Origin of the sequence: Micromonospora sp. L31, assembly GCF_052068075.1 — a bacterium.
In the GTDB taxonomy this organism is placed as follows: Bacteria; Actinomycetota; Actinomycetes; order Mycobacteriales; family Micromonosporaceae; genus Micromonospora; species Micromonospora purpureochromogenes.
Map to the genome: position 1 here is coordinate 1 of NZ_JBQHDC010000013.1, position 57261 is coordinate 57261.

Consider the following 57261-nt stretch of genomic DNA (forward strand, 5'->3'; position numbering starts at 1 on the left):
GGGCCTGCCCGTCGATCCAGCCGAAGCACAGGGCCTCGTCGACCGCCTGCTGCCAGGTCAGCGTCGTGACTGTGCCGCCCTTTTTGGTCAGGGCGAGCCAGACACCGGGCGACGTGGCGTGGTTGGTCGACAACCACGCGCGCAGCGCGTCGGCGTCCGCGACGATCAACTCATCCAGTTCAGCGCTCGCCATGACGGCAGGCTATCGCTGCACTGTCGCTCGGCGGGCCGTCGGGGGCAGGACCTCGATGCTCAGGACGGTCTCGACGTCGGGCCGGCCTGTCGGACTCCTCGTGCACGTGCCGGTGCGGCGAGCGTCGTCCACGACCACGGGCCTCTGACAATCGCCAGCGCCATCCACGGTGGCCGCCAGACGCCCGTACGAGCCGGCGACGCCCGGCGATCCAGCAGCGACCTCAACCGCTCGGTCTGCGGCAGATGTGCACACCTGATCAAGCCTGGACCGCGCCCGCTCGGTTACGCGAAGGACCAGCGGCAAGAGTGATTCGCAGCGTTCGGGTGAGCCCTCCGGAGCGTCCACTTTGCCCCCTATCACATCGTCCGGCGAGCAGATACGCCACCGGCTCTCCCGCGCCGGCAATGCGCGCGCTGAAAAGACGCCTGTCCGACATCGTCTACCGACAAATGATCAACGACGCCGCGGCCGCCGCGGCGACGGGCCCGGGAGGACACCGGGGAACGACAACTGACTCCAGCGTGACCAACTCGCATCCCCAAGCCGGCTCTTCGGAGAAGTCACTCCCGGACCCGCCGAGACCCAGCTTAGAACCCCGCTCCCAGCGTTGTCTTGACACAGAGGGGAGCCATGAGCGTATTTCTGATCATCCGGTTGGAACGAGGAGTTCGGTGAAGCTCTGGGCAGGGCTGTCCCAGCCGCCTCGCAAGGTGCAGAAGCCTCACGATCCGCCCGGGCTGGGGCCGAATGCGGGTGCTGCGGCGAACAGGAGAAAATGGACGGATGAGGGAGCGGACCGGCCTGACCCAGGTGGAGTACTTCGTACTGCACGAGTCCGACGGCGACGCGCCCCTGCCCGAGATCGCCGACGCCTGGCTCGACAACGGGGCGAGGTCCCCGACGGTCGAGGAGGCCGTGCCGGCGCTCGCCGGGGCGCTGGTGAGCCTGACCGCCGACGGTCTGCTCGAGGTGCGGCGGTTCACCAGTTGGCCGGCACCCTGGAATGGCGGCGCGCGGGTCGAGGGTGAGCACCTGCGCGCCGAGGTGGGCGGCGTCGATACCTGGCTGCCCGGCCCCGTCCGGATCGGCCTGCTGGTCGCCCGCGTCACCGAGGAGGGCGGGGCGTACCTCTGACTCCCCGCCAGAGGGCGTCGCGGCGCGGTGGCAGACTGGCCCGGTGGACGAGGATGCCGACGGGCAGTGGTGCCTGACCCGGTTCTTCGACACCGGCGACGAGCGCCAGGGGGCGGTGGGCTGACTCAGCCGACGACGGCCCGGAGCAGGGCGATGTCGTGCTGGTCGACGGCGCGCGGCGGGTAGCCCTCCCGGAAGCGCAGCTGCTGGGCCACCGACAGGCAGGGCACCGGCCGCCCGCCGATGGTGCCCTCGGCGAAGCCGTCCGCGGCGTAGCCGAAGCTGGCGCCGTCCAGTCCCTCCTGGACCCCGCTGCCGTCCGGCCGGAACGCCACCGGGTGCAGGTCGACCCGCCGGCCGTCCGGCGCGGTCAGCTCGGCGCGGACCGGCAGCCAGTCGACGGTCACGGCGAAGTCGAGCCGGTGCAGCAGGGCGAGGACCGCCGCCTGCTGGGCGGCGTCGACGGCGAGGTCGAGATCGCTGTGCGGTCGGGTCTGCCGGCCGACCACCGCGTCCACCGCCCAACCGCCGGCCACCCAGGCCCGCAGCCCGTGCCCGGCGAACTCCGTCAGCAACGCACTCACCTCGTCTGCGTCCACCCGGCCAGCCTGCCAGACGGTGCCGACGCGCCCTGGCAGGGTGCCCCCCGCCCGCCCGTTGATCATGAAGTTGTTGGCCACGACACGCCAGGCGGCGGGGCGACAACTTCATGATCGACAGAGCGGGGGCGGGGTGGTGGTCAGGGTGGCCCGGGGCGTTCGGGCAATGGTTCAGACGCTTTCCTGCCAGATTTCGAACTCGGTCGGCGGCGAGTGGGTGAAGCGGCCCCAGACCGGGTGCGCCGAGATCCGGGCGAACCAGTCGTCGAACGGCTCCGGCCCGCCCCGGAACCACCAGTCCTCGTGGTGCCCGGTCCACTCCGGGTCCGGCCCGAACCGGTATTCGGCGTGCAGTTGGACGTACCCCTCGTGGTCGCCGTCGGCGTCGACCACCTCGAACTGGCGCACGACGCTCAGGACGAACGCGGCGTCGCCGGTCGCGCCGACCGTCGCGTACTGGAACAGCAGGCCGTCCTGCTCAGGCAGTTCGGTCGACACCTCGAACTCGACGGCGGCGAAGCGTCGCACGGCGTCCAGCAGCCGGGCCGGCGGCGGGACGGTGGAGTCCGGCGCGGCGAAGCCGCCGAGGTCGCGGAAGGCGGCCTCGGCGGCTTCGATCGGCAGTCGTCGGGTCATGCCGTCATCCTGCCCGCCCGGGCCCGGCGGCGCGGGCCCGGGCGTCGGCGGGTCGGCCTACGGCCACGGCCCGGCCGCCAACTGCTTACCGATGTACGCCAGCACGTTGCGTGCCTCGGCCGCGGTCTTCGTCTGCAGGATCAACCGGTTGACCTCGGCGTAGTAGGCCGGACTGTGGGTGGTGGAGTGCACAGCCGCGCCGAGCGGGTTGGCCGAGCTGACGAACCGGGGCAGGTAGACGCCGTTCGCCGCCTCGTTGATGCCCACCCCGAGGCTGGTCAGGTGCGCCCGGGCCGGTGCCGCCGCCTTGGCGCCGCTGGCCACGATGTGGTGCGCGGCGGTCTCCGCCGGGCGGACCACGTTCGCCGCGGTGAGGCTCCCCGCCAGGGCCTTCGCGTTCACCGAACACGGACCCGAGTTGTGGACGAGCACCGCGTCGGCCGCCCGGCCGTCGCCGGTCACCACGTAGAAGGTGTGGATGCCCGCGACGGTCAGGTTGTGCACCCGGTCGACCCGGGTGTACGGCGTGAGCCCGTCCACCATGGCGGTGCGGCCGTCGGCCAGCCGGACGACGTCCCCGAGCGCGAGCTCACCGGCGTCGACCCAGGCCCCGGCCCCCACCACCCAGAACGGGTGCTTGTCGGTGGCGGTGATGACCTCGCCGTTGACCTCGACGTCGACCAGGTGCTTCACGCCCTGGCCGATGATCAGGTGAGTCACCTCGCGGGGTCCGCGCTCACCGGTCTCCGGGTCCTCGGCGAGGACCAGGTCGCCGGTGCGGACGTCCTCGATCGGCTTGGTGCTGCCGTCGGCCATCACCACCCGGGTGCCGGCGGCGAAGCTGTTGCCGACACAGGGGATCTTCGCGGCCGTCTCCACCACCTTCTCCGCGGTGCTGGGCACCGCGCGGGCCGCGACGTCGTCCGCGGCGGCCGCCGCCACCTTCGGCGCCGCGGTGGCCGCTCCCTTGATCGCCGAGGTGGCCATGCTGGCGCCGGCGCTGCCGACGATCGAGATTCCCGCGTCGATCAGCTCGGCGTTCGACTTGCTGACCCCGGCCGCCTGCAGGCCCGAACTGGTGAAGGAGCTGGTCTCCTCGCCGCTGAACAACTGCCGGGCACCGCTGATGGCGACATCGACACCGTGCACCGCCACCGCGCCACCGGCGACCGCGCCCACACCCGTCCAGCTCGTCGCGGCCCCGAGTGCCACGCCCGCGGCTGCCTCGGCGACACCGCCGACGAGTTTCACCCCGCCGAGCACCCTGTTCCAGGGGAATCTGCCGTCGGGATCACCCAGGCGTATCGGGTTGTTGTAGGCGTACGTGTAGAGCGCCAGGTTCATCGACGCGTACACGCCGCCGTTCGGGGTGCCCTCCAGGTAGTTCTCCAGCACCGGGTCGGGCGTCTGCCAGACCTGGGTACGCGGGTCGTAGTAGCGGGCGCCGTAGTAGTAGAGGTTGGTCTCCTGGTCGTACTCCTTGCCGGTGTACCGGTGCGGCACCGGCTGCGAGGAGTGCTCGCTGACCCAGGTCTCGCCACCGGGGAAGTACTGCAGGTGCTCGCTCATGCCGCCCTGGTCGTCGGTGACGAACCCGGTCGACCCGAGGTGGTCGCTGTGCGAGTAGTACTGCCGGTCCTCGCGGCGGAAGTCCGGCTCGACCAGCTTGGTGGTGAGCTTGTCCTGGCCGATGTAGACGTGCTTGAACTGCTGGTTGCCCCGGGTGGAGTAGTTCTGGTTCGGGTAGATGTGGAACTGCGCCCCGTCCTTGACCACCCGGCTGCCCTGGTCGTCGTAGTAGTAGCGGGCGCTGTTCGGGGTGCCGCCGGCGTTGTCGCAGGACGCCGGGGTCTGCGGCAGGGTCTTGCTCTGCACGTTCTCGTGGCTGCAGGCGAGGCGGTTCTCCTCGTCCCAGATCATCTGCCGGCGCGGTCGGGGCTGCTGCTCCCGGCTGATCTGGTTGCCGTTCTCGTCGTACTGGAAGGTGTAGATGCCGATGCTGGTCGGCGCGTGCGGCTTCGCGCTGCCGTAGGCGTACCCGTAGTTGTAGCTGAGCTTGCCCTCGACGATCGTGTTGCCGTTGCTGACCAGCTCGTGGGTCTGGCTCTTGCTGGTGATGTTGTGCAGGCTGTCGTACTTCAGGTCGACCCGGTAGCGGTCGGTCTGCGGGGTACGCGGCTGGTAGCTGCCCTCCGCGTGGGTGAGCTGGTAGAGGTCGTCGTAGGTGTAGCTCTGCTTGCTGGGACCGCCGACCTGCATGCCGACCTCGGGGCCGCTGGGGGCCACCGTGTCGTTGGCGATGGACATGATGTTGCCGACGTTGTCGTAGCTGTAGTCCAGGTTGTGGAACACGTAGCCGTTGGAGAGCTTCGCCTGGATGTTGCTCAGCCGCCGGTCCTCGGTGTTGTACGAGTAGCGGGTGCGGGTGCCGTTGCCGGTGTCCAGCAGGATCCGCTGCTCGAACTTGTCGTAGTCCAGCCGCTTCAGGTAGTCGTAGCTGAACTCGCCCTTGACGCCCCGGGCCGAGTCGACCTGGCCGCCGCTGTTGTAGTGGTAGGAGAGCTTCTCCCCGTCCGGCCAGGTCATCGAGAGCATCCGGTTGAACGAGTCGTACCGGTACTCGGTGGTGAAGGTCTGGATGTGGCTGCCCTGGGCGGGGGTGGTGCGGGTCTCCTTGACCAACTCGCCGAGCGGGCCGTACCGGCGGTTGACCTTGCCGGCGCCGTCGACCACGTCGGTGATCCGGTTGGCCGCGTTCTCCGGCGCCCCGGGAGCCCCGTAGGTGTAGCTGACGTTGTTCGCCGGGAAGACCGGGTACCGGATCGCCTTGAGCCGGGTGTAGTCGTAGTCGTACTCGATCGCCTTCGACACCGCCGCCAGCTTGCTGGTGACCTTGCGGACCAGGTTGTTGGCCAGGTCGAAGGTGGAGGTGACGGTGCCGGAGTCGGGGCTGGTCAGCGACGTACGCCGGCCGAAGTTGTCGTACGTCGAGCGGGTGACGTTGCCCTTGTCGTCGGTCGCGGCGACCAGCTCACCGATCGGGTTGTAGCGGTAGCTGGTCCAGATGACCGGCTGGCCGCCGGCCGGGTTGAACTCCTTGACCGCCGTGGTGATCTGCCGGGCGTCGGTGTAGGTGCGCTTGGACTTGCCGTTGGCGTCGGTGACCACCGTCTCGAACTGGGTCACCCCGTCCCGGTCCGGGCCGAAGCCGTACTCCATGGTGGTGGCGGTGCCGTCCGGGAAGGTGGTGCGGGTGGTCCGGTCCAGCACGTCGTAGCGCACCTCGGTCGGGGTGACCGGGTCGTACGCGGGGTTGAAGGTGAGGTTGCCGGCGCCCTTGGGCTCGGTCACCGGGTACCAGCTCTTCACCGCCCGGCCCAGGAAGTCGTACGTCACCCGCCCGGAGACCACCATCACGTCCTCAGGCGCGCCGTCCGGGGTGGCCGGCACCGCGGCGTCCTTCTTGGTCTGGGTGGTGCGGTTCAGGCCGTCGACGAAGGTGATCGTGTCGATGGTGTCGTCGCGGACACCGCCGTCGGCCTCGCGGTCCACGTGCCGGGTGACCGCGTACGGGTACGCCGCCTCCGGGTGGTACTCGAAGTCGATGGTGAAGCGGTTCTCCGGGATCTCGTACGGCCCGGAGACCTGGTCGAGCCGCCCGACCGCGTCGTAGGTGTTGCGGATCTGCTGGTTGTTGAAGTCGGTGGTGGTCTCCACCAGGCCGAACTTCAGGTTGTGGGTGGCCGTCGACCGGTAGCCGAAGCTGTCGCTGATCGACTCGACGTGGGTGTCGACCACGTCGTCGTAGGTGTAGTCCAGCCGGTACCGCTGGCCGGCCTGGTTGGCCGGGCCGGTCACCGACTTCAGGTTGCCGTCGCCGAAGTACTCCAGGTCGGTGGTGGCCGTCGTGCCGTCGGCGAGGGCGACCCGCACCTGGGTGAGATCGCCGGTGGTGCAGTTGATCGTCGACTCGCGGTGCCGCATCAGCGTGCCGTCGCCGCGTACGTCGATCTGCTTCGGCATGCCGACCAGGTACGCCGCCTGGCAGGCCGGATCCTGCGAGGTGTAGACGATCCGCGCGTCGAGGTCGTCGGCGGCACCCGCGTCGGCGGCGTCGAACTGCCGGGTCAGGTTGCCGACGTCGTCGTACTCCCGGGTGACGTAGGTGGTCTTGCCCGGGCTGGCCGCGCCCTCGTGGTACCTCACGTCGGTGCGGGAGTTCTGCGGGAACAGCGTCGCGGTGGTGCTGGCCAGGTCGGCCGGGGAACCCGGCGACGAGACGTTGCGGGCGGTGTAGGTCTGCACCGTCTCCTGGTACGGCTTGCCGGCGCCGTCGGCGGTCAGCTCCTGCTCCAGCAGCCCCTTGGTGTAGAAGCTGTCGGTGCGGAAGGTGCGGGTGACGCTGCGGCCCACGGCGTCGCCGTTGGCGTGGTCGCGGTGCTTCTCCACCACCGTGCCGTAGCCGCGGAACTCCCGCTCCCGTCGGTCGTAGACGCCGCCGTCGTAGTCGTAGGTGACCAGCTGCACGTCCTGGCCGTCACCGGGCCGGCCGTCGTTCACCGAGACCTTCGCCAGCACCCAACGCGACTGCGGCTGGCCGTAGGTGTTGCCGTCGCGGGTGTAGTCGAACTCCATCCGGCCGCCCAACGGACGGTCGACGGAGGCGAGCAGGTTGGTCCGGCCGGTCCGGTTCTCGGCCACCACGAGCTGGTTGTCCCGGGTGGAGGAGAGGTGGTCGGCGTACCCGTCACCGTTGATGTCCCGCAGCGCCTGCTCGGTACGGCTGGCGCCGGTGGCGATGTCCGCGCCCGGGTTGATCACGACGCAGACCACGGTGAAGCAGATGCCGAAGGTGAAGTAGACGCCGCCGCCCAGCTTGGCGTTGCGGTCGCCGTTGACGTCGGTGAGGCTGCCGTGGAACGGCACCGGCGGCTCGAACCCGTTGCCGGTGTTGAAGCCGACCCGGATCGGGCTGCCGGAGAGGACCTGGTCCAGCAGGCCGTCGCCGTTCATGTCGGCGAGCGTGCCGGCGGAGGAGGACCGGCCCTGGCTGAACGAGGCGCCACCGGCGAAGCCGTAGAAGTCGGTGTTGAAGCCGATGTTCAGCCCGGCGTTGGTGCCGCTGCCCTTGTTCAGGCCGGCGGGGTTGCGCCACTGCTCGGCGGCGGCGAAGGCGTACCCGAGGTTGAGCGCGACCTTGCCGTTCTCGTACACCCGGTCGGGCAGGCTGTCGCCGTTGACGTCGAGCAGGTCGAACGCCCCGTCGGAGCGGGTGCCGCCGAAGCTGCCGCCCACGCCCAGCGGCGGCATGTCGTTGCCGGACTGGGCGCTGGTGGCCGCGGAGGTGCCGGGTGGGCTGTCGTACCCGCGGCCGGTGGAGATGGTCCGGGCCGCGCTGCCGGCGCTGGCGTTGCCGGAGACGTTGGTGCTGCGCCGCACCGCCCCGTCGGGCAGCGTGCCCCGGGTGTCGCCGAGCGCGCCGTCCGGGTCGGTGTACTGCACCGCGCCGGCCCCGACCACGTCGGGGAACTGGTCGCCGTTGAGGTCGAGGAAGTCGACCTGCCCGGTGCTGTCGCCGGTGGCCAGGCTGCCACCGATCGACCCGATGCCGCCGCCGACGCTGCCGGTCAGCGAGACCTGCTGCGACCGGGACAGCCGGGGCACCGCGGTCGCCCCGGCGAAGTCCTGCGGCCGGGGCAGGTTGATCGAGTCCACGCCCAGCCGGGAGCTGCTGACGCTGCTCCGGGCGATCCAGGAGTGCTCACCGGCGCCCCACCGACCGTCCTGCGGCGACGGGGTGAACGGGGTGACCTTCGGCGGGTCGACCCGGGGGTCGGCGGCGAAGTCGTCCTTCTGCGCCTGCGGGTCGACGCTGTCCGGGAGCTGGTCGCCGTAGTGCTCGTCGACCACCAGGTCGTCCTGGTTGATCGGCTGGGTCGCCCGGTCCTTGTTGCCGTTGTAGCCGACCGCGCCCCAACCCCGGTACGGCTGCGGGAACGCGCCCTCCTCGGCCGCGCTGTGGAAGGCGCTCGGCGCGCTCGACCCGCCCACGGTGACCGACTGGCCGGTGAGGAACGCGCGCAGCTTCGGGTCGGTGGTGCTGAAGTCGAACCACAGCTCGTCACCGGTGTCGGCGGCGATGTCGAAGGCCCCCGGCGAGGTCAGCACCCCGTTGTTGACCTGGAAGTACCGCTTGGCCACCAGTTCGCCGCGGCGCTTGACGGTGAACGCCACCCGGGCGGTGGGGTGCTCGGCGCCGAAGGCGAAGCTCAACGTCGGCTCCACGCTCAGTGTCCCGCCGCTGGTGACGGTGTACGCCGACTGCGGCGCGGTCAGCCCGTCGACCGGGAACAGGTCGAGGGTGTACGGCGGGTGCACGTCGATGAACGGCTTGCCGTTGGCGTCGGTGAGCCGGTCGACCCCCGGCGCGGCGGTGTAGTAGGCCCGCGGCGTCCAGGTCAGCTTGTCCACGTCGACCGGAGAGTCGACCCGGATCCGCCACTGCAGCGTCTGTCCCTGCTGGACGTCCAGGTCCAGGTTGACCGGCACACTGCCGGTGGTGCCGGCGGCCAGCGTCTGCTCCAGTACCGGCGTGCCGTTGCGGGTGATCAGCACGGTCACGTCGTCGGAGGTGGCGCCGGCCTTCACCAGGTCACCGGAGAGGTGCATGGTGCCGGTGAGCGGCACCTTCACCGTGGCGGCCCGGCCGCCGAGGGTGAAGTCGCGCGAGGCCTGGAAGCGGTACGACGGCAGGCCGTTGGCGTCCAGCGGGTCGCCCACGCCGACGTAGCTGACCTTCGGGTCCCAGGTCACCTCGTCCAGTCCGCCGTCGGCGGCCGAGCCGACCCGGAAGTAGAGCCGGTCGCCGCGTGACACGGTGACCGCGTCCACGCCGGTCGGCGTCTTCGCGCCGTCGTCGTCGGCCTCGATCCGGGCCGACCAGAGTTCCGTGCCCTCCTTCTGCACGGCGACCCGGACCCCGTCGGCGGTACGCGACTCGGCGCGCGCGGCGGCGGTGCCGGGGGGCAGCTGCACCGCGCCCTCGACCTTGACCGTGCCGTCGTACGGCGCCACCCAGCGGCGGACGCTGTCCAGCAGCGGGAACGAGTCGGTCAGCCGGTCCCGGTCGGCGTTGAACGAGTCGAACAGGCCGGTCGCGTCGACCTCGCCCTGGCCGATCGGGACGGGGGTGTCGCCGCTGACCCCGTAGACCGGGACGCCGTTGGCGCCCACCCGGCCGAACAGCACGCTGGCGCCGTTGACCAGGTCCTGGATGCCGTCGCCGTTGACGTCGCTGAAGTACTGCTCGGTGGTGGCGAACGAGTTGACGTAGTCGAGCTGCGCGGCGGCCGCGCCCAGGTAGCCCTCCACGCCCAGGGTCAGCGTGTTGCTGGACTCGCCCATGATCCCCGGCAGGTTCAGCGGCTGCGCCTGGGCGGCGAACGTCGCCTCACCGGTGGGGCCGGAGAGGTTCTTGCGGTACTTCACCGACCCGCCGTCGCGGAAGACCTTGTCGGGCAGCGAGTCGCCGTCGACGTCCACCAGCGCCAGCAGCCCCTTGTCGCTGCCGTGGCTGAAGCCGACCTTCACGCCGACCGAGCCGGACTTGCTCGGCGAGCTGCCCACGCCGACGTACAGGTGGCCGCCGCCGCTGGTGTTGGTGTTGGCGTTCAGCGCGCTGGCGTTGCCGGCCTGCTCCGGGGTGAGGTTCAGCGCCGCGCTGCTGAGCCCGTCACCGGGCGAGGTCCACGGCTGCGCCCGGAACGCCTGGTACTGCCCGGCGGAGTCGCGGATGTCGTCGTGGTAGCTGAACCGGTGCCGGTTGAACTCGTGGCCGTCGGCGTCGTACTGGATCACCGCGTCGAGCAGCGTCTTGGCGAACGCGCCCCGCTTGTAGGTGAACTCGTAGCGGCGGATCAGGCTGTCGTCGAGGGTGACCTTCACCTCGCGGAGCAGGTCCGCGGTGACCCGCTTGAAGCCGCCCCGGGCGTCGATGGAGGTGTCGACGCGCAGCGCCTCGCCCCGCTCGCGGTCCCGGTCGAAGCTGACCGCGTACCGGCCCTCGCTGGTGCCCTGGCCCGTGTAGGTGATCTTGTCGACGTAGAGGTTGCGGCCGGGCACGCTGCCGCCGGCCAGGCCGGTGTCGGCCACCTTGGCGTAGTGGTAGCGCATGAAGTTGCCGCGCGGGTCGCGCACCTCGCGGACCGACCAGAGGAAGACGTTGCCCGCGTCGTCGGCCAGGCTGGCGTCGGTGGCCGGCCCGTCGGCACCCGCCACCGCGCCGTAGTGCCAGTGGATGCCGTTCTTGTCGGTGACCTCCCAGGTGTAGTTCTTCGGGTTCGTGCCGTGCCGGACGATCCGCGCGAAGCTGCCCTCGATCCGGGTGTGGAAGACCTTTTCGGCGCTGCGGGCCACCGGCGCGCCCCGGTGCGCCACCGGGGTGAGCTGTTCGCCGTTGAGCAGGTACGTCTCGGTCTCGGTCGCGCCGGCGTACCGGGGCACGCCCCACCGGGTGTCCACCGAGATGCTGGGCACCGAGAGGTCCCAGCCCACGCCGGTCCAGCCGTTGCCGGAGGAGGAGCTGTAGGAGAGCCCGAGCTGCGGGGTCAGTCCCTGCCGGCCCGGCGGCACCTGGATCGGGTACGCCAGGTGGTTCTCGCCCTGGTTGTTCGCCGACGGCGGGGCGATCAGGTTGATCCCGGAGCCGGGGTCGGCGGCCTGGATGCCCTTGATCTGGTTGGGGTTGAACTGCACGCCCTCCGGGTGCTCCGGCACCGTCACCGTCGCGTTGATCATGTCGGTGAAGTGGTCGGTCAGCGAAGTGACGGTGTGGTTGACCTCGTCCACCGACACCCGCTCCAGGACCTGCCAGCAGGTCTGCACGTCGTCGAAGAAGTACGTGTAGATGTCCTGCGCGGTGAACTCCTCGGTGAGCAGCGCCGGGTCGTACGGCAGCGTGACCTGGATCGAGGCGGCGAACTGCTGCGGGTGGGGGGTGAACCGGTAGCCACCCCCCTTCGTCTTGCCCGTCACGTTGGTCATGCCGCTGTCCAGCTTCGGGGTCAGCCCCTTCGGCAGGACGGTGACGCCGATCCCGGTCGGCAGCCGGACCGCCTTCGGCCCGATGGCCAGCTTCGCCCCGCCGTACGAGACGGTGGCGGCGATCCCGGGCGCGACCACCTGCTGGTAGTCCGGCAGGGTCGCCGCCACGTTGGTCATCGCCGCGGTGCCGGCGCTCTCGCCGCAGGCCGGGCCGGGCGTGGTCGCCGACTGGGTGCTGGTGCGGTCCGGTCTTTGGCGCGCCACCGAGGCGGACAGTCCGGAGGTGACGAGGGCGAGCACCGCGAGGACGGCCAGCAGCCTGGTCCATCGGCTCGTCAGAGCGTGGAGGCGGAACCCGGGGAGGGGAGGATGCCACATGGTCGAGACCCCTTCGGCGGCACACGTGGGACGAGGGCTCACGCAGTATCGACAGGTCTCAGCGCCGGGCGACATTGGCCATCGCAGCATTTAAACTGTCGGATAGTAGATGTAACGTCTACTCAGCGTGAGGCGCTGCGGCTTCCCTTGCCGGCACGCCCGCCCCGGATCCGGCTCCGCGCGGCACCGCCGGCCGAGGTTCCCGGGCCCCCGGCCGCAGCCCGCCGACCAGCAGCGGGGCCACCGTCAGCACCAGGCAGGCCGCCGACATCACCCACAGCGCCGGGATCAGCCCGAGCGCCGCCGCCGACCAGCCGCCCAGCAGCGCGCCGACGGGCAGCCCCAGGAAGGCCAGCGAGCCGGAGATGCCGATCACCCGGGTCTGCAACGCCTCCGGGACCCGCTCGTAGAGCGCCGCGCCCAGCAGCGGGTTCACCGTCGCGATCGCCATCCCGGACAGGAACGTCACGGTGAGCACCACCACCAGCTCGTCGCTGAGCGCGAGCGCCAGCAGCCGGGGCGTACCGCTGGCCGCCGCGCCCACCGCGAAGGTCAGCTGCCGCGGCAGCCGCGGCCCGGCGGCGGTGAAGAGCACGTTGCCCAGCAGCGCGCCGCCGGCGAAGACCCCCAGCACCAGGCCGAAGCCGGCCGGGTCGCCGAACACCTCGGCCACCCAGAGCGGGATGTAGACCGCCACGCTGGCGTTGGCGAACATGTTCAGCGCGGAGACCACCACCAGCATCGTCAGCAGCATCCGGTCGGTGCGCAGGTAGCGGAAGCCGCCGCGCAGCGCCCGCAGGTAGCGCTCCCGGGGCGCCGGCTCGGTGGGTGCCGGCGGGTGCACGAGGACGCCGATCAGCAGCGCGCAGACCGCGAAGGTCGCCGCGTCGATCCAGATCGCCCACGTCACCCCGACCCAGGCGATCAGCAGCCCGCCGAGCACCGCGCCGAAGAGCGTCACCCCGCGCACCAGCCCGTCGTAGGCCGAGGTGAGCCGGATGAGCGGCACCCCGGCGCGCTGCGCGGCCGGACGGAACATCACGTGCTTGACCCGGTCGCCGATGCCGCGCAGCCCGCCGGCGACCGCGACCAGCGCGACCAGCGCGCCGAACCCCAGCCAGGGCGCCAGCGCCACCACGGCCATCGCCACCGCGCTCGCGGCGTCCGCGACGATCGAGGTACGGCGCACCCCGAACCGGTCGGCCCAGGGCGTGGCCAGCGCGCTGGAGAGCATGTACGGCAAGGTCTCCGCCGCCGCGACGAGGCCCATCTTCGTCGGGCTGCCGGTGGTCTCCAGCACCAGCCAGGGGATCGCCACCACCGAGATCCGGCTGCCCAGGTTGGAGATCAGGTCGGCGGCGACCAGGACGGTCAGCTCCCGCCGCGGCTTCACGCCGGGCTGCCGATCCCCGCTCCGGTGGCCTCCGGCGCCGGTGGCCGCGTGGCGGCGTGCCGGGCCCGCAGGGCCAGCTTGTCCACCTTGGCCGAGCGGTTGAGCGGCAGTGCGTCGAGGAACTCCACCCCGCCGGGCGCCCAGGTCTCGCTCAGCTCGGCGGTCACCAACGCGATCAGCTCGTCGCCGGTCACCGTGGCCCGCGGCGCGCGCACCACGTACGCGTGGGGCAGCTCGCCGGCGACCGGGTCGGGTACGCCGATCACCGCGGCGGCGCGTACCTCGGGGTGCCCGGCGAGGACGTCCTCGATCGGGCGGGAGTAGATCGGCCAGCTGCGCTGCCGGGTGAGGATCCGGTCCTGCAACCGGTCGACCAGGTAGAGGTAGCCCTCGTCGTCGAGGTGGCCGATGTCGCGGGTCCGGACCCAGCCGTCGACCAGCGTCTCGGCGGTCAGCTCCGGCTGGCCGTGGTAGCCGGCGAAGCTGAGGTTGGTGCGCACCCACACCTCGCCGTCGGCGCCCGGGGGCAGCACCCGCCCGTCGGCGTCGCGGATCTCGATCGCCACGTCCCCGTACGGCTTGCCGCAGGAGCGCAGCCGCTCCGGGTGGGCCGGGTCCTCGGTCAGGCCGGGCAGCGCGGTGATCACGACGGCCTCGCTGAGGCCGTACACGATGCGCAGGACCGGGCCGAAGCGCGCGATCGCCTGCCGCAGCCGGGCCGGCGCGGCGGGCCCGGCGCCCACGTTGAACATGAACATGGCGGAGAAGTCGGCGCCGTCCAGGGCCGGGTGGTCGAGCACCTGGTAGAGCATCGGCGGGGTGACGAAGGTGGAGTTGATCCCCTCCTGCTCCACGGTGCCGATGAACGCCACCGGGTCCCACTGCTGGCGCAGGAAGAGCACGCCACCGGTGAAGAGGTTGAACAGCGTGGTGATCTGCCCGCTGGCCAGCCACATCGGCGAGTGCGACAGGTGCCGCAGCAGCGGGAACCCGGCGGCCCGGAAGTCGGCGGCCAGGGCGAGGATCTGCCGGTAGAAGCTCTCCCGGTGGTGCACCAGCTTGGGCGTGCCGGTGGTGCCGCTGGTCTGCAGGAACGACTCCGGCGCGGGTGCGGCGTCGGGCAGTTCGACCGGGGCGCCGGGGGTGAGCTCGGCGCCGAGGCGCAGCACCGGCACCCCGGGCAGCGAGGCGGCGATCTGGACGCCGAGGCCATCGGTGGCCCGGGCGTCGTGCACGAAGACGTCGGGACGGGCCAGCCGGACGAACTCGTCGATCTCCCGGCGCGAGGTGACCGGGGCGATCCACATCGTCCGGCAGCCCAGCAGGTGCAGCGCGAGCTGGAGCAGCGGCCCCTCGACGGCGTTGCCGAGCATCACCAGCACCGCCGCGCCGGGCCGTACGCCGTGCGCGGCGAGCGCGCCGGCCAGCCCGCGCACCTCGTCGGCGACCTCGGTGTAGCTGAGCCGCCGGCCGTCGCCGACCAGCGCCTCCCGGTCGCCGAAACCGGCGAACAACTCCAACGCCTGGTGCACGTAGCTGGTCGGTCGATCGGTCATCGCACAGCCCCCAGTCGATGCGTGGCGGCCGGCGCGACCTGCCCGGTGGGACGCGTCGCGGCGACCGGCAGACAATGGCATCCGGGCAGGTCAGAGCCCGGGACGCGACGGGTGCGCGGCATGGCGACCGCACCGCCGCCGGGTTACGAGCCTAGGGGCGGGACGTCCTGACCGGACAGAGCCGAACGGTGTTCGGCGCCTCCCGCCGGACATTTGATCACGTCGATCGGGTTGATTGACGCCCGTCAGCGCCAGCGGCTAGGTTTCTGGACCATCGTCCGGGCGGTGCCGATCATGGACGCCGACTCCGGGCTGCCAACGATGGAGGTTCCATGTCGACCCCGAAGAGATGGCACGTCATAGCTTCCGCGGCCACCCTGCTGGTCGTGGCCACCCCGGCGGTGGTGGCCAGCGCCGGCCCGTCCGACACCGACACCGACACCGCCCGGCACGGGCGGGCCGAGTGGGCGGGCAGCTGGGCCGCGGCGGTCACCCGCGGCAACACCGTCGGCCTGACCAACACCGGCCTCAACAACCAGAGCATCCGCATGATCGTGCACACCAGCGTCGGCGGCGACCGGCTGCGCGTGCGACTGACCAACCTCTACGGCGACCAGGCAGTCAAGGTCGGCCACGCCACCGTCGCCCGGCCGAACACCGGCACCCCCGACGACCGGTCCGACATCGACGCGGCCACCCTGCGCGAGCTGACCTTCGGCGGAGCCACCTCGGCCACCATCAACAAGGGCGCCGAGCTGCTCAGCGACCCGCTCGACGTCGCCGTGCGGGAGCAGGAGGACCTCGTCGTCACCCTGCACTTCCCGGTGCTCACCGGGCCGGTCACCTTCCACGGCCAGTCCAAGGTCACCAACTTCATCGGCGCCACCGACCTGACCACCGCGGCCGACGGCGCCGGCTTCACCATCCGGCCCAACTGCTGCTGGATGTTCCTCTCCGGGCTGGACGTCGAGCGCCGGCACACCCCGGGCTCGATCGTCGTCCTCGGCGACTCCATCGGCGACGGCAACGGCAGCACGGTCAACGCCAACAAGCGCTGGCCCGACCTGCTCGCCGACCGGCTCGTCGACGCCCGGCCCGAGGTGCGCACCCCCGGCGTGCTCAATCTCAGCCTCGCCGGCAACCGGCTCAACCACGAGGGCCCGGAGCCGGGCGCCGGTGGCTTCCCCGGCTATAACGAGCTGGGGCCGAACGCCCTGGCCCGGCTCAACGAGGACGTCTTCCCGCAGACCGGGGTGAAGACCGTCGTCACCCACCTGGGCATCAACGACATCTGGATGTCCGGCGACTCCGCGGAGCAGATCATCGCCGCGCTGCGGCAGGTCAACCAGCAGGTCAAGGCGCGCGGCCTGCGCAGCCTGGCGGCCACCCTGACCCCGTACGAGGGGCACGGGAACCCGGGGGTGTGGACGCCCGAGAAGGACGCCACCCGGCAGGCGGTCAACAGTTGGCTGCGCGGTGCGGGCGCCCACGAGTTCGACGGGGTGCTCGACTTCGACGCGGTGCTCCGCGACCCGGCGCAGCCGGGCCGGCTGCTGCCCGCGTACGACTCGGGTGACCACATCCACCCGAACGACGCCGGCAACCAGGCGATGGCGGACGCCGTACCGCTACGACTGCTCGGACTGTGACACCGGTGGGGCGGCGGGGTGACCCGCCGCCCCACCGTCCATCCTGGGGAGGAAGCAGCAGCGTGGACGTCGACGAGATCCTGACCGGCCTCTACAGCGAGCAGGGTCGGCAGAACCCCTATCCGTGGTACGCGGCCCTGCACGGGCACGGTCCGATCAGCACCGTGCCGAGCCGCGCCGAGCACAGCACGATCAGCACCGTCGCCGTCGGGTACGACCTGGTCAGCCAGGTGCTGCGCGACCCGCAGTGGTACAAGCAGGCCCCGCCCGGCTGGCAGGAGCAGGAGATCCTGCGCACCTTCAACTCTTCGATGATGTTCGTCAACCCGCCGGACCACACCCGGATGCGCGCGGTCTTCGCCAAGACGTTCACCCCGCGCCGGCTGGGCGCCCTCGAACCGGTGATCGTCCGGGTCGTCGACACGCTGCTGGACCGGATGGCCGAGGCGGGCGCCGACGGCACCGAGACGGACTTCGTGGCCGACTTCGCGTACCCCGCGCCGGCGCTGGTGATGGCCGAGTTCATCGGCCTGCCCGAGTCCGACCTGTCCTGGTACCGGCAGCGGGTCGACTGGATCGACGAGTTCCTGGACGTGGCCGGGAAGACCCCGCAGCGCCTCGCCCAGGCCAACCAGGCCGCCGAGGAGCTGCGCGACTACTACCGGGACCTGATCGCGCACCGCCGCGCGCGGCCCAGCGAGGACCTGATCAGCGGGCTGGTCGAGGCGGTGGACGCCGGCGACGTGGCGCTGACCGAGGAGGAGCTGATCAGCAACCTGATCGTGCTCTTCAACGCCAGCTTCGTGACCACCGTCTACCTGTTCAGCAACGGCCTGCCGCTGCTGCTCGCGCATCCCGACGTCGTCGCGGCGCTGCCCGGCGACGACGCGCTCGCCCGGGGCTGCGTGGACGAGGTGCTGCGGCTGGAGTGCCCGGTGCACTTCCTGGCCCGGGCCGCGCCCCGCGACACCGAACTCGGCGGCGTACCGGTCCGGCGGGACGAGAACGTCCTGCTGATGATCGCCGCCGCCAACCGCGACCCGGCCCGCTTCCCCGACCCCGACCGGTTCGACCCGCGCCGGGACGGGCCGCCCTCGCTCGCCTTCGGCGTCGGCCCGCACTTCTGCCTCGGCGCCGCGGTGTCCCGGCTGGAGGGGCGGCTCGCCCTGCCCCGGCTGCTGGCCCGCTTCCCGCGGCTGACGGTCACCCGGACACCGACCTACAGCGGGAGCCTCTTCCTGCGCGGCATCGACAAGCTCTTCGTCTCGACCGGCGGATAGGAGACGACATGCCCCTCGACCCCCAGGTGGTGGCGTACCGGGCCGCGCGGGCCGCGGCCGGCACGCCGCCGCTGTACACCCAGACCCTCGCCGAGGCCCGCGCCGCCGACCTCGCCGCGATCCGCGCCGGCGGCGGCGACGTCGAGCCGGTCCACGAGGTACGCGACACCCACGTTCCCGGCCCGGCCGGCGACCTTCCGGTACGGGTGTACCGGCCGGCCGGCGCCGGCCCGCTGCCCACCCTGCTGTACTTCTTCGGCGGCGGCTGGACGCTGGGCAGCGTGGACACCGCCGACGGCATCTGCCGCCGGCTGGTCAACGCCTCCGGCGGCCAGGTCGTCACGGTCGGCTACCGGCTCGCCCCCGAGCATCCGTTCCCCGCCGCGGTGCACGACTGCCACGCCGCGACCGCGTGGATCGCCGCCCACGCCGAGGAGTTCGGGGCGGACCCGGAACGCCTCGTGGTCGGCGGCGACAGCGCCGGCGGCAACCTGGCGGCGGCGGTGACCCTGCTGGCCCGCGCCACCGGCCCCCGGCTCGCCGGGCAGCTGCTGGTCTATCCGAACACCGACCAGCGGGCCGACCGTGCCCCGGCCGGCGACGAGGACCCGCTGCTGTTCAACCGGCACTCCGTCGACTGGTACCGGCGGCACTACCTGCCCGACCCGGCCGACGCGGCGGACCCGCTCGCCTCCCCGCTGCTCGCCGCCGACCTCACCGGCCTTCCGCCGGCCCTGGTCGTCACCGCCGAGTACGACCCGCTGCGCCAGGAGGGGGAGCGGTACGCCGAGCGGCTGCGCGAGGCGGGCGTGCCGGTCACGCTCAGCCGGTATCGCGGGATGATCCACGGGTTCTTCGCGATGCCCGGCGTCTTCGACGCCGGCCGGCGGGCGCAGGACGAGGCCGCCGCGTTCCTGCGGGACCGCTTCGCGCTGGCCGGCGCGGGATCGCCAACCGACGACACGCGGCCGGACACCGACCCGGCCGCCGGCGGCGGGTCGGCCCGTGACCTCGCCGCCGGTGCCGCGCGGGGAACGGGTGGGCCGGCCGATGGCTGACCCGGTGCGCTCCGACCTGCCGGCGCCCCGGCCCGCCCCGACGTGCCCCACCGACGACCGACCACCGGTCTGCCTGGGGGACTTCGCCGAGCTGGCCCGGGCGGCGGTGCCGCCGGGTGTCTGGGACTACGTCGACGGCGGCAGCGGCGCCGAGACCACCCTCGCCGCCAACCGGGCCGCCCTCGACCGGGTCGCCGTGCTGCCCCGGATGCTCACCGGGGTGGACGATCCCCGCACTGCGGCGACGCTGCTGGGCCGGGAGCAGGCGATGCCGGTGGCGGTCGCGCCGATGGCGTACCAGCGGCTGCTGCACCCCGACGGCGAGTCGGCGCTGGCGGCGGCCGCCGGCGCGGCCGGGGTGCCCTACGCGCTCAGCACGTTGAGCAGCACCACGATCGAGGAGGTCACCGCCGCCGGCGACGGGCCAATCTGGTTCCAGCTGTACTGGCTGCGCGACCGGGGACTGGTCGCCGACCTGCTGGACCGGGCCCACACCGCCGGCTGCGCCGCGCTGATGGTGACCGTCGACGTGCCGGTGCTCGGCCGCCGGCGGCGCGACGTGCGCAACGCCTTCGCGCTGCCGCCGGACGTCACCGCCGCGAACCTGCCCGGCGGCCGGGACGACCTCGCCCACACCGGCACGCCCGGGGTGTCGGCGATCGCCGCGCACACCGGCGCGGTCTTCGCCCCGGCGCTGACCTGGGCCGACCTCGACTGGCTGCGGGACCGTACCCCGCTGCCCCTGCTGGTCAAGGGCATCCTCGACCCGCGCGACGCGGTGCGGGCGGTGCAGGTCGGCGCGGACGCCGTGGTGGTCTCCAACCACGGCGGCCGGCAGCTCGACGGCGCCCCCGCCACCGCCACCGTGCTGCCCGAGGTGGTCGCCGCCGTCGACGGCCGCGCCGAGGTGCTGCTGGACAGCGGCGTCCGCAGCGGCACCGACGTGCTGCGCGCGCTCGCCCTCGGCGCGACCGGGGTGCTGCTGGGCCGGCCGATGCTCTGGGCCCTCGCGGCCGGCGGGCGGGCCGGCGCGGAGACGGCGCTGGCGCTGCTCGCCACCGAACTGCGCGACGCGCTCACCCTCGCCGGCTGCGCCGACCCGGCGGCGGCCCGCGACCTGCGTACCCTGACCGGAGGTTGAGCCGTGGACGAACCAGTGGACCTGGACCTCGCCTCGTTGCACCCGGCTGTCGACGACCCGGCGTTGACCTCGATGAACTTCCTCAACGAGGTGGCCCAGCACTGGCCGGACGCGGTGTCGCTGGCCGCCGGCCGCCCGTGCGAGGAGTTCTTCGACGACGACGCGCCGCGCCGCTGGCTGGACCGGTTCCGCCGGCACCTCGTCGAGGACCTCGGGCAGGGCCCCGAGCAGGCGCGGCGCACCTTGTTCCAGTACGGCCGGACCAAGGGCGTCGTCCATCAGCTGGTCGCCCGCAACCTCGCCGTCGACGAGGGCGTCCACGTCGATCCCGAGGCGGTCGTCGTCACGGTGGGCTGCCAGGAGGCGATGTTCCTGGTGCTGCGCGCGCTGCGCGCCGGGCCCCGGGACGTGCTGCTCGCGGTGGCCCCGACGTACGTCGGGCTGACCGGCGCGGCCCGCCTGCTGGACCTGCCGGTGCGGCCGGTGGCCGGCGGCCCGGCCGGCGTGGACCTGGCCGACCTGCGCGACCAGGTGCGCCGGGCCCGCGCCGAGGGACTGCGGCCCCGGGCCTGCTACGTGATGCCGGACTTCGCCAACCCCTCCGGCGCCAGCGTCAGCCTGGAGGATCGGCGGCGACTGCTCGACCTGGCCGCCGAGGAGGAGCTGCTGCTGATCGAGGACAACCCGTACGGCCTCTTCCCGGCCGGCGAGCAGGGCCGGCTGCCCACCCTCAAGGCACTGGACACCCGGCGTCGGGTGGTCTACCTCGGCTCGTTCGCCAAGACGGTGCTGCCCGGCGCGCGGGTCGGGTACGTGGTCGCCGACCAGCGGGTCGCCGGCCGCGACGGCGCCGGCGGGCTCCTCGCCGACCAGCTCGCCAAGATCAAGAGCATGGTCACCGTGAACACCTCGCCGCTGGCCCAGGCGATCATCGGCGGGGCGCTGCTGGAACACGACTGCTCGCTGGTCACCGCCAACCTGCGCCAACGGGCGGCGTACGCCCGCAACCTGCGCCACCTGCTCGCCGGCCTGGCCCGCCGGTTCCCAGGCCCCTCGCCGGTGCGCTGGAACGCGCCGGCCGGCGGGTTCTTCGCGGTGGTCACCGTGCCGTTCCCGGTCGACGACGCGCTGCTGCGCCGCTCGGCGGAGCGCTACGGGGTGCTGTGGACCCCGATGGCGCACTTCTACGACGACGGCGCGCCGGTCAACGCGCTGCGCCTGTCGGTCAGCGCGGTCACCCCGGACCAGATCGACCTCGGCCTGGACCGGCTCGCCGCGCTGGTGGCCGACGAACTCGACCGCGCGCCGCTGCCCACCGGATGACACCGCACCGTCGCCGATCCGCCACCCCCGGTGGCCGTCGGCTCCCCATCGAGCGGCCATAATGGACGCCATGGTCGCTTGGGAGTATGCCCTGCTGGTCCGCCGCTACCAGGGGCAGGGACGCAATTTCCATGTCTCGTTCGTCTGGTACGGCCCGGACGGGTCGCGCACCGACATCACGGCGTACGGCGACACCGCGATCGCGCACCTCAACCGCGCCGGCCGGGAGGGCTGGGAGCTGGTCTCCGCCGGCGAGGACGTGAACAACGTGCAGGGCAGCACCGAGGTGCACCGCTACCACCTGAAGCGTCCGATCCCCTGATCCCGCCCTGTTGCTAGCGTGACCTTCCGGCGCGGGAGGGTCCGCCGGCGGGGACGGAGGGCGAGGATGAGGCAGCGGTACGCCGTCGGCGTGGACTTCGGCACGCTGTCCGGCCGGGCGGTGGTGGTCGCCGTCGACGACGGCGCCGAGCTGGGCAGCGCGGTGCACCCGTACCGGCACGGAGTGCTGACCGAACGGCTGCCCGCCGGCGTCCCGCTGCCGCCGGACTGGGCGCTGCAGGACCCCGAGGACCACCTCGACGTGCTGCGCGTCGCGGTGCCCGCCGCGCTGGCCGCCGCCGGGGTCGACCCGCGCGACGTGGTCGGTATCGGCGTGGACGCCACCTCCTGCACCGTGCTGCCGACGCTCGCCGACGGCACCCCGCTCTGCACGCTGCCCGGGCTGCGGGACCGGCCGCACGCCTGGCCCAAGCTGTGGAAGCACCACGCCGCCCAGTCCCAGGCCGACCGGATCAACGCCGTCGCCCGGGAACGCGGCGAGACCTGGCTGGGCCGCTACGGCGGCCGGGTCTCGGCCGAGTGGCAGCTGGCCAAGGCGCTGGAGCTGCTGGAGGCCGACCCGGAGGTCTTCGACGCCGCGGAACGCTGGATCGAGGCCGCCGACTGGATCGTGTGGCGGCTCTGCGGGCGGGAAACCCGCAACGTCTCCGCCGCCGGCTTCAAGGGGCTGCGCCAGGACGGCCGCGAGCCGTCCCCGGAGTTCCTCGCCGCGCTGCACCCGGCGCTGCCCGGGCTGCTGGCCAAGGTCGACGGGCCGCTGGCCGCGCTGGGCGCCCGGGCGGGGACGCTCACCGCCGAGGCGGCCGGCTGGACCGGCCTGCCGGAGGGAACGCCGGTGGCGGTCGGCGCCATCGACGCGCACGTCACCGCGGCGGCCGCCCGCTGCGTCGCGCCCGGGCGGATGCTCGCGGTGCTGGGCACCTCCACCTGCCTGATCATGAACGCGGACGACTGCCACGAGGTGCCCGGCGTGTGCGGGGTGGTCGACGGCGGGGTGAGCGCCGGCAGTTGGGGGTACGAGGCCGGGCAGAGCGGGGTGGGCGACATCTTCGCCTGGTACGTCGACCGGGCGCTGCCCGCGTCGTACGCCGAACAGGCGCGGCGGCGGGGCGTCAGCCCGTACGAGCTGCTGGACTCGCTCGCCGCCGAGCAGCCGGTCGGCGGGCACGGTCTGCTCGCGCTGGACTGGCACAGCGGCAACCGCTCGGTGCTGATGGACCACGAGCTGAGCGGGGTGCTGGTCGGGCTGACCCTGGCCACCCGCCCAGAGGAGATCTGGCGGGCGCTGCTGGAGGCGACCGCCTTCGGGGCGCGGACCGTGGTCGAGGCGTTCACCGCCGCCGGGGTGCCGGTGCGCGAGCTGACCGCCGCCGGTGGCCTCACCGCCAACCGGCTGCTGCTGCGGATCTACGCCGACGTGCTGGGCCGGCCGCTGCACGTGCTGGACGCGGCGCAGCCGGCGGCGCTGGGCGCGGCCATCCACGCGGCGGTGGCCGGCGGGGCGTACCCGGACGTGTCGACCGCGTCGGAGGCGATGGGTGCGCCGCACCGCGAGACGTTCCACCCGGACCCGGCCCGCGCCGCCGCCTACGACGAGCTGTACGCCGAGTACCGGGCCCTGCACGACCACTTCGGCCGGGGCGGCACCGACGTCCTGCACCGCCTCCGCGCCCTCCGCAACCGCGCCCACCACACCCCCTGACCCGGCCCCGGCCCGCGCACCCCGCGGGCGACCTCGGTGATCAAGAGGTTTGCGTCGGGGAGAGCGCATTCCCGTGACCGAAACTTCTTGATCACCGGGGGTGCGGGGGAAAGGGGAGGGACGGCGACGCCCCGCCGGGCGGGGCCGGGCGGGGCGTCGGGGGGTGAGGGTGGGGTCAGCCCAGGTCGACGGCGGGGTAGAGGGGGAAGCCGGTCAGCAGCTCGTTGGCCTGCTTGCTGATCTTGTCGGCCAGCGCCGGGTCGAGGACGTACTTGGCCTTCGACGGGGTGCCGTCGGGGTTGCTGCCGGCCTGCGTCTGGCTGAGCACGGTGTGGATCAGCTCGGCGGTGGCGTCCATCTCGGCGACGCCGAGGCCCCGGGTGGTCAGCGCCGGGGTGCCGATCCGGATGCCCGAGGTGTACCAGGCGCCGTTCGGGTCCTGCGGGACCGCGTTGCGGTTGGTGACGATGCCCGAGTCCAGCAGCGCCTGCTCGGCCTGCCGGCCGGTCAGGCCGTAGCCGGAGACGTCGAGCAGCACCAGGTGGTTGTCGGTGCCGCCGGTGACCAGCTTCGTACCCCGGCGCACCAGGCCCTCGGCGAGCGCCTGGGCGTTGTCGACGATGCGCTGGGCGTAGTCGGTGAAGTCGGGGCGGCGAGCCTCGGCCAGGGCGACGGCCTTGGCTGCCATCACGTGCGGCAGCGGACCGCCGAGCACCATCGGGCAGCCCCGGTCCACCTGGTCGGCCAGCTCCGGACCGCAGAGGACCATGCCGCCGCGCGGGCCGCGCAGCGACTTGTGGGTGGTGGTGGTGACGATGTGCGCGTGCGGCACCGGGTCGAAGTCGCCGGTGAAGACCTTGCCCGCGACCAGGCCGGCGAAGTGCGCCATGTCGACCATGAAGGTGGCGCCGACCGAGTCGGCGATCTCCCGCATGATCCGGAAGTTCACCTTCCGCGGGTACGCCGAGTAGCCGGCGACCAGGATCAGCGGCTTGAACTCCCGAGCCGCCTCGGCCACCCGGTCGTAGTCGATCAGGCCGGTGGCCGGGTCGGTGCCGTAGCTGCGCTGGTCGAACATCTTGCCGGAGATGTTCGGCCGGAAGCCGTGGGTGAGGTGGCCGCCGGCGTCCAGCGACATGCCGAGCATCCGCTGGTTGCCCAGCTCGCGGCGCAGCGCGAACCAGTCCGCCTCGGTGAGGTCGTTGACCTGGCGTACCTGGGCCTTCTTCAACGCCGGGGACTCCACCCGATCGGCCAGGATCGCCCAGAACGCCACCAGGTTTGCGTCGATGCCGGAGTGCGGCTGCACGTACGCGTGCGCGGCGCCGAACAGCTCCCGGGCGTGCTCGGCGGCGAGCGCCTCGACGGTGTCCACGTTCTGGCAGCCGGCGTAGAAGCGGCGGCCGACGGTGCCCTCGGCGTACTTGTCGCTGAACCAGTTGCCCATGGCCAGCAGGGTGGCCGGGGAGGCGTAGTTCTCGCTGGCGATGAGCTTGAGCGACTCGCGCTGGTCGGCCAGCTCGGCGCCGATGGCGTCGGCCACCCGGGGCTCGACGGCGCGGATCACCTCGAGCGCGCTGCGGAATGCGGTGGATTCGGCGTTCAGCGACATGCGACCTCCTACAGACGTGCGGAAGGCCCAGGCGCTCGGCGTGCGTCCTCATGACGGGACCGCTTCCCGATGGTGCTCCATCCCCACGCGCCAGTCACGGCCCGCGCCGATCCTACCGGGTCGCGCCGGCGGGGCCCGCCCGACCTCGCCGGACGGGGTGGACCGGCTCAAGTAGGAGCAGCACCGGAAGATGGCCGAGCCGGGCTCGGCGGACTGACGCGCCCGCCGCCGCGCGGCCCCACGCCCGCGGCGCGCTCTGCGTACGATCGGCGGATGCCATCCGAGGACGCCGGCGGCAGCCTGGTCGCCATCAGCGACCTGCACGTCGGGTACGCGGAGAACCGGGCGCTGGTCGAGGCGTTGCGCCCGTCCTCGCCCCGCGACTGGCTGATCGTCGCCGGGGACGTGGGCGACACCGCCGCCGACGTCGAGTGGGCGCTGGGCCTGCTGGCCGAGCGGTTCGACACGGTGGTGTGGGCGCCGGGCAACCACGAGCTCTGGACCCCGCGGGGCGACCCGGTCACCCTGCGGGGCGTGGCCCGCTACCAGCACCTGGTACGCCGGTGCCGGGAGCTGGGCGTGCTCACCCCGGAGGACCCGTACCCGGTGTGGCGGGGGCCGGGCGGGCCGGTGCTGGTGGCGCCGCTGTTCCTGCTCTACGACTACAGCTGGCGGCCGGAGGGTTTCGACACCCGCGAGGCCGCCCTGGCCGAGGCGTACCGGACGGGAATCGTCTGCACCGACGAGTTCCTGCTGCACCCCGACCCGTACCCGAGCCGCCACGAGTGGTGCGCGGCCCGGGTCGCCGAGACCGCCCGCCGCCTCGCCGACCGCGATCCGGCCCTGCCGACCGTGCTGGTCAACCACTGGCCGCTGGTGCGGGAACCGACCCGGGTGCTGCGCTACCCGATCTTCGCCCAGTGGTGCGGCACCGAGGCCACCGCCGACTGGCACCGCCGCTTCGACGCCGTCGCCGTGGTCTACGGGCACCTGCACATCCCCCGGACCACCTGGCACGACGGGGTCCGCTTCGAGGAGGTCTCGGTGGGCTACCCCCGGGAGTGGCGGCGCCGGGGCGTACCTCCGGGGCGGGTGCGGCAGATCCTGCCGGCGCCGGACGGGGTGCCGCCGACCGCCTGGTGACGCGCGCCGGGGCCCGGCCGACGGCCGGACCCCGTGCGGGATAGCGCTCAGGCGGTCACCGCGTCGACGGCCTTCTTGATCGCCTTGGGGGCGGTGGGGGTACGCGGCGCGTCCTTGCGCATCGCGATCATCCGCTCACCGATCTCCTGGAGCTGGTTGCGGCCGAGGGCCTCGCGCACCTTCGGGAACCACTCCTGCTCCTCCTCCTCGACGTGGTGCTCGACGTTCTCGATCAGCACCGTGGTCTTGGCGACGAAGCGCTCGTCGGAGGCGTCCATCGCGGCCAGCTCCGCGCAGAGCAGGTCGGCGACGTGGTGCTCCTCGTACGACTCGAGGATGTCGTCCTCCAGGTCGGGCAGGAGCTTGCGGACCTCCGGGTACATCACCTCGTTCTCCAGGTAGGTGTGCACCGTCAGGGCTTCGAGGATCTGGTTCACCAGCTGCTGGCGCTTGCTGGCCGGACCCTCCTCGGCCTTCTGGAACTCCTTGAAGAGTCGGCGCATCTCCTTGTGGTCCTCTTTGAGCAGGACGATGGCATCGGTGGACACCGGCAGACCTCCTTGTTTCCGACTGACGTCTGCCCCGGTACCCCGAGGGTGAGCTGCGAAAACGGATGGGGCCCGGCGTGTCCGCCGGGCCCCATCACTGGTCGTGCCGTGTTGCTACTTCACCGCGTTGTACGCGTTGACCATGCCGGCGCCGTAGAAGCCGTTGCGCTCGCCGCCGGAGCAGGTCGCGTCGTAGGCGTGCGGGCCGGCCGGGTGCAGCGGAGCCGGGTTGTAGACGCCCTCCGGGCAGGACTGCGCCACCGACGTACGCTCCAGGAACGCCGCCAGCTGACCCGGGCTCATGCCCGGGTGCGCCGACGCCGCCAGCGCCGCCACGCCGGTGGCGTGCGGGCCGGACATCGAGGTGCCCTGCTTGTAGCCGTAGCCGTTGGTCTTCGTCGCCGTGTTGAAGGTGGTCGACAGAATCCCGTCGGTGGAGGTCGGCGTGACACCCTGCGTGCGGTAGCGGGTGTCGCCACCCGGCGCCGTCACGTCGATGACACCCTGGCCGTACGAGGAGTAGAAGCTCTTCGCCCCGGTCCGGCCGACCGCCGAGACGGTCACCACACCCGGCACCTCGGCCGGCAGGTCGAGGCAGGCGTTGGTGAGGTCCTCGCGCTCCTCCGGCGTCCCGTTGTTCGGGCTGCCGAAGTCGTCGAGCTTGTGCGCGAGGTCGTAGTTGGAGTTACCCGCGGACGCCACGTTGAGCACGCCCTTGCTCTGCGAGTAACGGATGGCCCGCTGGACCGCCTGCCACACCGGACGCTGGCGTGCGTCGTTGCGGCAGTTCAGCTCCCACGGGTCGATGTAGTAGCTGTTGTTGGTCAGCTCCATGCCGTGCTCGGCGGCCCACATGAACCCGCAGACCGCGGCCTCCGGGAAGATGTAGCCGTCGTCGTTGACCACCTTCACCGCGGCGAGCTTCACGCCCGGCGCGATGCCGGCCACGCCCTTGCGGTTGACGGCGGCGCCGATGGTGCCGGCCACGTGGGTGCCGTGGTCGGAGGTCGTCGGGTTCCAGGCCGCCTCGGCCGTGTCCACCGTGCCGCCGAGGCAGGACGCACTCTTGTCCTTGGCGATCTGGTCCTTCAGATCCTCGTGGCTGGAGGAGATGCCGCTGTCCAGCACGCCCACCACCACGTCGGCGCTTCCGGCGTTGACGGCGTGGGCCTGCGGGAGGCCGATCATCGGCATGTCCCACTGCTGACCGAAGAGGGGCTCCCCGGTCGGGTCGGCGGTGCTGCTCGCCGCCTCGGCCGCGGAAACCTCCACGGTCTCGCTCTCTTCGAGAGCGGTGCCCAGGCCGGCGGTGGACGCCACCGACTCGACGCCCGCGCCCGCCACGTCGGTGACGAAGTCGGGGTTGGTCGAGCGGACGACGAGCACGCCGATCTGGTCGTACGTGGCCACCACGGTGCCGTTGGCCGCGGCCACGCGGGCCGCCGCCTTCCCGGTGGTGGCGCCCTGCGGGGCCAGGACCAGGAACGTGGTGTCCGGGCCGGCGGCCGCCGCCGGGGCCAGCCCGCCGGTGACGGCGAGGCCGACACCGAGGGTCACGGCGGACGCGGCAGCCAGTGTCTTGCGACGAAGGTTCTTCACACAGACTCCCAGGGGCTGTTTTCAGCCGGGTGCGCCCCCTGGTGGGGAGCGGCCGGCGGGAAGAGGGCGGGATGCCCGCTTCCGAACCAACAGCGTAGGAGCGGAGTGTGTCGTTACACACATCCGTTCGGTCGGTCGCTGACCGTCATACGGTGGCCAGGGTGTGCGGGATTTCGTCCAGCAGCTCGCGGGCGAGGAAGCCGATCCGTCCGAACCGGGGGACCAGCCGCTGGCCGCTGACCGCGTGCGCCCAGGCGGCCCAGCAGGCGCCCTGCGCCGGCGTCGCCCCGCGGGACAGCAGCCCGGCCAGCAGCCCGGAGCGGACGTCGCCGCTGCCCGAGGTGCCCAGGCCCGCGTCGCCGCTCTCCTCCCGCCAGCACTCGCCGGCGGGGGTGGCGATGTGGCCGTAGAGCGAGACCACCGCGTCGTACCGACGGGCCAGCTCGCGCGCCTCGGCGTCCAGGTCGTGACCGGGCTCGCGGCCCAGCAGGTGCCGCGCCTCGGTCACGTTGGGGGTGAGCACCACCGGCCGGCCCGCGCCGACCAGCAGGTCCGGCTGGTGGCTGAGCGCGCCGAGCGCGTACGCGTCCAGCACCAGCGGCGTCTCCGGCGCGGCGGCGTCCAGGACCAGGCGCAGCAGCGCCCGGGTCTCGTCGATGTCGTTGAGGCCGGGACCGAGCGCCACCACGTCGGCCTGCCCGACCAGCTCGCCGAGCCGGTCGCCCGGATCGCCGGCGACCGCCCCGTCCCCGGTCTCGGCCAGGCCGATCACCAGCGCCTCCGGCACCTGGATGCTCAGCGCGGCGGCGGTCGACTCGGCGGCGGCCAGCTGAAGCACCCCGGCGCCGGCGCGCAGCGCGGCCACGCCGGCCAGCAGCACCGCGCCGGGGGTGAAGCGGGAACCCCCGACCACCAGCACGGTGCCCCGGTGCTCCTTGCCGCCGGTGGGCACCGGCAGCGCCCAGTCGCGCAGCAGCGCCGGGGTGATCACCAGCGTCTCAGACCGGTTCGGCATGGACCTCGTCCTCCCTGGTCCGTCGGGCGCCCTGCCGGCGCAGGTGCGTCACGTCGTTGAAGGTGTCCAGGACGAGGCGGCCCTCGGGGTCGGCCGACCAGCCGGTCACCGAGCAGTTGGCGATCACGTGCTCCCGGGTGAGCGCCATCAGCTCCGCCTCGGTCAGCCCGTCCACCAGGTAGCGGAGCATGAAGACCAGCGCGTCGTGGCCGAACAGCAGCACCCGCTGTCCCTCGTGGTCGCGGCGCAGGTCGCCCAGGAGCGCCCGCAGCCGCAGCGCCAGGTCGGTCCAGGACTCGCCGCCCGGTGGGCGGTAGTAGAACTTGCCGAGCCGGCGGCGGCGGATGGCCTCCTCGGGGAAGCGGCGCTGCACGCCGTGCCCGGTCAGGCCGTCGAGGATGCCCAGTTCCCGGTCGCGCAGCCGCTCGTCCCGGCTGGCCGGGATGCCGGTGCCGGCCAGCGCCAGCTCGGCCGTGCGCACCGCCCGCAGGTACGGCGAGACCACCGCCACGTCGGGCCGGCGTTCGGCCGGCAGGCCGGCGAGCCAGCGGGCGGTGGCCCGGGCCTGCTCCTCGCCGGTGTTCGACAGCGGCACGTCGGCGTCCCGGTGGGTCAGGTCGATCAGCTCGGCGCCGGACGTCTCCGCGGCCGTCGCGGCGACGTTCGCCGTGCTCTCGCCGTGCCGGACGATCCAGAGGGCTGCCAGTTCCGCCATGCGGCCACCCGTACCCGAGCGGGCCGCCCGGTAACCGTTCCGGCTCGGCCGGCAGCCCCCGACCCGCGCCCCGGGCGTGAACGGGCCGAGGCCGGGTAAGCGCTGGCGCGTTCGGAAGCCGAGACAGGGGGAGGTACGCCGTGGCGACCATGGTGAAGGAACAGAAGAGCCCGCTGAAGGACAAGAACTACGACCTGATCCACGTCCTGCAGATGTCGCTGGACAACATCTACCGGATGGACACCTACATCGCGGACGCGGAGCAGCGGGGCGATTCGGAACTGGCCACCTGGTTCAGCAAGATTCAGGAGAACAACCGCAAGGCGGGTGACCAGGCCAAGCAGATGCTCATGCAGCGCTTGCAGCAGGAAGGGCGCTGACACCCGCGCTGCCGGGGGCCGGACGCGGCAGTCTCGTCGCGTCCGGTCCCGGCAGCCGCGACACTCAGGGCACCTGGACGGCGTAGATGCCCCGGCCGAAGGTCCCCGCCACGAGGCGGTGGTTGGTGCCGTCGTACTCGATGTCGTCGACCGGGACCAACGGCAGGCCCCGGCCCTGGCGCAGCCAGACCCCGCCGCCGGTCGGGCTGACGAACACGCCCTGGTCGGTGCCGACGTAGAGGGTCAGCCCCTTGCCGATGGCCAGGTCGTTGACCGGCGCCTTCGGCAGGGTGCCGCTGAGGTCGTGGAAGTGCCGGCCGCCGTCGAGCGAGCCGAGCACGTACGGCCGCTGGGAGCCCGACCGGTACGCGGACAGCGTCACGTACACCCGGTCGGCCCGCCGTGGGTCGACCACGACGCGGGTGACCCACGGCTGCCCGGAGAGCAGCAGTTGCCAGGAGCCGCCCAGGTCCCGGGTCACCCAGACCCGCCCGTCGTCGGTGCCGACGTAGACGGTCCGGCCGTCCCCGGCCGGGGCGACCGTGGTGATGGTGCCGTAGTTGGTGTAGATCGGGTCGCGGCCCGGTCCACCGGTCAGGTCGCCGCTGATCGCCGTCCAGGTCCGGCCGCCGTCGGTCGACCGGTTGAGCACGTTGGCGCCGTAGTACATCACCGCCGGGTCGCGCGGGTCGAAGACCACCGGGGTGAACCAGTTGCGCCGGGCGGCGGTGACCCGGTTGCCGAAGTACGTCATCGTCTCGCCGCCGTCGGTCGAGAAGAAACAGTTGCCGTACTGGTAGCAGGCGTAGACGTTCTCCTTGTCGGTCGGGTTGATCAGGTTCTCCTCGCCGTCCCCGCCGAGATACTCGTTGAAGGCGGGGCCGCCCCACGAGCGCAGCGAGCCGTTGTCCTGGGTGCCGCCGGAGATCCGGCTGACGTCCTGCGGCGTGATCGCCACGCTGTAGAACTGGGTGTACGGCTCGTGGGTGGCCTTCACCCAGCCGCCGTCCCCGTTGGCGTCCGAGCGGTACGTCCCACCGTCGTTGCCGAGGTAGACCCGCTGCGGACGGCGCGGATCCCAGATCATGGCGTGGTGGTCGACGTGGGTGGAACTGCTGTCCGCCGTCCAGGTCCGCCCGCCGTCCTTGGTGGTCAGCAGCGGCACGCCCGCGACGTGCACGTGCTGCGGCTCGTCCGGGTCGACCCAGACCTTGCCGAACCACCAGCCGAAGGTGGACTGCGAGGTGGTCAGCTCCGGGGTGTCCGGGAGTCGGGTCCAGGCGTCGCCGCCGTCGCTGCTGCCGTAGAACCCGGCGAACGGGCCGGCGGTGGAGTTGACGATGGCGTAGAGCCGGTCCGGGTCCGAGGCGGACTGGCCCAGGCCGATCCGGCCCACCTCCGGCCCGGCCGCCGGCAGCCCACCCGCCAGGCGCGCCCAGGTCGCCCCGCCGTCGAGGGAGCGGTAGACCCCTGAGCCGACGCCGCCGTAGGTGCGCAGGTCCGGGGTGCGGCGGTGGTCCCAGAGCACGGCGTAGAGCCGGTCGGCGTCGCGCGGGTCGATCAGCACCTCGGTCGCGCCGGTGAACTCGTTGGCCCCGGCGAGGATCCGCTGCCAGGTCGCACCGCCGTCAGTGGAGCGGTAGACGCCCCGGTCGCCGCCGCCGTTGTAGAGCGAACCGGCCGCGGCCACGAAGATCCGCTTCGGGTCGGCCGGGTCGACGGTGATCGCGCCGATCGCGCCCGAGTCGCGCAGCCCCAGCGACCGCCAGGTCTTGCCGCCGTCGGGGGAGGCGTACAGGCCCGTGCCCTCGTAGGTGACGCTGCCACCACCCGGATTGGCCTCGCCGGTGCCGGCGTACAGGGTGCCGTCCGGGCCGGTCGCCACCGCGCCCATCGCCTGGGTCCAACCGTCCGGCCAGGCCGGCTCGAAGCGGTTGCCGGCGTCCCGGCTCACCCAGACCCCGCCGCTGGCGGCGGCGGCGTAGACGGTGTCGGGGCGGTGCGGGTCCAGCGCGAGCGAGGTGATCCGGCCGCCGATGTTGGTCGGCCCGACCGAGGTCCACCGCCCGCCGACCGCGGGCAGCCGGGCCCCGGCCTTCGCCGCCGTGTCGTAGGCGTGCCGGGGCAGCGCCTCGCCGCGCACGGTCTTCTGCAGGTAGCGGTACTCGGCGGGGGCGGAGGGCCCGCGCACCGGCCGGTACTCGTCCTCGGGACGCGGCGGTGCGGCGCCGGCGCTGGTGGGGGAGAGGGCCACGGTGCCGCCGGAGAGCAGCGTCGCGGCCAGGATCAGGGAGAGGGTACGTCGTCGTGCCACGGAGGTCCCTTCGCCGGTGGAGGGAGGGTCGACGGTCCCGCCGAACGTTACGAAGACGGATGTCGATGGTCAACCCTCCGGCGTCGCTGAAGGTGACCGGGTCGACACCGGACACTAGGCAGGAACCATATCGATGGGGTGGAATGGCTTGACCTGCCGTACCCGTCGGAAGGACCACGATGACGCCTGCCCGCCGCCGGGCGCTGGCCGCCGCCACCCTCACGGCGCTGCTGCTCACGGCCGCCCCCGCCGCCCCCACCCACGCCGCGCCCGGCCGGCCGGCCGCCCCACCGCACCTCGCCGGCGACCACACCGTGCCGGTCTACTCCTACGCCGACGCCGTCCGGGAGAGCGTCCAGGTCGAGACGCCGACCGACGCCGACGGCGACGGCGTGCGGGACCGGGTCATGGTCGACCTGGTCCGGCCCCGGGAGGCGGCGCAGGCCGGCGTCCGGGTGCCGGTCATCATGGACGCCTCGCCGTACTACCACTGCTGTGGCCGGGGCAACGAGAGCGAACGCAAGACGTACGACGCGAACGGCGTGATCGCCAAGGCCCCGCTCTTCTACGACAACTGGTTCGTCCCCCGCGGGTACGCCTTCGCCGCGGTCGACCTCAGCGGCACCGCCCGCGCCAGCGGCTGCGAGGACGTCGGCGGCCGGGCCGAGGTGGCCGGGGCGAAGGCGGTGGTGGACTGGCTGAACGGCCGGGCCCGCGGCTTCACGCTGGACGGCGAGCCGGTCACCGCGTCGTGGAGCACCGGCCGGGTCGGCATGATCGGCAAGTCGTGGGACGGCTCGGTCGCCAACGGCGTGGCGGCCACCGGCGTCCGGGGCCTGGAGACCATCGTGCCGATCTCCGCGATCTCCAGTTGGTACGACTACCAGCGTTACCGGGGCCTGCTGCGGGCGTCGGACTATCCCGCCTACCTGCACCAGGTGGTCAACGGTCGGCCCGCCGCGGCGTGCGCCGCCGTGCTCGCCCGGCTGCGCGCCGACAGCGCGGAGGACACCGGCGACTACAACGCGTACTGGGCGGAGCGGGACTACCGCCGCTCGGTCGAGCAGGTCCGGGCGAGCGTGCTGGTCGCGCACGGCGTCAACGACCTGAATGTCACCACCGGCCAGTTCGCCCGCTGGTGGGACGCGCTCGCCGACCGGCAGGTGCCGCGCCGGCTCTGGCTCTACCAGGCCGGGCACGAGGACCCGTTCGACGTCCGCCGGGCCGAGTGGGTCGCCACCCTGCACCGCTGGTTCGACTACTGGCTGCAGGGCCTGCCCAACGGCGTCATGCGGGAGCCCCGGGCCACCCTGGAGACCGCCCCCGGGGTGTGGACCGAGCAGCGCGACTGGCCGGCCCCGGGCACCCGGAACGTCCCGGTGGCCCTGGGCGCCGGCGACGGCACGACCGGCACGCTCGGCGGTCCTGGCGCCCGTCCGGGCGTGGTGCGGGCGTACACCGACGAGTCGCTGACCGAGCCGCAGGTGGTCACCGAGCCAACGACCGCCCGCGCCGGACGGCTGGTGTTCCTCTCCGGCGCGCTGACCGCGCCGCTGCGGATCTCCGGGACGCCGTCGGTGCGCCTGCGGATCAGGGTCGACCGGCCGACCACCGCGCTGAGCGCGCGGCTCGTCGACTACGGCACCGCGGAACGGATCCAGTACCGCAGCTCCGAGGGGGTCCGCACGCTCGCCACCGAGTCGTGCTGGGGGGAGTCCACCGTGGCCGACGACGCCTGCTACCGGGACACCGCCGAGATCACCGCGGTCACCGACCACGGCGTCCTCACCCGCGGCTGGCTCGACGCGGCGCACCACCGGTCCCTGCGGTTCACCAGCCCGCTGCGCCCGGACCGCTGGTACACGGTCACCCTGCCGCTCAAGGCGTACGACGCGGTGCTGCCGGCCGGCCACGTGCTCGGTCTCGTCCTCGCCCAGAGCGACCCGGGCTTCACCGAGACCGACGACCGGGACGCCACCGTCTCGGTGGACCTGGGAGGCAGCACGCTGACCCTGCCCGTCACCGGCCGCGCCACCCTGCCGTCGGCCCCGGTCGCGCCGGACGTGGTCACCGCTCCCGCCGCCCCGTCGGACGGCCGCGCCGCCCCGCCCGACAACCGTCAGCTGCCGGACCGCTCCTGACGGCGGCTGTCGACCGGCCCGCCGCCGCCTTGCGGGGCAGCGGCGGGCCGATCGACCGGGAAGGATGCCAATCGATCGACCACGACGGGAAGGGTGACGCCGGATGACAGTGGTCAAGGGTCTGGGCGAGGCGCTGGTGCTCTTCGTGATCGCGGTGGCGGTCGCCGCGGTCGGGGTGGGGATCTGGGTGGCGGTCAGCGGTGGCGAATTCCTCCACCTGCTGGGCATCGCGCTGGTGGTGGTCGGCCTCCTGCTGGCGGTCACCGGAGACCTCACCCTGAGCCGGATCGGCATGCTGGACGCCCGGTCGACGTTCGGGCTGGCGCCGGAGCGGGAGGACGCCGGCGGTGGGCGGGTGCTCACCGGGGTCGGCATCTTCCTGTTCGTCTCGGTTCCGCTCGTCGTGGTGGGCATCCTGCTGATCGTCTGACCGCTCCGGCCGGCTGCCGGTGGGCGCGGCCACGGCGTCGGCACCACGGGCCCGACGCGGCGGTGCACGGCCGGCGGGACGCCCGGCCGCGACCGCCGGTCACGGCGGAGGCCCGGCGAGCCGCTACCCTGCGCCCATGGACGGCGTGGCGGACGGCGAACGGCTGGCGGCGTCACTCGGGCGCGACCTCGCCCGGCTCACCTTCGTCGACCTGACCACGGACGCGGTGACGGCGCGGATCATCGATTCCGTGGTCGCCTGGGCCGGTGACCAGGGCTGGCGGGTCTATCGCCGGGCGCCGAGCGTGCTGCCCCTACCGCCGCCGCTGTCCCGTCAGCAGTCGGTACTCGACGTCGCGTGTGCCCGGCCGGACGGGCCGCCCGTGGTCATCGAGGTCGACCACACGGACCGGCGTCGTACCTGGGACAAGCTTCTGGCGGAGGCGGCGGCCGGCCGCGTCGCGATCTGGGTGCGTTGGGGACCGGGGCGGTTCGGCACCGCGCCCGCGCCGATCCATCAGGTGACCTGCGAGGTCTCCCGCCGCGCCGGGCCGGCCGGGGCGGGCCGGCTGCACAGCCGGGCACCGGGCGGCGACCTGCCGCCACCCGCGCACTCCGAGCGGGGCGCCGGCAGCACCGCCGAGCTGCTGCCGCTGCCGTCGTTGGACGACGAGACACCCTGAGTCCCCGCCGGGCGCGCCCGGCACCGTTTGCGGCGGGTGGCGGTATTCCGAGTCCCGGACACCGCCACACGCCGCAAACCGAGTGGCGCGCGACGGCCTATTCGAAGCGGGACGGGTCGCCGGCGCCGCGGCGGAGGATCTCCGCTTCGCCCTCGGAGAAGTCGATCACCGTCGTGGGCAGGGTGCCGCACTCGCCGGAGTCGATCACCGCGTCGACCACGTGGTCGAGCCGCTCCTTGATCTCCCAGCCCTGCGTCATCGGTTCGGTGTCGCCGGGCATCAGCAGGGTGCTCGACACCAGCGGCTCGCCCAGCTCGGCCAGCAACGCCTGCGTCACGACGTGATCGGGGATGCGGACCCCCACGGTCTTCTTCTTCGGGTGCAGCAACCGGCGGGGCACCTCCTTCGTCGCCGGCAGGATGAAGGTGTAGCTGCCCGGGGTCGCCGCCTTCAGCGACCGGAACAGGGCGTTGTTGATCTGGACGAACTGGCCGAGCTGCGCGAAGTCCCGGCACACCAGGGTGAAGTGGTGCCGGCTGTCGAGCTGGCGGATGTCCCGGATGCGGTCGATGCCCTCCCGGTTGCCCAGCTGGCAGCCGAGGGCGAAGCACGAGTCCGTCGGGTAGGCGATCAGTCCGTTGCCGCGGACGACGTCCACCACCCGGCTGATCGTTCGTGGTTGCGGGTTGTCCGGGTGCACGTCGAGGTACGTCGCCATGGCGGCAGCCTAGGCGGGGGCGGCGACCCCCGGAACGGCCGGCCGCCATCGCGTGCCGTCCGGCTCGGCGGGCGGTGCCGGTGAGCCGGGCGCGGGAGTCGGCCGCTGCCGTTACGGTGTGAGCGTGGCGACGGCGGCGGAGGAGATCCGGGTCGGGGAGCGGGTGGTCCGGGTCTCCAGCCCGGACAAGCCCTACTTTCCGGAGCGAGGCCTGACCAAGCTGGACGTGGTGCGCTACTTCCTCGCCGTCGGCGACGGCATCCTGCGCGCGCTGCGGGACCGGCCGACCATGCTGGAACGCTGGCCGCGCGGTGTCTTCGAGGGCGCGAAGATCGCCACCCGGCAGGACAACCGCGGCGACGCCTTCTACCAGAAGCGGCTGCCGGCCGGCGCGCCCGAGTGGGTCCGCACCGCGCACATCACGTTCCCCAGCGGGCGGACGGCCGACGAGGTCGCGCCGAGCGAGCTGGCCGTGGTCATCTGGGCGGCCAACCTGGGGACGCTGCGGTTCCACCCCTGGCCGGTCTCGGCGGCCGACGTGGAACGCCCCGACCAGCTCCGCATCGATCTCGACCCGATGCCGGGCGTCGGCTTCGACCAGGTGGTGCCGGTGGCGCACGAGGTCCGTGCCTTCCTCGACGAGCTGGGCCTGGTGGGCTACCCGAAGACCACCGGCGGGCGGGGCCTGCACGTCTACCTGTCGATCGAGCCGAGGTGGAGTTTCGGCGAGTGCCGGCGCGCGGTGCTGGCGCTGGGCCAGGAGATGCAGCGTCGCCGCCCCGACCTGGTCACCACCACCTGGTGGCGCGAGCAGCGGGACCGGCCGGTCTTCGTCGACTACAACCAGATGGCCCGCGACCACACCATGACCTCGGCGTACTCGATCCGGCCGACGCCGGCGGCGCTGGTCTCCGCGCCGCTGGACTGGTCGGAGCTGGACGACGCTCGCCCCGAGGACTTCGACGTGGTGAGCATGCCGGCCCGGTTCGCCGGGCGCGGCGACCCGCACGCCGGCCTGGACGAGCGGCGCTTCTCGCTGGAGCCGCTGCTGGAGCTGGCCGACCGGGAGGGGCTGGCGGCCCCGCCGGAGCGCTGACGGGTCACCGCCCAGGGCGCTGAGGGGTCACTGCCAGGGGCTCTGGGCGCCGGTGAACTCCTCGAAGACCAGCCAGCTGCGGGTGGACAGCACCCCGGCGATGCCCTGCACCCGCTCCAGCACCACGTCCCGCAGGGTGGCGTTGTCCGGCGCGCGGACCAGCGCGAGCACGTCGTGTTCGCCGCTGAGCAGCGCCACGTGCTCGACGTAGCGCACCCGGGCCAGCTCCGCCGACACCTCCCGCCAGGTGTTCTGCTCAATCGTCAGGGCGATGTACGCCGAGGTGCCCAGCCCGGCCGGCTCCGGCGCCACCTGCGCCCGGAACCCGGTGATCACGCCGTCGCGCAGCAGCCGCTCCACCCGGGCGTACGCGTTGGTGCGGGAGACGTGCACGCGTTCGGCCAGCGTACGGACGGAGAGCCGGCCGTCGCGGACCAGCTCGTCGAGGATGCGCCGGTCCACCTCGTCCAGCGGACCGGCCGAACGTCCCGTTCCACCGGGCAGGCCCGCCTCCGGACTGGTCTCCTGGCTCACATCAGCCCCCTCGGGATGCCATTCATCCCACGTTCACCGCGCATCTTGAGTCAATCATCCGACAGCAGGAGCATAAGGCCACCACACGTCCAGGAGGTCCCCGCCGTGACGACCACACCCCAGGCGGTCCGCAGGGCATCCCCGCGCACCCGCCGGCCGGCCACCCCGGCCGCGCCCGACCCCTCCGCCGGCCTGCTCCCGCAGGCCGAGCCGGTCCGACTGCTCGACCCGAACGGTACGCCGCTGCCCGCCCGCGCCGACTACCCCGAGCCGCCCGCCGAGGCGCTGCGCGAGATGTACCGCCGGATGGTGGTCGGTCGCCGCTTCGACACCCAGGCCACCGCCCTGACCAAGCAGGGCCGGCTCGCCGTCTACCCGTCCTCACGCGGCCAGGAGGCCTGCCAGGTCGGGGCGACCCTCGCCGTGCGCGACACCGACTGGGTCTTCCCCACCTACCGCGAGTCGATGGCGCTGGTCAGCCGCGGCATCGACCCGGTCGAGGTGCTCACCCTGCTGCGCGGCGACTGGCACTGTGGGTACGACCCGACGCGGGTGCACACCGCGCCGCAGTGCACCCCGCTGGCGACCCAGTGCGTGCACGCCGCCGGGCTGGCCTACGGCGAGTCGTACCAGGGCCGGGACACCGTGGCGCTGGCCTTCATCGGCGACGGCGCGACAAGCGAGGGTGACTTCCACGAGGGGGTCAACTTCGCCGCCGTGTTCAAGGCCCCGGTCGTCTACTTCGTGCAGAACAACAAGTACGCGATCAGCGTGCCGCTGTCCCGGCAGACCGCCGCGCCGAGCCTGGCGTACAAGGGCGTCGGCTACGGCGTGCCCAGCGAGCAGGTCGACGGCAACGACCCGGTGGCGGTGCTGGCGGTGCTCACCCGCGCGGTGGCGCACGCCCGGGCCGGTCACGGGCCGTTCCTGGTCGAGGCGCACACCTACCGGATGGAGCCGCACACCAACGCCGACGACGCCACCCGCTACCGCGACGCCGACGAGGTCGAGGCCTGGCGCGACCGCGACCCGGTGGCCCGGCTGGAGACGTACCTGCGCAACCGGGGCGCGCTCGACGACGCGGCGGTGGCCGCGATCGCCGAGGAGGCCGAGGCGTACGCCGCCGGCCTGCGCGACCGGATGAACGCCCAGCCCACGGTCGACCCGCTCAGCCTCTTCGACCACGTCTACGCCGAGCCGACCCCGCAGCTGGTCGAGCAGCGCGAGCAGGTCCGCGCGGAGCTGGCCGCCGCCCGCGACGAGGAGGGGGACGCCTGATGGCCACCATGACCATGGCGAAGGCGCTCAACGCCGCGCTCGCCGACGCGATGCTCGACGACGACCGGGTGGTCGTCTTCGGCGAGGACGTCGGGCAGCTCGGCGGCGTCTTCCGGATCACCGACGGGCTCCAGGCCCGCTTCGGCGACAAGCGCTGCTTCGACACCCCGCTGGCCGAGGCCGGCATCGTCGGCTTCGCCGTCGGGCTGGCCATGTCCGGGCTGCGCCCGGTGGTGGAGATGCAGTTCGACGCGTTCGCGTACCCGGCCTTCGAGCAGATCGCCTCGCACGTGGCGAAGCTGCGCAACCGCACCCGCGGCGCGCTGAGCGTGCCGATCGTGATCCGGGTGCCCTACGCCGGCGGCATCGGCGGGGTGGAGCACCACTGCGACTCGTCCGAGGCGTACTACGCGCACACCCCGGGCCTGAAGGTGGTCACCCCGGCCACCGTCGAGGACGCGTACTCGCTGCTGCGCCAGGCGATCGACGACCCCGACCCGGTCGTGTTCATGGAGCCCAAGAAGCTCTACTTCTCCAGCGCCGAGGCGGAACTGCCCGCGACCACCGCGCCGTTCGGCCGGGCGGTCGTGCGCCGGCCCGGCACCGACGCCACCCTGGTCGCGTACGGCCCGGCGGTGCCGGTCGCGTTGGAGGCCGCCGAGGCCGCCCGCGAGGAGGGCTGGGACCTGGAGGTCGTCGACGTGCGCACCATCGTGCCGTTCGACGACGAGACGATCGCCGCCTCGGTCCGCCGGACCGGCCGGTGCGTGGTGATCCAGGAGGCGCAGGGCTTCGCCGGGGTCGGCGCGGAGATCGCCGCCCGGGTGCAGGAGCGCTGCTTCCACGCCCTGCACGCCCCGGTGCTGCGGGTGTCCGGCCTGGACATCCCGTACCCGGCGCCGATGCTGGAGCACACCCACCTGCCCTCGGTGGACCGGGTGCTGGACACGGTGGCCCGCCTCCAGTGGGACGACCAGCCCGACCCGCGCTGGCTGCCCCAGGGGAGTGCGGCGTGACCACGGTGGAGCGGACGCAGGTCTTCCTCCTGCCCGACCTGGGCGAGGGGCTGAGCGAGGCCGAGATCGTGGAGTGGCGGGTCGCCGTGGGCGACGTGGTCACGGTGGACCAGAGCGTGGTCGAGGTGGAGACCGCCAAGGCGGTCGTCGACGTGCCCTGCCCGTACGCCGGCCGGGTGGTCGCCCTGCACGGCGCGGCGGGTGAGGTGCGCCCGGTCGGCCAACCCCTGATCACCATCGCGCCGCTCGACGGCGGCGGCGGCGAGCCGGCCGGGCACGCCACCTACCGCGAGGAGGAGCGCGCCGGCTCCGGCAACGTGCTGATCGGGTACGGCACCGGGCACGCCGGCGCCGGCCGGCGTCGGCGCCGTCCCCGGTTGGCGCTGGCCCCCGAGCCCACCGCCGGCGCGACCGACGTCCCCGAGGGGAAGGACACGCCGGAGCCGGCCGCGGCACCGACCGACCTCGCGGCCGGGCGGACGCCGACGGCGGCGCTGGTCATCTCGCCGATCGTGCGTCGGCTGGCCAGGGAACGCGGGGTGGACCTGGCCGCGGTGCGCGGCACCGGCACCGGCGGCGTGATCCGCCGCGCCGACGTGGAGGCGGCCGCCGCCGCGCCGGCCAGCCGGCTCGCGGCGGTGCCGGAGCAGCCCGACGCGCACGTCGGGCTCGCCCCGGCCGAGGGGCAGGACGTGATCATCCCGCTCACCGGCATCCGCAAGGTGATCGCCGACAAGCTCTCCCGCAGCCGGCGGGAGATCCCCGAGGTGACCATCTGGGTGGACGTGGACGCCACCGGGTTGCTGGAGACCCGGGCGGCCATCAACGCCGCCACCCCGGACGCGCCGGTGAGCATCCTGGCCCTGCTGGCCCGGATCTGCCTCAGCGGGCTGCGGCGGTTCCCGCAGCTCAACGCGCACGTCGACACCGAGGGGCAGCGGATCATCCAGTCCGCCGGGGTGCACCTGGGCATCGCCGCGCAGACCGACCGGGGCCTGGTCGTCCCGGTGCTGCGCGACGCCCAGCGGCTCACCACCCGGGAGCTGGCCGCCGCGCTGGCGGAGACCACCGCCGCGGCCCGGGCCGGCACGCTGCCGCCGGCCCGGCTGACCGGCGGCACCTTCACCCTCAACAACTACGGGGTGTTCGGCGTGGACGGCTCGACGCCGATCATCAACCACCCGGAGGCGGCGCTGCTCGGGGTGGGCCGGATCGTGGACAAGCCCTGGGTGGTCGACGGGCAGCTCGCGGTGCGCAAGGTGACCCAGCTCAGCCTCACCTTCGACCACCGGGTCTGTGACGGTGGCGTGGCGGGCGGCTTCCTGCGGCACGTCGCCGACTGCGTCGAGCAGCCGGCGCTGCTGGTCGCCAACGTCTGAGCGGTACGGGCGGAGCCGGCCGCGCTGGCCGGCTCCGCCGCCGGACGGCGTGGTGTCCGCTTCGTCGGCCCAACGGTGCGGGCGGCGGGGGTGTGGGCACGGCGTTTTCCGGTCGGTGGGTCGGGAAATCGGCGGCCGGGGAAACGACCGGACCGCCGAGAGGAGCACCCGTGCCGTACCAGGGTCTGCCCGTCACCGTGCGGGACCGGCGCCCGTCCGTCGCCGGTGCGCCGTTGTGGTGCGACGCGCACGAGTACGGGCTGACCGGCGACGGGGTGACCAACGACCAGCCGGCGCTCGCCGCCCTGGTGGACCGGCTCGGCGACGGGTACGCCGCCGACGGGCGGGCCCGGGTGATCTACTGCCCGCCGGGGATCTACTCGATCCGCGACGCCGGCACGGTGTGGCGCAGCGGGGTCTCGCTGATCGGGGCCGGCTCGGCGGCGACCCGGTTCCTGCTCAGCAACGAGGGCAACCGGTCGGACCCGACGCCGCTGGCCTTCTGGACCACCCTGCAGCACGGCGCGGACCGGGACCGGCACATCGCCGACTGCACCTTCGCCGACTTCGAGATCGACGGCTCCGGCGTGGCCATGGCCGAGTACAACTACCTGGCCAAGGGGCTGGGCCTGCAGTACGTGGTGCGCGGGGTGTTCCGCAACCTCTACATCCACCACACTGCGGCGAGCGGGCTCGGCTGCGACTTCCGCCAGGACGGCATCATCGACGGCGTGGTGGTCGTCGGCTGCGGCCGGCTGGACAACGGCGAGGAGATGGGCGGGGCCGGCATCGGCATCGGCATCGGCGGTTGGGGCACCGTCGAGCGGCTCACCATCGCCAACTGCACCGCGCTGGGCAACGGCACCAACGGCATCTTCCTGGAGTTGCAGAAGGACTACTGGCCGCCGCCGCGCGGCTACCGGATCGTCGGCTGCCACAGCCAGGGCAACCGGTTCGGCATCTCCGACTGGGGCGCCGACGGGCTGATCGTCACCGGCTGCACGATGACCGGCAACCTGGAGGCGGGCTTCGACGTCTCGGCCAACGGCACCTCGGGGGTGGCCGGCCGGGGTGGGCTGCTGACCGACTGCGTGATCGACGGCAACGTCCGCGACGGGATCAGCATGGGCAACACCCCCGGCCCGTACACGGTGCGGGGCAACCGGGTCAGCGGCAACGGCGCCTACGGCTACCACGAGCACAACCTGGGCCGGGGCTACCAGGACCCGGCGATGGACGTGGTGATCGAGAGCAACGAGTTCTGGGGCAACGGCCTGGACGGGATCCGCCTCGACCGACCGATGACCGACACGGTGCTGCTCAACAACCGGATCCGCAACAACGGGCGGCAGTGCGCCGGCGCCTGCGCCGGCGGCGGCGAGACGGTCCGGTACAGCGACAAGGCGCTGGTGGACCGCTCGGCGAACTGGCCGTCGGACGGGCACCGGGGCAAGGTGCTGCGGGTGGGCGAGCGGGTGGCCGTGGTGGCCGCCAACACCGCCTCCGAACTCACCCTCGCCCCGGTACGCCCGGACGCCTACAGCGGTGACACCCCGCTGCCCGGGACGGCGTACGAGCTGCCCGCCGCGCCCGGTACCCGGGCCGGGATCACCATCAACGCGGCCTTCGACTCGGCGACGATCCGGGGCAACCGCGTCTGGGACAACCACGACCCGAGCACCCAGACCCACGGGCTGTGGATCACCGAGCGGGGCAGTTGCGTGGCCTGCCGGGTCGAGGACAACGACCTCGCCGGCAACGCCGAGAGCGCCACCCGGTTGGACACCCCGCCGGTCGGCGGTCGGTGGGACCGCAACCACGGCGACCAGGACTGGGACTGAACGACCCGAGTCGGTACGCCGGGGACGCGGACCACCCAGGCTTCCTGTTCCGGGACGGCCGGGCCGCGAATTCGCGGCCGAGCACACCGGCGACCAAAAGCCCAGCCGTTTCCGAGCATTTCTCGCGAAAGTGCGCCGCGGCCCGAGAAGCGCCGTACAGAATGTGGCCAAGGGAAATGGAAACGGGGGGCTGAATATGGATGTGAGGCGGCGACTGACGCTATTGGCGGTGACCATCGCAGCCACACCGTTGATCCTCGGCGGATGCACGGCGGACCGGAAGGAGGCCACCGGCTCGGGGCCGGGCAGGGCCCAGGACCCCGCGGTCACCGTGACCCCCGCCGACCGGGCGAAGGACGTCCCGGTCAGCGCGGAGGTCGGGACGAGCGTGAGCCACGGGAAGGTCACCGGCGTCAAGCTCACCGACGACAAGGGGAAGCAGGTCGCGGGGGAGCCGCGCGAGGACGGGTCGAGCTGGGTGCCGAGCACTCCGCTGGAGAACGGCCGGACCTACACCGCGGAGGTGACCGCCACCGGGAAGAAGGGGCGGACCGCCGTCGGGCGGACGACCTTCACCACGTCGCCCAAATCGACCAGACAGGCGATACAGAGCACGTTGTATTTCGCCGGAAATCAGACGTACGGCACCGCGATGCCGGTGACCGTCGCATTCGATCCGCCAATTCCCAAAGAGGCTCGGGCGGCCGTGCAACGGCGATTGTTCGTGAAGACCGACCCGCCGCAGCCGGGTACCTGGTCATGGATGGGGGACGGCAAGCAGGTCGAATACCGGGCACCGGATTTCTGGAAGCCCGGCACGAAGATCAGCGTGCGGTCGGGACTGGCGGGACTCCCGATCGGCAAGGAGTTCATCGGTGACGACGACCGCCGGTCCACCTCGAAGATCGGCCGACAGGTGGCCCTCGAGATCGACAACGCCACCAAGCAGATGTCGGTCCTGCAGGACGGCAAGCTGGTCCGCAAGATCCCGGTGAGTATGGGCAAGCCGAGCACCCCGACCTCGAGCGGCAAGATGGTGATCATGGAGAAGCACGACTTCACCACGTTCGACACCCGGGGTTCGGCCGACCCTTACGTGGTCGACGTGGAGGACGCCCAGCGGCTCACCTGGGGCGGCGAGTTCATCCACGCCGCGCCGTGGTCGGAGGGGGATCAGGGCAACATCAACGTCTCGCACGGCTGCACCAACGTGTCGGTGACGGCGGCGGACTGGCTGATGGGCATCACGAAGGTCGGCGACCTGGTGACCATCAAGGGCACCGAGGTGCAGTTGGACCAGGGCAACGGCTTCACCGCCTGGAACGTCAGCTGGGACGAGTTCGCCAAGGGCAGCGCGCTGCCCGTGCCGCCCGGACTGAAGCCGGCGCCCACCCTGAGCCCGGGGCACCCGGGGGCGGTGGCGGGGGGATCGTCGCCCGCACCCGCGCCGTCCGCCAGCGGCGGCTGAGACCAGAGGGAGGAACGACCGGGGTACGACCGGCCCGCCGCGCGGCGGGCCGTTCGTGCGTCGGCCCGGGCAGGATCGGGGCCGGTGCCCGGTCGAGGTGGGCACCCGGCAGCTCGGACGGCCTCCCCGAAGGGCTCCCGAGCCCCCGTGTGCGGCGGCACGGCCGGCGACAATCGGGCCGGGTGAGGCGGACCTCAGGTGAGGTCGACGCGGGCGATGGCGGTGCCGACCAGGCTGCCCAGCCAGAGCCGGTCGCCGTGCTGCCGGACCCCGGTGATCATCCAGTAGGCGCCGTCGGGGCCGTGCAGCGTGCGCAGCACCGTCCCCTCGCCGTCGACGAGGGCGACCAGCCCGTACTTCTGCGGCTGCGGTCGTACCGCGTCGGGCAGCAGCGCCACCAGCTGGCGCAGCCGGGGGTGCGGCAGCAGCCGCTCTACGACCGGCAGCCGGGGGCTGGGCAACGCGATCCAGTACGTCCCGTCGCCGACCGCCGTGAGGTTGTCCGGGTACGCCGGCAGGTCGGTGAGCACGGTGACCGCCCCGTCGGGCAGGGCCACCCGCACCAGCCGGTGGGTGCTGGTCTCCACCAGCATCAGCGCCGACTCGTCCGGGGTCAGCGCGATCCCGTTGGGGAAGTAGAGCCCGTCGGTCACCACCTCGGTGCGCCCCGAGCGCGGGTCGTAGGCCAGCACCCGCCCGTTGGGGCGGTGTTCCAGCAGGTCGTGCTTCCAGTGCGAGAGCGGGTACCGGTCGGAGGAGTCGGTGAAGTAGACCGTGCCGTCGCGGGCCACCGTGGCGTTGTCGGCCAGGTGCACCGGCGGCGCGCTGCCGGTCAGCTCGTGCACCGCGCCGTCGGGGGTGACCCGCAGCAACCCCCGGTACGCGTCGCAGACCACCAGGCTGCCGTCGCGCGGGTCCAGCTCGATGCCGAGCGGCCGCCCGCCGGTCTCGGCGAGCAGCCGGGGCGCGGTGCCGGCGGGCGCGTCGGCGGGCCACCACCAGAGCCGCCCGTCCTCGTCGCCGCTGACCACCCGCCCGTCCGGGTCCACCAGCACGTCCTCCGGCCCGTGCGCGCCGGGCGGCAGGGGCAGCAGCTCGACCGCGTCGAGCCGCCGGTCGGTGGCCGCCCACACCCCGGCCAGCGGGGGCGGGACGGTGGCCGGCTCGCGGACGGGCCGGATCAGGCGGGGCGGGCGGGGGCGCTGGCGCGGGACGACCATCGGGTCATTGTCACCCGCCGATCCCGGTCCCGTCCCCCCGCCGGGCGTGTCGCGCCGGCGGCGCATCGTCCCTGAGACGGATCGGGGACTCCCCCGGGGGCGACCCTGGGCGTACCCGGATTCGGTCCGTCGGACGGCGGAAATGTCGGTGGCCGGGGCTAGATTCGTCCGTATGGGACAGCGGGGTGACCGGCTCCACGTGCAGCTCAGCGTGGGTGACGACGTGGTCGGGGTGCGAGTGGTCGGCGAGGTCGACGTCGCCTCGGTCGGTGTGCTGCGCGCCGCGCTGTGGGCCGCGCCGGCGCGTCCGGTGCTGCGGGTCGACCTCTCCGGTGTCCGGCTGCTCTCCGCCGCCGGGGTCCGCGCGCTGGTCGCCGCGCACCTGCGGGTGCGGGCCCGGGGCGGCGAGCTGGTGTTGGCCGACCCGGATCCGGTGGTCGCCCGGGTGCTGCGGGCCACCGGCCTGCACCGGGTCGTCCCCGTCGTGCAGAGCCTGCCCACTCCGCCCTGCCCCCGCGGCGAGCTGGTCGCCTGCGCCTGAGGCGCGCCGTCGCCGTCGCCGGCACGGCACCGCCCTGCACCCAATGGTGCGGGGCCGCCAGCACGGCACCGACCCGCAGCCGTTGGCGCGGGGCCGCCGGCGTGGCGCCGACGACCCCGCCTCCGGTCAGCGGACGCCGAGCAGGTCGACGACGAAGACCAGCGTCTCGTTCGGCTTGATGACGCCGCCGGCGCCACGGCTGCCGTAGCCCAGATGCGGCGGGATGGTCAGCCGGCGACGGCCGCCGACCTTCATGCCCACCACGCCCTGGTCCCAGCCGGCGATGACCTGGCCGCCGCCGAGCGGGAACTCGAACGCCTCGCCCCGGTTCCAGGACGCGTCGAACTCGCGCCCGGTGGAGTGGGACACCCCGACGTAGTGGACGTTGGCGAGCTGGCCGGGCTGGGCTTCCGGGCCGTCGCCCACGGTGATGTCCTCGATGACGAGGTCGGCCGGGGGCGCGCCCTCGATCGGGCCGATCTCGGGCTTTCCTGCCTGGGGCATGTTCATCTGCTGATCTCCTGCCGTTCTGGCTCGATCGTCCGGTCGGTTCCGATCCTGCCGGATCGCGACCCACCGATCCCCGGCAGTCCCGCGGACGGCGCGCCGTGTGCGACGGCGGCCCGGAAACGCCGCAGGGCGCGCCACCGGTCGGTGGCGCCCCCTGCGGGTCGGTGCGGTCACTTCAGCCAGCCGTACCTCCGGACGACGGGGAGGTTCGCCCAGACCCGACCGAGGCCGAGGGTGTTGCCCGCGCCCACCAGGGCCAGACCGGCGAGCACCGCGGCGTAGATCAGGTGGTCGTCCATGAAGAGGTTGTTCTCGGGAGGCAGGACGGCGGTCCACATCAGCACCATCAGCAGCACGCCGGTCGTGGCGGCCAGTCGCATCCCGATGCCGAGCAGCAGCGCCACGCCGATCCCGGCGAGACCGGCCATGAACAGCCAGTCGGCCCAGGTCGCGCCGGCGATGTCCTGGTAGATGCCCTGGAACGGGCCGGCCGCGCCGAAGGTGAGGAATCCCTTGGTCGGGCTGCCGCCGTTGATCCAGGCGTTCTTCGCCTCGGTCTCGTGGCCGAGGCCGAAGGCCTTGTCCAGGAACGCCCAGAGGAAGATCCAGCCGAGGGCGATCCGGGTGCCGGCCCAGACGAACCGGGCGGCGCGCTCACGGGGGGTCTCGGCCGCCGGAGCGATGGTGGTGGCGGTGGTGGTCCGCTCGATCGTCGCGGTCATGGTGTCCACGTCCCTTCTCTGCCTGGCACCGCGCTTTCCGGTGGCACATTCATTGCACCGCCGCCCGGCGGTCGCGGGCAGGGCCGGTCGGGCCGTCCCGGACCGGGACCTTGGACCCCGAACGCGGCCTCGACGGCGGGACCTTCGGCCCCCGTCCGACCCGGTCCACCGCCTCTGCCCCCGCTGGTCGGCGCCGCCATACCGTGCGGATGCAGACCAGCCGAGGAGGTCGTGATGAGGACGTGGCAGGTGGGCGACGTGATGACCCGGGACGTCGCGACGGTGGGGGAGGAGACCCCGTACCGCGACATCGTGGACGTGCTGATCCGGCGGGGGATCAGCGCGGTGCCGGTGGTGGACGGGTTCCGGCGGGTGCTGGGCGTGGTGTCCGAGGCCGACCTGCTGCACAAGGTGGAGCGGGCGGGCAACCCGGACGAGCGCCGGGTCTTCGAGGGCCGGCGCCGGCGGGTGGCGCGGGAGAAGGCCGGCGCGCTGGTGGCGAAGGAGTTGATGACGGCGCCGGCGGTCACCACGTACCCGGAGTCGCCGTTGCCGGCCGCGGCCCGGCTGATGGACCGGGAGGTCGTCAAGCGGCTGCCCGTGCTCGACGACCTCGGCCGGCTGGTCGGCATCGTGACCCGCGGCGACCTGCTCCGGGTGCACCTGCGCAGCGACGCGGAGATCCGCGCGGACGTCGTGCAGGAGGTGCTGCGGCGGGTGCTCGCCGTGCGGGACGGACTGGTCACCGTGCGGGTCCGCGACGGTGAGGTGACCCTGGACGGCCGGCTCGACCGGCGCAGCGCCGCCGACCTCGCGGTCCGGCTCGCCGGGCAGGTCAGCGGTGTGGTCCGGGTGGTCGACACCATCGGGTACGACGTGGACGACACCGTCCTGGTCGAGCTGCCCCCGGCTCGGGTCACCCCGGTCGCCTGAACCGCCGCCCCCGGGGGCTCCGCCCGGGTCTAGGCCGGGTGGGTCACCGGGTCGGCGAGCTGGGCGGCCAGCAGCCCGGGCGCCTCCGCCAGCGACGGGCCGTACCAGGTGAGGTGGCGGCCGGAGACCAGCGCGCAGGGCGTGCCGGGGAACGCCTCCGGGCCGTCGGCGGCGGTGAACGCGTACGGCTCGTCGGGGAGCACGACCAGGTCGGGTTCCCGGGCGCGCAGCGCGTCGAGGTCCGGGCGCGGGTACCGCTCGGCGTCGTCGGCGTACAGGTTCGCCACGCCGAGCCGGCGCAGCACGTCCCCGGCGAAGGTGTCGCCACCGAGCACCACCCAGGGCCGGCGCCACACCGGTACGACGGCCCGGCGCGGCACCGGCGACGGCGTGGCCGGGGTGGCCCAGGCGCGGCGGGCGGCGGCGAGCCAGTCCGGTTCGGCGGCCACGCCGAGCGCGGCGAGCAGGTCGGCCAGCTCGGTCAGCGCCTGCGGCACGGTACGCGGGTAGGTGACCCGGACCGGCACCCCGGCCGCGACCAGCGCGTCGGCGTCGGCACGCCGGTTCTCCTCCACGTTGAGCAGCACCAGGTCCGGGCGCAGGGCGAGCACCCGGTCCAGGTCCGGGTACTTGCTGCCGCCCACCCGCGCCACGTCGAGCCCGGCGGGGTGCGTGCACCAGTCGGTCGCGCCGACCAGCACCTCCGGCACGGTCACCGCCACCGCCTCGGTCAGCGACGGCACCAGCGAGACCACCCGCACGGCGTACCTCCCTCCCCGGCACGGACCGCGCCGGTCCGACCCATCGTCCCCGCGGGGGCCGGCCCCGTCCGGCCGGCCCCCTTGCCGCTCTTCTACAACGTTGTAATACTCGGGTGGTCCGGCACCCCGAGGAGGACCGATGACCGCCCACCCCACCCCGACCGTCCAGGACGAGACCCCGGTGGAGGCGCTCGGCGACCTCTACCGCGACGGCATCACCGCCTGCCGGGGCGGGTTCGGCGTCGACTGGGTCGACCAGGTCGGCGAGGACATCGACGCGGCCTTCCGGGAGGCCCGCTCCCGTCCGGACGGCGCGGTCGGCCGCGGCCCGAACCGCTGGTACGTCGAGATCCACCCCGAACAGCTGCGCGGCTTCGCCGACCTGGTCACCCACCCCTGGGTGGTGGCGGTCTGCCGCGCGGTGCTCGGCCCCGACTACGAGATCGTCGAGCTCGGCTTCGACATCCCGTTCCCGGGGGCCGTCATGCAGCCCTGGCACCGGGACTTCCCGATGCCCGAGCAGACCCGACGCCAACGGCGACTCACCTCGCTCGCGTTCAACCTGACCACCGTGGACACGGTCGAGGAGATGGGCCCGTTCGAGATCGCCCCCGGCACCCAGTGGGACGACGGCGCCGACTTCGACCACGGGATGTTCCCGCCGAAGGAGCGTTACCCCCGCTACGCGCAGCGGGCGGTGCGCAAGTACCCGCGGCGCGGCGACATCTCGGCCCGCTCGGCGCTGACCGTGCACCGGGGCACCCCGAACGTCTCGACGCTGGCCCGGCCGGTGCTGGTGCTCGGCGTGGACGCCCCCGGCGCCGGCAACGCCGAACGGCACGACATGGCGGTCACCCGGGAGTACTGGGACGGGCTGCCCGAGCTGGCCCGCGCCCACCTGCCGTGCCCGGTGGTGGAGCGACTCACCCCGATCCGGCAGAAGCACACCATCGAGGGCCTGGTGATGGGGGCCGCCTGAGCCGCCGGCGCCGACCGGCGGGGCCCGGATCCGACCGCACCGGTGAGGCGACGAGCAGGGTCGACGCCCTAGACTCGGCCGGTCGACCGACCACGTGAGGATCCGGCACCACCATGACGCGTACCGCCACCGACGACGGTTCCCGGCTGCGGCCGCTGCCGCTCGACGATGCCGCGCTGCCCGTCCGGGCCGGTCAGGTGGTGCACGCCGGTCGCCGGCTCGGCGACCTGGTGACCCGGCGCCCGGAGGGCATCACCGGGCACCAGTGGAGTTCGGCGACCCGCGAGGAGTTCGACCACGTGGTCTGCGCCGCCGACACCGGTCGGCCGCTCTTCGCCGTCGTGCTCGGCGCGCCGGCGCCGCCCGGCTCGGCCCGGCAGCGCGCCGAGCGGATGCGCGACGCCGTCTGCGCCGCGGTCGACCTGCCCGTGCTGCGGATCGAGTCGCCGACGTTGCGGTCCGCCGCACACGGCCCGCGGATCGTCGGGTACGTCATCGACGCCCGCGCGTACGCCGGCCCGTCCGCCGGCCAGCACGGCGACGGGTACGACAGCGCGGTGGCCTTCCGCGACATCGTCGGTCGGCTGCCCGACGGCCGCACCGGCCCGGTCAACGACCTCGGGGCGCTGACCCGCGCCGCCGCCGTCGACGCCTACGTGTCCCGGCGGCTGGCCGACCCCATCGTGCGCGGGCTGCACGTGCGGTGGCGGGACGGGGCGGCCGAGGGCTGGAGCTGGGTCGAGGTGCGGCCCGGTAGCTGCCTGGTCGAGCGGGTGACCGTTCGCGAGCACCGCTTCTGGTGCGGAGTGGACGCCGCCCGGCTGGCCGAGGATCTGGCCACCGTCGCGGTCGGGGAGCGGCTGCGGGCGCTGGAGCCCGACGAACCGCCGCTGGTGGACCGGGCCGAGCTGCGGCGGGAGATCCGGGGGCTGCGCGCCCGCCGGGACGAGCTGGTTGGCGGCTTCGCCTTCGACCACCTCTGCGTCGACTGACATCCGACCGCAGCGTCCATCCGACCGCAGCGTCGCCCCGCGGTGACTCCGCGTCTTTCGCAGAACCCCGATCGGGCCGTCGTCACCGGCCCGTTCCGAATTCCTCGATCCGCGTTGAACCATCGCCCGCGGCGCTCCGTACCTAAGCGGGAATGGACACAGTTCTTCCCAGCCGCGCCACCCGACGCGGCGGACGGTGCGGAAAGGGCATCGTCGGCCATCGACGCGCGACCGGAACGTCGCAGTGATCCGACGGGCGTCCCACCCCGAATTCCGTTCGCCCGACGGGGTCACGAGTCAGGTACCGGATCGAGAAGGAGAGCAATTCGATGCGCAGGTCCACAGGGGCGCGCCGGTCATCCGGTAACGCGCGGAGCAAGCGGCTGCTGGCGGCGGTCGGCGCGCTCGCGGTCTTCGGCGGTATCGCCGCGGTGACCCAGATCTCGTCGGCCCAGGAGAATCGGCGGACGACGACCCGCAACGTCTCGTCCGCCTGCGTGGCGCCGAGTCCCGGCGCCACCTCGCCGAGCGGTCGCGGCAGCACCACGCAGACGTGGCAGAACGGGCGCTGGGTGCGCAACCACTGGGGCGACGGCCAGATGTCCGTCGCCGAGTGCCAGGCCGTCAAGGACGGCAACGCGCCGGTGACCACCGTCGCCTCCGGCGTGGTCTGCCCGGACGTCGCCGGCAAGCTTCCCCGCGTCCCGGACCGCGCCCGGGCCGAGGTCGACCGGAACCTCGCGCTGTTGCAGACCCAGATCGCCGAGGCCGACCGGCGGCTGGCCGCCGAGGGCCGCAACGGGCAGACCTTCATCAACAACGCCATCCTGCGTCCGCTGGAGGACAAGCGGCGCGCGACGTTGAACCGGATCACGACCACCATCGACCGGGTGGGTCCGCGCCCGCAGGGTCTGGACCAGCTCGCGAAATGCACCGTCGCCGCGAACAACAACAATGGCGGCGCCAATGGCGGTCAGACCGGCGCCCCGACCGCCGCCCCGACCAATGGTGGTCAGAACGGCGGACAGAACAACGGTGGTCAGAACGGCGGCGGAAACAACAACGGCGGAAACAATCTCGGCGTGCTGGCCAAGGACTGCACCAACAGCGACCTCCAGCCGCACGACGGTTTCCAGAACGGTAACCGGTGCGTCAGCACGGCCTTCGGTGAGGTCGGCGCCGCCGCCAACAACCCGTCCCTGCTGATCACCGAGTTCCCGGAGCAGGTGCAGCGCAACCAGCCGTTCGCGCTGCAGGTCTCCACCCGGAACCTGATCCGCGACCGGTTCCTCGCCGCCGGCCAGGGCGGCTACTACCTGGAGAGCTCGGTCCTCAACGGCCAGGGGCTGACTCGCGGTCACTTCCACACCGCGTGCCGGATGCTGCAGAGCACCGATGAGGCGCCGTCGAACCCGCAGGACGTGCCGGCGTTCTTCGTCGCCACCGAGGACGGTCGCGGCGGTGGCCAGGCCGACGAGGTGACCATCCAGATCCCGGGCCTGCCGCAGTCGGGCACGGCGCAGTGCGCGGTCTGGGCCGGTGACGGCTCGCACCGGGTGCCGATGATGGAGCGGGCCAACCAGACCCCCGCCTTCGACGTGGTGCGGATCGAGGTCGACTGACCTGTCGTACGACACCGTCGCGGGCCGTCCGGAGAGATCCGGGCGGCCCGCGACGTATCCCCGGACCAGCGCCGCAGCCGGGGCGCGTAGCGCGGTGCACCGGCGTCGCCGAGCCGGGCCGGCGGCCAGGTTGCCGGCGGGCCCGGTCCACCGGCCGATCGGGACCGTGGCGAGGGGCCCGGCTCGGCCGTAGGGTCGGTGGATGTCGGACACCCGTTTCCCGGTCCTGCTCGACGGCCCGGGCAACCAGGTCGACGACCCTCGGGAGCTGCTGGTCGGCTATCTCGACTGGTACCGGGAGGCGCTGGCCCGCAAGACCGCCGGCCTCTCGGCGGAGCAGCTGCGCGGTCCCGTCGACGGGCTCGGCTGGGCGCCGCTCGGGCTGGTGCGGCACCTGGGCTGGGTGGAGCGGCGCTGGATCCGGTGGGGCTTCGCCGCGGAGCAGGTCGCCCCGTGCCCGCCGGGCGAGGACGACGCCGAGTGGCGGGTGGACGCCCTGTCGACGGAGCAGGTGTGGCGGGCGTACCGGGCGGAGGTGGCGCACACCCGCCGGATCGTCGCCGGGGTGCCGCTGTCGCGGCGGGCCGCGCTCGGCGGCCGGTTCCAGGCCGCCGCGGACGCGCCGTCGCTGGGCCGGATCCTGTTCCACCTGCTTCAGGAGTACGCCCGGCACCTGGGTCAGCTCGACGTGGCCCGACAGTTGCTCGACGGGGTCACCGGCGAGTGACCGGGCGTCGCGCACCGACCGGGGAGCGCCACCGGGTGAAAATTGTGAACGCGGCGAAAAGCGTAGGGGCCACGCTGATTTCTCAGCGTGACCCCTGCGCGGCGGATCGTGATGCCCCCGGCGACGCCGGTCAGCGGTTCTTCCACGCCTCCACGACGTTGACCGGGATGCGGCCCCGCTCGGAAATCTCGTAGCCGTTCTTGGCGGCCCATTCCCGGATGGCCCGGTTCTGCTCGCGGTCCATTCCCGAGACCGCGGCGCGAGCCGGGCGGCGGACCGGGCGACCGGCGTCCACGTTGCCCCGCCCCATTCGCCTGCCAGCGCTGATGTACGGGTCGAGCGCCTTGCGCAGGACCCCCGCGTTCTCGTCGGAGAGGTCGATGGTGTACGCCACCCCGTCCAGGCTGAACTCGACGGTCCGGTCGGCCTTTCCGCCGTCCAGGTCGTCGGTCAGAACGGTGATTACTTTCCTTGCCATCGCCATTGCTCCCTGTGTCGGGCGGGGTGTGGTCAAGAGTTTGACGTATCGGCCGGCTAATCCGCAACAATATGCGTCGCTTTCATTTGACGAGTCGCGCCAATCGTGGAAAATCCGCGCGGCCAATGGCGGGCGGCGTCAGTCGGTGAGCAGTCCGGCGTGTCCGGCCAGCGCGGCGGCCTCCGCGCGGCTGGACACCCGCAGCTTGCGCAGCAGCGCGGCGGTCATCCGTTTCACCGTCCGCTCCGAGACGTGCAACTGCTCGGCGATTTCCACGGTGCTGCGACCGGCCGCGATGGAGCGCAGCAGCCGCCGCTCCTCGGAGTCCAGGTCGCCCGAGCTGCTGCGGGCCGGCCGGAGCAGGCCACGCAGCAGGGGGCCGGGCAGCACCGCCCAGCCGTCGAGGACGGCCAGGATCGGGGGGAGCAGCTCCTCCGGCTCGCTGCTCTTGGGCAGGAACCCCTCCGCCCCGGCGCGCAGCGCCTCCAGCGCGGGCGCCGGGTCGTCCCCGCCGGACATCGCCACCACCCGTACCCGCGGGGTGGTGCGGCGGATGGCGGCGATCGCGCGGATCCCGCCGGGTGGCGGCATGTGCAGGTCGACCAGGGCGAGGTCGGGCTGGGTGCGACCGACCAGCGAGGCGGCGGCGGAGGCGTCGCCGGTGGAGTCGACGACCCGGGCGCGTCCGTCGGTGCTGGCGGGCAGCAGCAGCTCCAGGCCGCGGATGAAGAGCGGATGGTCGTCCACGACGACCAGCCGGATGGGGGCGTCGAGCATGCCTGTTTCCTTCCCGAACGGGTACGGATCATGCGGATTTGTGGGGATAAGAGGGAGTTGGGCGGATGCGTGCGCGACACGGGAACAGGACGCTGGTGCGGCGGGGCCGGCCCGCCAGCCCTGATCAGGGGGAATCGTTCGGCGAACCCGCCGACCCGGGGCTGGTGCTGCGGGTGCTCTGCCACGAGCTGCGCACCCCGGTCAGCTCGCTGGCCTCGCTCACCCGGGCGCTCGCCGAGGACACCGGGCGGCTGGCCGCCGAGGAACGCCGGGCGATCAGCGAGCTGGCCCGCCAACAGGCCGCCCACCTCGACGGATTGCTGCGCGCGGTCACCGCCGGCGGAGGCGCGCTGGCCCCGGCCGTCCGCCGGGACCCGGACGCGCCGCTGGCCGATCTCCTGCCCGTGGTGGCCGCCCTCGTCCCGCCGCACCGGCTGCGTACCCGGGTCACCCGCCGGGCCGGCGGATCTCCGGTGCCGGCGCGGCGGACCCGCCAGGTGCTGGTGAACCTGGTGCAGAACGCGCTGCGGCACGGACCGGCCGACGGGAGGGTCGGGCTCTACGCCGCAGTGCGCCCGGCCGGGCTGAGCATCCTCGTCACCGACCAGGGCCGGTCGACCGACGGTCTCGCCGAGGCGCTGCGCCGGCCCACACCCGGCGGCGGAATGCACGGACTCGGCCTGTGGATCACGCGCCAGCTGGTCGCCGCCGACGGCGGGTCGGTGCGGGCGCACCGGCTGCGTCCGCGCGGAGTGGCGGTGGAGGTGCTGCTGCCCCGGGGCGGCCGCCGACCGGGTTGACCCCCCGGGGCCGCCGGATGGCCCCGACGGGTCGGCGCGGCGGGAACCCCGCTCGGTGTCACCCCGACCGCACCGAGGAGGAAAAATAATGTTCAGCCACATCAAGGACCTGCAGTTCGAGGCCAAGCCGGACGGCCCCGACGCCGCGTTCGCCCGCCGGCTCCAGGAGATCCTGGGCGGCAAGTGGGGCGAGATGACGGTCGCCAACCAGTACCTCTACCAGGGCTGGAACTGCCGGCTGCCCGGCAAGTACAAGGACCTGCTGTTGGACGTGGGCACCGAGGAGATGGGCCACGTCGAGATGATCGCCACGATGATCACGCGGCTGCTGGAGAACGCGCCCCTGTCGTTGCAGGAGGCGGCCGACGACAACCCGATGGTCGGGGCGATCTACGGCGGGTCGAACCCGGCGCACTTCATCCACGGCGGCGGCGGCGCCCTGCCGACGGACAGCAACGGCGTGCCGTGGAACGCGGCCTTCATCACCGCCAGCGGCAACCTGATGGCCGACTTCCAGCTCAACGTCACCGCCGAGGCGCAGGGCCGGCTGCAGGTCTCCCGGCTGTTCCACATGACCGACGACCCGGGCGTCAAGCAGATGCTGCGCTTCCTGCTGGCCCGGGACACCATGCACCAGAACATGTGGATGGCGGCGATCGAGCAGCTCAAGGAGGACGGGCTGGAGGAGATGCCGGTCCCGGACGCCTTCCCCGACTCCAAGGAGTTCACCGAGCAGTTCAGCTACACCTACCTGGACTTCTCGCCGGGCAACGACGCCGCCGAGGGGCGGTGGGCCTCCGGGCCGACGCCCGACGGCAAGGGCGAGTTCCGCTACGACCACAGCCCGCGGGCCCACGCCCC

General features: G+C 73.2%; 46 protein-coding genes, 1 pseudogene and 1 riboswitch (1 of these 48 only partly in view). Of the genes and pseudogenes, 27 read left to right on the top strand and 20 right to left on the bottom strand.

Annotated elements, in window-relative coordinates; all coding sequences use genetic code 11:
- Positions 1 to 193, bottom strand: a 193-nt coding sequence (locus tag ACTMS9_RS26625) for a YdeI/OmpD-associated family protein (protein ID WP_441166281.1), incomplete at its 3' end; no start/stop codon positions are given.
- A 786-nt stretch (positions 194 to 979) separates the two neighbouring features.
- Here ACTMS9_RS26625 and ACTMS9_RS26630 point away from each other — a divergent pair.
- Entirely contained in the window at positions 980 to 1330 is a 351-nt protein-coding gene (locus tag ACTMS9_RS26630; protein WP_441166282.1) for a hypothetical protein, read from the top strand.
- A gap of 125 nt (positions 1331 to 1455) precedes the next feature.
- Here ACTMS9_RS26630 and ACTMS9_RS26635 read toward each other — a convergent pair whose 3' ends face one another.
- The 5 genes from ACTMS9_RS26635 to ACTMS9_RS26655 form a co-directional block, all read right to left on the bottom strand.
- Positions 1456 to 1929 (bottom strand): nucleotidyltransferase domain-containing protein, encoded by a 474-nt coding sequence (locus tag ACTMS9_RS26635; protein WP_441166283.1) that lies wholly within the window; start codon positions 1927 to 1929, stop codon positions 1456 to 1458.
- Between the two features lie 171 nt (positions 1930 to 2100).
- Positions 2101 to 2565 (bottom strand): hypothetical protein, encoded by a 465-nt coding sequence (locus ACTMS9_RS26640; RefSeq protein ID WP_441166284.1) that lies wholly within the window; start codon positions 2563 to 2565, stop codon positions 2101 to 2103.
- A gap of 57 nt (positions 2566 to 2622) precedes the next feature.
- Complete coding sequence (locus ACTMS9_RS26645) at positions 2623 to 11985, bottom strand: SpvB/TcaC N-terminal domain-containing protein (protein WP_441166285.1); 9363 nt, start codon at positions 11983 to 11985, stop codon at positions 2623 to 2625.
- A gap of 118 nt (positions 11986 to 12103) precedes the next feature.
- The gene (locus ACTMS9_RS26650; RefSeq protein WP_441166286.1) at positions 12104 to 13378 is read right to left on the bottom strand and encodes an MFS transporter; all 1275 of its coding nucleotides are present in this window, start codon (positions 13376 to 13378) and stop codon (positions 12104 to 12106) included.
- A complete protein-coding gene (locus tag ACTMS9_RS26655; RefSeq protein WP_441148756.1) occupies positions 13375 to 14934 on the bottom strand; it encodes a class I adenylate-forming enzyme family protein in 1560 nt (519 codons plus the stop codon). Before ACTMS9_RS26655 ends, ACTMS9_RS26650 begins: the two co-directional genes overlap by 4 nt.
- A gap of 359 nt (positions 14935 to 15293) precedes the next feature.
- On the opposite strand from ACTMS9_RS26655, the gene ACTMS9_RS26660 reads away from it, so the two are divergent.
- The 7 genes and pseudogenes from ACTMS9_RS26660 to araB all read left to right on the top strand — a co-directional run bounded on the left by ACTMS9_RS26660 (position 15294) and on the right by araB (position 23429).
- Entirely contained in the window at positions 15294 to 16583 is a 1290-nt protein-coding gene (locus tag ACTMS9_RS26660) for an SGNH/GDSL hydrolase family protein (protein WP_441148772.1), read from the top strand.
- A gap of 62 nt (positions 16584 to 16645) precedes the next feature.
- The gene (locus ACTMS9_RS26665) at positions 16646 to 17863 is read left to right on the top strand and encodes a cytochrome P450 (protein WP_441148755.1); all 1218 of its coding nucleotides are present in this window, start codon (positions 16646 to 16648) and stop codon (positions 17861 to 17863) included.
- 8 nt (positions 17864 to 17871) lie between these two features.
- Positions 17872 to 18792 (top strand): annotated as a pseudogene (locus tag ACTMS9_RS26670) (alpha/beta hydrolase); the annotation flags it as partial.
- A gap of 121 nt (positions 18793 to 18913) precedes the next feature.
- On the top strand, positions 18914 to 20062 hold the full coding sequence (locus ACTMS9_RS26675) for an alpha-hydroxy acid oxidase (RefSeq protein WP_441148754.1): 1149 nt from the start codon (positions 18914 to 18916) through the stop codon (positions 20060 to 20062).
- 3 nt (positions 20063 to 20065) lie between these two features.
- Positions 20066 to 21385: a PLP-dependent aminotransferase family protein gene (locus ACTMS9_RS26680; RefSeq protein ID WP_441148753.1), complete on the top strand. Its 1320-nt coding sequence runs from the start codon at positions 20066 to 20068 to the stop codon at positions 21383 to 21385.
- A gap of 61 nt (positions 21386 to 21446) precedes the next feature.
- Entirely contained in the window at positions 21447 to 21707 is a 261-nt protein-coding gene (locus ACTMS9_RS26685; RefSeq protein ID WP_154936474.1) for a hypothetical protein, read from the top strand.
- A 66-nt stretch (positions 21708 to 21773) separates the two neighbouring features.
- Positions 21774 to 23429: a ribulokinase gene (gene araB, locus ACTMS9_RS26690; RefSeq protein ID WP_441148751.1), complete on the top strand. Its 1656-nt coding sequence runs from the start codon at positions 21774 to 21776 to the stop codon at positions 23427 to 23429.
- Between the two features lie 175 nt (positions 23430 to 23604).
- On the opposite strand, the gene ACTMS9_RS26695 is transcribed toward araB, so the two are convergent.
- On the bottom strand, positions 23605 to 25041 hold the full coding sequence (locus ACTMS9_RS26695; RefSeq protein ID WP_441148749.1) for a glycine hydroxymethyltransferase: 1437 nt from the start codon (positions 25039 to 25041) through the stop codon (positions 23605 to 23607).
- Positions 25042 to 25059: 18 nt separating this feature from the next.
- A riboswitch (ZMP/ZTP riboswitch) is annotated at positions 25060 to 25149 on the bottom strand.
- Positions 25150 to 25314: 165 nt separating this feature from the next.
- Between ACTMS9_RS26695 and ACTMS9_RS26700 the strand changes: the two genes are divergently transcribed.
- Positions 25315 to 26184, top strand: coding sequence for a metallophosphoesterase family protein (locus ACTMS9_RS26700; RefSeq protein WP_441166287.1), 870 nt, complete (start codon positions 25315 to 25317; stop codon positions 26182 to 26184).
- A gap of 47 nt (positions 26185 to 26231) precedes the next feature.
- Here the strand turns inward: ACTMS9_RS26700 and ACTMS9_RS26705 are convergent, their stop codons facing one another.
- From ACTMS9_RS26705 to ACTMS9_RS26720, 4 genes are all read right to left on the bottom strand, one after another.
- Positions 26232 to 26732 (bottom strand): hemerythrin domain-containing protein, encoded by a 501-nt coding sequence (locus ACTMS9_RS26705; protein WP_179805259.1) that lies wholly within the window; start codon positions 26730 to 26732, stop codon positions 26232 to 26234.
- A gap of 114 nt (positions 26733 to 26846) precedes the next feature.
- Complete coding sequence (locus tag ACTMS9_RS26710; RefSeq protein ID WP_441148747.1) at positions 26847 to 28331, bottom strand: S8 family peptidase; 1485 nt, start codon at positions 28329 to 28331, stop codon at positions 26847 to 26849.
- Positions 28332 to 28476: 145 nt separating this feature from the next.
- Positions 28477 to 29346 carry an NAD(P)H-hydrate dehydratase gene (locus ACTMS9_RS26715; protein WP_441148746.1) on the bottom strand — a complete coding sequence of 290 codons (870 nt, stop codon included), beginning with the start codon at positions 29344 to 29346 and terminating at the stop codon, positions 28477 to 28479.
- Positions 29330 to 30061, bottom strand: a complete 732-nt coding sequence (locus tag ACTMS9_RS26720; RefSeq protein ID WP_441148745.1) for a histidine phosphatase family protein — start codon at positions 30059 to 30061, stop codon at positions 29330 to 29332. Before ACTMS9_RS26720 ends, ACTMS9_RS26715 begins: the two co-directional genes overlap by 17 nt.
- A 149-nt stretch (positions 30062 to 30210) precedes the next feature.
- On the opposite strand from ACTMS9_RS26720, the gene ACTMS9_RS26725 reads away from it, so the two are divergent.
- On the top strand, positions 30211 to 30441 hold the full coding sequence (locus ACTMS9_RS26725; RefSeq protein WP_441148771.1) for a hypothetical protein: 231 nt from the start codon (positions 30211 to 30213) through the stop codon (positions 30439 to 30441).
- A 64-nt stretch (positions 30442 to 30505) separates the two neighbouring features.
- On the opposite strand, the gene ACTMS9_RS26730 is transcribed toward ACTMS9_RS26725, so the two are convergent.
- A complete protein-coding gene (locus tag ACTMS9_RS26730; protein ID WP_441166288.1) occupies positions 30506 to 32755 on the bottom strand; it encodes a VPS10 domain-containing protein in 2250 nt (749 codons plus the stop codon).
- Between the two features lie 179 nt (positions 32756 to 32934).
- Between ACTMS9_RS26730 and ACTMS9_RS26735 the strand changes: the two genes are divergently transcribed.
- The 3 genes from ACTMS9_RS26735 to ACTMS9_RS26745 all read left to right on the top strand — a co-directional run bounded on the left by ACTMS9_RS26735 (position 32935) and on the right by ACTMS9_RS26745 (position 36008).
- Entirely contained in the window at positions 32935 to 34896 is a 1962-nt protein-coding gene (locus ACTMS9_RS26735; protein ID WP_441166289.1) for a Xaa-Pro dipeptidyl-peptidase, read from the top strand.
- A 103-nt stretch (positions 34897 to 34999) separates the two neighbouring features.
- Positions 35000 to 35326 (top strand): hypothetical protein, encoded by a 327-nt coding sequence (locus ACTMS9_RS26740; RefSeq protein WP_441148742.1) that lies wholly within the window; start codon positions 35000 to 35002, stop codon positions 35324 to 35326.
- A gap of 136 nt (positions 35327 to 35462) precedes the next feature.
- Positions 35463 to 36008 (top strand): hypothetical protein, encoded by a 546-nt coding sequence (locus ACTMS9_RS26745; protein WP_441148740.1) that lies wholly within the window; start codon positions 35463 to 35465, stop codon positions 36006 to 36008.
- A gap of 97 nt (positions 36009 to 36105) precedes the next feature.
- Here ACTMS9_RS26745 and ACTMS9_RS26750 read toward each other — a convergent pair whose 3' ends face one another.
- A complete protein-coding gene (locus ACTMS9_RS26750; protein WP_154936484.1) occupies positions 36106 to 36726 on the bottom strand; it encodes an L-threonylcarbamoyladenylate synthase in 621 nt (206 codons plus the stop codon).
- Between the two features lie 124 nt (positions 36727 to 36850).
- Here ACTMS9_RS26750 and ACTMS9_RS26755 point away from each other — a divergent pair, with 124 nt between their 5' ends.
- Positions 36851 to 37822 (top strand): DNA polymerase domain-containing protein, encoded by a 972-nt coding sequence (locus tag ACTMS9_RS26755; RefSeq protein ID WP_441166290.1) that lies wholly within the window; start codon positions 36851 to 36853, stop codon positions 37820 to 37822.
- A 27-nt stretch (positions 37823 to 37849) separates the two neighbouring features.
- Here the strand turns inward: ACTMS9_RS26755 and ACTMS9_RS26760 are convergent, their stop codons facing one another.
- The gene (locus ACTMS9_RS26760; RefSeq protein ID WP_280836669.1) at positions 37850 to 38356 is read right to left on the bottom strand and encodes an Lrp/AsnC family transcriptional regulator; all 507 of its coding nucleotides are present in this window, start codon (positions 38354 to 38356) and stop codon (positions 37850 to 37852) included.
- 72 nt (positions 38357 to 38428) lie between these two features.
- Here ACTMS9_RS26760 and pdhA point away from each other — a divergent pair, with 72 nt between their 5' ends.
- The 5 genes from pdhA (at position 38429) to ACTMS9_RS26785 (ending at position 45338) form a co-directional block, all read left to right on the top strand.
- On the top strand, positions 38429 to 39634 hold the full coding sequence (gene pdhA, locus ACTMS9_RS26765; protein ID WP_441166332.1) for a pyruvate dehydrogenase (acetyl-transferring) E1 component subunit alpha: 1206 nt from the start codon (positions 38429 to 38431) through the stop codon (positions 39632 to 39634).
- Positions 39634 to 40650, top strand: coding sequence for an alpha-ketoacid dehydrogenase subunit beta (locus ACTMS9_RS26770; protein WP_441148738.1), 1017 nt, complete (start codon positions 39634 to 39636; stop codon positions 40648 to 40650). The genes pdhA and ACTMS9_RS26770 overlap by 1 nt, the downstream gene beginning before the upstream one ends.
- Positions 40647 to 42029, top strand: a complete 1383-nt coding sequence (locus ACTMS9_RS26775; protein WP_441166291.1) for a dihydrolipoamide acetyltransferase family protein — start codon at positions 40647 to 40649, stop codon at positions 42027 to 42029. The genes ACTMS9_RS26770 and ACTMS9_RS26775 overlap by 4 nt, the downstream gene beginning before the upstream one ends.
- 170 nt (positions 42030 to 42199) lie before the next feature.
- The gene (locus tag ACTMS9_RS26780) at positions 42200 to 43870 is read left to right on the top strand and encodes a right-handed parallel beta-helix repeat-containing protein (RefSeq protein WP_441166292.1); all 1671 of its coding nucleotides are present in this window, start codon (positions 42200 to 42202) and stop codon (positions 43868 to 43870) included.
- A 196-nt stretch (positions 43871 to 44066) separates the two neighbouring features.
- A complete protein-coding gene (locus ACTMS9_RS26785) occupies positions 44067 to 45338 on the top strand; it encodes an Ig-like domain-containing protein (RefSeq protein ID WP_441148769.1) in 1272 nt (423 codons plus the stop codon).
- 194 nt (positions 45339 to 45532) lie between these two features.
- Here ACTMS9_RS26785 and ACTMS9_RS26790 read toward each other — a convergent pair whose 3' ends face one another.
- The gene (locus tag ACTMS9_RS26790) at positions 45533 to 46558 is read right to left on the bottom strand and encodes an SMP-30/gluconolactonase/LRE family protein (protein ID WP_441148734.1); all 1026 of its coding nucleotides are present in this window, start codon (positions 46556 to 46558) and stop codon (positions 45533 to 45535) included.
- Between the two features lie 172 nt (positions 46559 to 46730).
- On the opposite strand from ACTMS9_RS26790, the gene ACTMS9_RS26795 reads away from it, so the two are divergent.
- Positions 46731 to 47099 carry an STAS domain-containing protein gene (locus tag ACTMS9_RS26795; RefSeq protein ID WP_357618940.1) on the top strand — a complete coding sequence of 123 codons (369 nt, stop codon included), beginning with the start codon at positions 46731 to 46733 and terminating at the stop codon, positions 47097 to 47099.
- Positions 47100 to 47225: 126 nt separating this feature from the next.
- On the opposite strand, the gene ACTMS9_RS26800 is transcribed toward ACTMS9_RS26795, so the two are convergent.
- Both ACTMS9_RS26800 and ACTMS9_RS26805 read right to left on the bottom strand, forming a co-directional pair.
- The gene (locus ACTMS9_RS26800; protein ID WP_238452105.1) at positions 47226 to 47603 is read right to left on the bottom strand and encodes an FKBP-type peptidyl-prolyl cis-trans isomerase; all 378 of its coding nucleotides are present in this window, start codon (positions 47601 to 47603) and stop codon (positions 47226 to 47228) included.
- Between the two features lie 176 nt (positions 47604 to 47779).
- Positions 47780 to 48331 carry a hypothetical protein gene (locus tag ACTMS9_RS26805; RefSeq protein WP_441148732.1) on the bottom strand — a complete coding sequence of 184 codons (552 nt, stop codon included), beginning with the start codon at positions 48329 to 48331 and terminating at the stop codon, positions 47780 to 47782.
- A gap of 234 nt (positions 48332 to 48565) precedes the next feature.
- On the opposite strand from ACTMS9_RS26805, the gene ACTMS9_RS26810 reads away from it, so the two are divergent.
- Complete coding sequence (locus ACTMS9_RS26810) at positions 48566 to 49264, top strand: CBS domain-containing protein (protein WP_441148731.1); 699 nt, start codon at positions 48566 to 48568, stop codon at positions 49262 to 49264.
- A 29-nt stretch (positions 49265 to 49293) separates the two neighbouring features.
- Here ACTMS9_RS26810 and ACTMS9_RS26815 read toward each other — a convergent pair whose 3' ends face one another.
- Positions 49294 to 50025 (bottom strand): helical backbone metal receptor, encoded by a 732-nt coding sequence (locus ACTMS9_RS26815; RefSeq protein ID WP_441148729.1) that lies wholly within the window; start codon positions 50023 to 50025, stop codon positions 49294 to 49296.
- Between the two features lie 139 nt (positions 50026 to 50164).
- Here ACTMS9_RS26815 and ACTMS9_RS26820 point away from each other — a divergent pair, with 139 nt between their 5' ends.
- The 4 genes from ACTMS9_RS26820 to ACTMS9_RS26835 all read left to right on the top strand — a co-directional run bounded on the left by ACTMS9_RS26820 (position 50165) and on the right by ACTMS9_RS26835 (position 54345).
- Positions 50165 to 51004: a phytanoyl-CoA dioxygenase family protein gene (locus tag ACTMS9_RS26820; RefSeq protein WP_441166293.1), complete on the top strand. Its 840-nt coding sequence runs from the start codon at positions 50165 to 50167 to the stop codon at positions 51002 to 51004.
- Between the two features lie 113 nt (positions 51005 to 51117).
- Positions 51118 to 51996 carry a hypothetical protein gene (locus ACTMS9_RS26825; protein WP_441166294.1) on the top strand — a complete coding sequence of 293 codons (879 nt, stop codon included), beginning with the start codon at positions 51118 to 51120 and terminating at the stop codon, positions 51994 to 51996.
- 329 nt (positions 51997 to 52325) lie between these two features.
- Positions 52326 to 53618, top strand: a complete 1293-nt coding sequence (locus ACTMS9_RS26830) for a hypothetical protein (RefSeq protein WP_441148726.1) — start codon at positions 52326 to 52328, stop codon at positions 53616 to 53618.
- A gap of 202 nt (positions 53619 to 53820) precedes the next feature.
- Positions 53821 to 54345: a DinB family protein gene (locus ACTMS9_RS26835; RefSeq protein ID WP_441166295.1), complete on the top strand. Its 525-nt coding sequence runs from the start codon at positions 53821 to 53823 to the stop codon at positions 54343 to 54345.
- Between the two features lie 130 nt (positions 54346 to 54475).
- Here ACTMS9_RS26835 and ACTMS9_RS26840 read toward each other — a convergent pair whose 3' ends face one another.
- Complete coding sequence (locus ACTMS9_RS26840; RefSeq protein WP_238450399.1) at positions 54476 to 54823, bottom strand: histone-like nucleoid-structuring protein Lsr2; 348 nt, start codon at positions 54821 to 54823, stop codon at positions 54476 to 54478.
- Between the two features lie 138 nt (positions 54824 to 54961).
- Positions 54962 to 55600 carry a response regulator transcription factor gene (locus tag ACTMS9_RS26845; protein ID WP_441166296.1) on the bottom strand — a complete coding sequence of 213 codons (639 nt, stop codon included), beginning with the start codon at positions 55598 to 55600 and terminating at the stop codon, positions 54962 to 54964.
- 65 nt (positions 55601 to 55665) lie between these two features.
- Between ACTMS9_RS26845 and ACTMS9_RS26850 the strand changes: the two genes are divergently transcribed.
- A complete protein-coding gene (locus tag ACTMS9_RS26850; protein WP_441166297.1) occupies positions 55666 to 56400 on the top strand; it encodes a sensor histidine kinase in 735 nt (244 codons plus the stop codon).
- Between the two features lie 88 nt (positions 56401 to 56488).
- On the top strand, positions 56489 to 57261 hold the 5' portion of the coding sequence (locus tag ACTMS9_RS26855; protein ID WP_358006137.1) for a manganese catalase family protein. The gene runs 97 nt beyond the window's last position; 773 of the gene's 870 nt are visible here — the first part of the coding sequence; its start codon is at positions 56489 to 56491; the stop codon falls past the right edge of the window.

Bases quoted from the DNA above. Each gene is read 5' to 3' on its own strand.
- ACTMS9_RS26790 (WP_441148734.1), bottom strand. From the start codon at position 46,558: ATGGTCGTCCCGCGCCAGCGCCCCCGCCCGCCCCGCCTGATCCGGCCC.
- ACTMS9_RS26810 (WP_441148731.1), top strand. From the start codon at position 48,566: ATGAGGACGTGGCAGGTGGGCGACGTGATGACCCGGGACGTCGCGACG.
- ACTMS9_RS26825 (WP_441166294.1), top strand. From the start codon at position 51,118: ATGACGCGTACCGCCACCGACGACGGTTCCCGGCTGCGGCCGCTGCCG.
- ACTMS9_RS26800 (WP_238452105.1), bottom strand. From the start codon at position 47,603: ATGCCCCAGGCAGGAAAGCCCGAGATCGGCCCGATCGAGGGCGCGCCC.
- ACTMS9_RS26845 (WP_441166296.1), bottom strand. From the start codon at position 55,600: ATGCTCGACGCCCCCATCCGGCTGGTCGTCGTGGACGACCATCCGCTC.
- ACTMS9_RS26640 (WP_441166284.1), bottom strand. From the start codon at position 2,565: ATGACCCGACGACTGCCGATCGAAGCCGCCGAGGCCGCCTTCCGCGAC.
- ACTMS9_RS26750 (WP_154936484.1), bottom strand. From the start codon at position 36,726: ATGGCGACGTACCTCGACGTGCACCCGGACAACCCGCAACCACGAACG.
- ACTMS9_RS26700 (WP_441166287.1), top strand. From the start codon at position 25,315: ATGCCATCCGAGGACGCCGGCGGCAGCCTGGTCGCCATCAGCGACCTG.
- ACTMS9_RS26835 (WP_441166295.1), top strand. From the start codon at position 53,821: ATGTCGGACACCCGTTTCCCGGTCCTGCTCGACGGCCCGGGCAACCAG.
- ACTMS9_RS26795 (WP_357618940.1), top strand. From the start codon at position 46,731: ATGGGACAGCGGGGTGACCGGCTCCACGTGCAGCTCAGCGTGGGTGAC.
- ACTMS9_RS26735 (WP_441166289.1), top strand. From the start codon at position 32,935: ATGACGCCTGCCCGCCGCCGGGCGCTGGCCGCCGCCACCCTCACGGCG.
- ACTMS9_RS26655 (WP_441148756.1), bottom strand. From the start codon at position 14,934: ATGACCGATCGACCGACCAGCTACGTGCACCAGGCGTTGGAGTTGTTC.
- ACTMS9_RS26850 (WP_441166297.1), top strand. From the start codon at position 55,666: ATGCGTGCGCGACACGGGAACAGGACGCTGGTGCGGCGGGGCCGGCCC.
- ACTMS9_RS26695 (WP_441148749.1), bottom strand. From the start codon at position 25,041: ATGTCGCTGAACGCCGAATCCACCGCATTCCGCAGCGCGCTCGAGGTG.
- ACTMS9_RS26745 (WP_441148740.1), top strand. From the start codon at position 35,463: ATGGACGGCGTGGCGGACGGCGAACGGCTGGCGGCGTCACTCGGGCGC.
- ACTMS9_RS26820 (WP_441166293.1), top strand. From the start codon at position 50,165: ATGACCGCCCACCCCACCCCGACCGTCCAGGACGAGACCCCGGTGGAG.
- ACTMS9_RS26630 (WP_441166282.1), top strand. From the start codon at position 980: ATGAGGGAGCGGACCGGCCTGACCCAGGTGGAGTACTTCGTACTGCAC.
- ACTMS9_RS26830 (WP_441148726.1), top strand. From the start codon at position 52,326: ATGCGCAGGTCCACAGGGGCGCGCCGGTCATCCGGTAACGCGCGGAGC.
- ACTMS9_RS26720 (WP_441148745.1), bottom strand. From the start codon at position 30,061: ATGGCGGAACTGGCAGCCCTCTGGATCGTCCGGCACGGCGAGAGCACG.
- ACTMS9_RS26805 (WP_441148732.1), bottom strand. From the start codon at position 48,331: ATGACCGCGACGATCGAGCGGACCACCACCGCCACCACCATCGCTCCG.
- ACTMS9_RS26645 (WP_441166285.1), bottom strand. From the start codon at position 11,985: ATGTGGCATCCTCCCCTCCCCGGGTTCCGCCTCCACGCTCTGACGAGC.
- araB (WP_441148751.1), top strand. From the start codon at position 21,774: ATGAGGCAGCGGTACGCCGTCGGCGTGGACTTCGGCACGCTGTCCGGC.
- ACTMS9_RS26770 (WP_441148738.1), top strand. From the start codon at position 39,634: ATGGCCACCATGACCATGGCGAAGGCGCTCAACGCCGCGCTCGCCGAC.
- ACTMS9_RS26740 (WP_441148742.1), top strand. From the start codon at position 35,000: ATGACAGTGGTCAAGGGTCTGGGCGAGGCGCTGGTGCTCTTCGTGATC.
- ACTMS9_RS26685 (WP_154936474.1), top strand. From the start codon at position 21,447: ATGGACGCCATGGTCGCTTGGGAGTATGCCCTGCTGGTCCGCCGCTAC.
- ACTMS9_RS26725 (WP_441148771.1), top strand. From the start codon at position 30,211: ATGGTGAAGGAACAGAAGAGCCCGCTGAAGGACAAGAACTACGACCTG.
- ACTMS9_RS26675 (WP_441148754.1), top strand. From the start codon at position 18,914: ATGGCTGACCCGGTGCGCTCCGACCTGCCGGCGCCCCGGCCCGCCCCG.
- ACTMS9_RS26840 (WP_238450399.1), bottom strand. From the start codon at position 54,823: ATGGCAAGGAAAGTAATCACCGTTCTGACCGACGACCTGGACGGCGGA.
- ACTMS9_RS26715 (WP_441148746.1), bottom strand. From the start codon at position 29,346: ATGCCGAACCGGTCTGAGACGCTGGTGATCACCCCGGCGCTGCTGCGC.
- ACTMS9_RS26785 (WP_441148769.1), top strand. From the start codon at position 44,067: ATGGATGTGAGGCGGCGACTGACGCTATTGGCGGTGACCATCGCAGCC.